At 65.9% G+C, this 57,057-nt stretch carries 48 protein-coding genes (1 of these 48 running past the window's edge); 24 read left to right on the forward strand and 24 right to left on the reverse strand.

Annotated features, from left to right (window positions below; all coding sequences use genetic code 11):
• Positions 1-519, reverse strand: the 5' end (the start) of a protein-coding gene (locus FFS30_RS16645) for an FMN-binding glutamate synthase family protein (protein WP_137914303.1). 1,119 nt of this gene lie to the left of the window's left edge; the window shows 519 of its 1,638 coding nt (coding positions 1-519); the start codon lies at positions 517-519; its stop codon lies off the left edge, out of view.
• Positions 520-628: 109 nt separating this feature from the next.
• Here FFS30_RS16645 and ubiA point away from each other — a divergent pair, with 109 nt between their 5' ends.
• Together ubiA and FFS30_RS16655 are read left to right on the forward strand one after the other, a co-directional pair.
• Positions 629-1,744 carry a 4-hydroxybenzoate octaprenyltransferase gene (gene ubiA, locus FFS30_RS16650; protein ID WP_212742497.1) on the forward strand — a complete coding sequence of 372 codons (1,116 nt, stop codon included), beginning with the start codon at positions 629-631 and terminating at the stop codon, positions 1,742-1,744.
• A gap of 151 nt (positions 1,745-1,895) precedes the next feature.
• A complete protein-coding gene (locus tag FFS30_RS16655) occupies positions 1,896-2,795 on the forward strand; it encodes a PhzF family phenazine biosynthesis protein (RefSeq protein ID WP_137914502.1) in 900 nt (299 codons plus the stop codon).
• Between the two features lie 74 nt (positions 2,796-2,869).
• On the opposite strand, the gene maiA is transcribed toward FFS30_RS16655, so the two are convergent.
• From maiA to aceE, 3 genes are all read right to left on the reverse strand, one after another.
• The gene (gene maiA / locus FFS30_RS16660; RefSeq protein ID WP_137914304.1) at positions 2,870-3,529 is read right to left on the reverse strand and encodes a maleylacetoacetate isomerase; all 660 of its coding nucleotides are present in this window, start codon (positions 3,527-3,529) and stop codon (positions 2,870-2,872) included.
• Positions 3,530-3,594: 65 nt separating this feature from the next.
• Complete coding sequence (aceF, locus tag FFS30_RS16665; RefSeq protein WP_137914305.1) at positions 3,595-4,923, reverse strand: dihydrolipoyllysine-residue acetyltransferase; 1,329 nt, start codon at positions 4,921-4,923, stop codon at positions 3,595-3,597.
• A gap of 63 nt (positions 4,924-4,986) precedes the next feature.
• A complete protein-coding gene (gene aceE, locus FFS30_RS16670) occupies positions 4,987-7,659 on the reverse strand; it encodes a pyruvate dehydrogenase (acetyl-transferring), homodimeric type (protein ID WP_137914306.1) in 2,673 nt (890 codons plus the stop codon).
• Between the two features lie 172 nt (positions 7,660-7,831).
• Here aceE and FFS30_RS16675 point away from each other — a divergent pair, with 172 nt between their 5' ends.
• The 5 genes from FFS30_RS16675 (at position 7,832) to FFS30_RS16695 (ending at position 12,696) form a co-directional block, all read left to right on the forward strand.
• A complete protein-coding gene (locus FFS30_RS16675; RefSeq protein ID WP_137914307.1) occupies positions 7,832-8,287 on the forward strand; it encodes a MarR family transcriptional regulator in 456 nt (151 codons plus the stop codon).
• A gap of 194 nt (positions 8,288-8,481) precedes the next feature.
• A complete protein-coding gene (locus FFS30_RS16680) occupies positions 8,482-9,270 on the forward strand; it encodes a TetR/AcrR family transcriptional regulator (RefSeq protein ID WP_137914308.1) in 789 nt (262 codons plus the stop codon).
• Positions 9,271-9,355: 85 nt separating this feature from the next.
• Positions 9,356-10,339, forward strand: coding sequence for an HlyD family efflux transporter periplasmic adaptor subunit (locus tag FFS30_RS16685; RefSeq protein WP_137914309.1), 984 nt, complete (start codon positions 9,356-9,358; stop codon positions 10,337-10,339).
• 145 nt (positions 10,340-10,484) lie between these two features.
• Positions 10,485-11,411, forward strand: a complete 927-nt coding sequence (locus tag FFS30_RS16690) for an ABC transporter ATP-binding protein (protein ID WP_137914503.1) — start codon at positions 10,485-10,487, stop codon at positions 11,409-11,411.
• A 166-nt stretch (positions 11,412-11,577) separates the two neighbouring features.
• Positions 11,578-12,696 (forward strand): ABC transporter permease, encoded by a 1,119-nt coding sequence (locus FFS30_RS16695; RefSeq protein WP_137914310.1) that lies wholly within the window; start codon positions 11,578-11,580, stop codon positions 12,694-12,696.
• A 9-nt stretch (positions 12,697-12,705) separates the two neighbouring features.
• Here FFS30_RS16695 and FFS30_RS16700 read toward each other — a convergent pair whose 3' ends face one another.
• Positions 12,706-14,190, reverse strand: a complete 1,485-nt coding sequence (locus FFS30_RS16700; RefSeq protein ID WP_137914311.1) for a serine hydrolase domain-containing protein — start codon at positions 14,188-14,190, stop codon at positions 12,706-12,708.
• Between the two features lie 197 nt (positions 14,191-14,387).
• Here FFS30_RS16700 and FFS30_RS16705 point away from each other — a divergent pair, with 197 nt between their 5' ends.
• Genes FFS30_RS16705 through FFS30_RS16715 form a run of 3 tightly spaced genes read left to right on the forward strand, consistent with a single transcriptional unit; the run spans position 14,388 to position 16,469 of the window.
• Entirely contained in the window at positions 14,388-15,242 is an 855-nt protein-coding gene (locus FFS30_RS16705; protein WP_137914312.1) for an RsiV family protein, read from the forward strand.
• A 13-nt stretch (positions 15,243-15,255) separates the two neighbouring features.
• Positions 15,256-15,957 carry an alpha/beta hydrolase gene (locus FFS30_RS16710; protein ID WP_137914313.1) on the forward strand — a complete coding sequence of 234 codons (702 nt, stop codon included), beginning with the start codon at positions 15,256-15,258 and terminating at the stop codon, positions 15,955-15,957.
• A gap of 23 nt (positions 15,958-15,980) precedes the next feature.
• A complete protein-coding gene (locus tag FFS30_RS16715) occupies positions 15,981-16,469 on the forward strand; it encodes a DUF456 family protein (RefSeq protein WP_137914314.1) in 489 nt (162 codons plus the stop codon).
• 20 nt (positions 16,470-16,489) lie between these two features.
• On the opposite strand, the gene FFS30_RS16720 is transcribed toward FFS30_RS16715, so the two are convergent.
• The 3 genes from FFS30_RS16720 to FFS30_RS16730 all read right to left on the reverse strand — a co-directional run bounded on the left by FFS30_RS16720 (position 16,490) and on the right by FFS30_RS16730 (position 19,048).
• Positions 16,490-17,452, reverse strand: a complete 963-nt coding sequence (locus FFS30_RS16720) for a DMT family transporter (RefSeq protein ID WP_137914315.1) — start codon at positions 17,450-17,452, stop codon at positions 16,490-16,492.
• 71 nt (positions 17,453-17,523) lie between these two features.
• Positions 17,524-18,369 carry an AraC family transcriptional regulator gene (locus FFS30_RS16725; protein ID WP_249352528.1) on the reverse strand — a complete coding sequence of 282 codons (846 nt, stop codon included), beginning with the start codon at positions 18,367-18,369 and terminating at the stop codon, positions 17,524-17,526.
• A 1-nt stretch (position 18,370) separates the two neighbouring features.
• Positions 18,371-19,048: a hemolysin III family protein gene (locus FFS30_RS16730; RefSeq protein ID WP_137914316.1), complete on the reverse strand. Its 678-nt coding sequence runs from the start codon at positions 19,046-19,048 to the stop codon at positions 18,371-18,373.
• Positions 19,049-19,157: 109 nt separating this feature from the next.
• Between FFS30_RS16730 and FFS30_RS16735 the strand changes: the two genes are divergently transcribed.
• The gene (locus tag FFS30_RS16735; protein ID WP_249352529.1) at positions 19,158-21,362 is read left to right on the forward strand and encodes a TonB-dependent receptor plug domain-containing protein; all 2,205 of its coding nucleotides are present in this window, start codon (positions 19,158-19,160) and stop codon (positions 21,360-21,362) included.
• Positions 21,363-21,384: 22 nt separating this feature from the next.
• Here FFS30_RS16735 and FFS30_RS16740 read toward each other — a convergent pair whose 3' ends face one another.
• Both FFS30_RS16740 and soxR read right to left on the reverse strand, forming a co-directional pair.
• Positions 21,385-22,401 carry an LLM class flavin-dependent oxidoreductase gene (locus FFS30_RS16740; RefSeq protein ID WP_137914318.1) on the reverse strand — a complete coding sequence of 339 codons (1,017 nt, stop codon included), beginning with the start codon at positions 22,399-22,401 and terminating at the stop codon, positions 21,385-21,387.
• Positions 22,402-22,477: 76 nt separating this feature from the next.
• The gene (gene soxR, locus FFS30_RS16745; RefSeq protein WP_137914505.1) at positions 22,478-22,918 is read right to left on the reverse strand and encodes a redox-sensitive transcriptional activator SoxR; all 441 of its coding nucleotides are present in this window, start codon (positions 22,916-22,918) and stop codon (positions 22,478-22,480) included.
• Positions 22,919-23,019: 101 nt separating this feature from the next.
• On the opposite strand from soxR, the gene FFS30_RS16750 reads away from it, so the two are divergent.
• Genes FFS30_RS16750 through FFS30_RS16770 form a run of 5 tightly spaced genes read left to right on the forward strand, consistent with a single transcriptional unit; the run spans position 23,020 to position 31,017 of the window.
• Positions 23,020-24,186 carry an efflux RND transporter periplasmic adaptor subunit gene (locus tag FFS30_RS16750; RefSeq protein ID WP_137914319.1) on the forward strand — a complete coding sequence of 389 codons (1,167 nt, stop codon included), beginning with the start codon at positions 23,020-23,022 and terminating at the stop codon, positions 24,184-24,186.
• 12 nt (positions 24,187-24,198) lie between these two features.
• A complete protein-coding gene (locus FFS30_RS16755) occupies positions 24,199-27,399 on the forward strand; it encodes a multidrug efflux RND transporter permease subunit (protein WP_137914320.1) in 3,201 nt (1,066 codons plus the stop codon).
• Positions 27,392-28,858 carry an efflux transporter outer membrane subunit gene (locus FFS30_RS16760; protein WP_137914321.1) on the forward strand — a complete coding sequence of 489 codons (1,467 nt, stop codon included), beginning with the start codon at positions 27,392-27,394 and terminating at the stop codon, positions 28,856-28,858. The genes FFS30_RS16755 and FFS30_RS16760 overlap by 8 nt, the downstream gene beginning before the upstream one ends.
• Entirely contained in the window at positions 28,851-30,065 is a 1,215-nt protein-coding gene (locus FFS30_RS16765; protein WP_137914322.1) for an MFS transporter, read from the forward strand. The genes FFS30_RS16760 and FFS30_RS16765 overlap by 8 nt, the downstream gene beginning before the upstream one ends.
• A complete protein-coding gene (locus FFS30_RS16770; protein WP_137914323.1) occupies positions 30,058-31,017 on the forward strand; it encodes an amidohydrolase family protein in 960 nt (319 codons plus the stop codon). Before FFS30_RS16765 ends, FFS30_RS16770 begins: the two co-directional genes overlap by 8 nt.
• Before the next feature lie 55 nt (positions 31,018-31,072).
• On the opposite strand, the gene FFS30_RS16775 is transcribed toward FFS30_RS16770, so the two are convergent.
• The 6 genes from FFS30_RS16775 to FFS30_RS16800 form a co-directional block, all read right to left on the reverse strand.
• Positions 31,073-32,653: an efflux transporter outer membrane subunit gene (locus FFS30_RS16775; RefSeq protein WP_343182332.1), complete on the reverse strand. Its 1,581-nt coding sequence runs from the start codon at positions 32,651-32,653 to the stop codon at positions 31,073-31,075.
• Positions 32,640-33,845: an efflux RND transporter periplasmic adaptor subunit gene (locus FFS30_RS16780; RefSeq protein WP_137914325.1), complete on the reverse strand. Its 1,206-nt coding sequence runs from the start codon at positions 33,843-33,845 to the stop codon at positions 32,640-32,642. Before FFS30_RS16780 ends, FFS30_RS16775 begins: the two co-directional genes overlap by 14 nt.
• On the reverse strand, positions 33,832-37,038 hold the full coding sequence (locus FFS30_RS16785) for an efflux RND transporter permease subunit (protein ID WP_137914326.1): 3,207 nt from the start codon (positions 37,036-37,038) through the stop codon (positions 33,832-33,834). Before FFS30_RS16785 ends, FFS30_RS16780 begins: the two co-directional genes overlap by 14 nt.
• A 203-nt stretch (positions 37,039-37,241) precedes the next feature.
• Positions 37,242-38,663, reverse strand: coding sequence for a HAMP domain-containing sensor histidine kinase (locus tag FFS30_RS16790; protein WP_137914327.1), 1,422 nt, complete (start codon positions 38,661-38,663; stop codon positions 37,242-37,244).
• 12 nt (positions 38,664-38,675) lie between these two features.
• Positions 38,676-39,356: a response regulator transcription factor gene (locus tag FFS30_RS16795; RefSeq protein WP_137914328.1), complete on the reverse strand. Its 681-nt coding sequence runs from the start codon at positions 39,354-39,356 to the stop codon at positions 38,676-38,678.
• A 210-nt stretch (positions 39,357-39,566) separates the two neighbouring features.
• Entirely contained in the window at positions 39,567-40,016 is a 450-nt protein-coding gene (locus tag FFS30_RS16800; RefSeq protein WP_137914329.1) for a hypothetical protein, read from the reverse strand.
• Positions 40,017-40,180: 164 nt separating this feature from the next.
• Here FFS30_RS16800 and FFS30_RS16805 point away from each other — a divergent pair, with 164 nt between their 5' ends.
• Positions 40,181-41,005, forward strand: coding sequence for a universal stress protein (locus FFS30_RS16805; protein ID WP_137914330.1), 825 nt, complete (start codon positions 40,181-40,183; stop codon positions 41,003-41,005).
• 34 nt (positions 41,006-41,039) lie between these two features.
• Here the strand turns inward: FFS30_RS16805 and FFS30_RS16810 are convergent, their stop codons facing one another.
• Positions 41,040-41,525 (reverse strand): TlpA disulfide reductase family protein, encoded by a 486-nt coding sequence (locus tag FFS30_RS16810; protein ID WP_137914331.1) that lies wholly within the window; start codon positions 41,523-41,525, stop codon positions 41,040-41,042.
• Between the two features lie 142 nt (positions 41,526-41,667).
• On the opposite strand from FFS30_RS16810, the gene FFS30_RS16815 reads away from it, so the two are divergent.
• Both FFS30_RS16815 and FFS30_RS16820 read left to right on the forward strand, forming a co-directional pair.
• Positions 41,668-42,378 carry a queuosine precursor transporter gene (locus FFS30_RS16815; RefSeq protein ID WP_137914332.1) on the forward strand — a complete coding sequence of 237 codons (711 nt, stop codon included), beginning with the start codon at positions 41,668-41,670 and terminating at the stop codon, positions 42,376-42,378.
• A 216-nt stretch (positions 42,379-42,594) separates the two neighbouring features.
• A complete protein-coding gene (locus FFS30_RS16820) occupies positions 42,595-43,128 on the forward strand; it encodes a porin family protein (protein ID WP_137914333.1) in 534 nt (177 codons plus the stop codon).
• A 69-nt stretch (positions 43,129-43,197) separates the two neighbouring features.
• On the opposite strand, the gene rpoD is transcribed toward FFS30_RS16820, so the two are convergent.
• Both rpoD and dtd read right to left on the reverse strand, forming a co-directional pair.
• On the reverse strand, positions 43,198-45,057 hold the full coding sequence (rpoD, locus tag FFS30_RS16825; protein WP_137914334.1) for an RNA polymerase sigma factor RpoD: 1,860 nt from the start codon (positions 45,055-45,057) through the stop codon (positions 43,198-43,200).
• Between the two features lie 155 nt (positions 45,058-45,212).
• On the reverse strand, positions 45,213-45,653 hold the full coding sequence (dtd, locus tag FFS30_RS16830; protein ID WP_137914335.1) for a D-aminoacyl-tRNA deacylase: 441 nt from the start codon (positions 45,651-45,653) through the stop codon (positions 45,213-45,215).
• 125 nt (positions 45,654-45,778) lie between these two features.
• Here dtd and FFS30_RS16835 point away from each other — a divergent pair, with 125 nt between their 5' ends.
• Positions 45,779-46,663, forward strand: coding sequence for a lipid A biosynthesis acyltransferase (locus tag FFS30_RS16835; RefSeq protein ID WP_137914506.1), 885 nt, complete (start codon positions 45,779-45,781; stop codon positions 46,661-46,663).
• Positions 46,664-46,682: 19 nt separating this feature from the next.
• Here FFS30_RS16835 and FFS30_RS16840 read toward each other — a convergent pair whose 3' ends face one another.
• Both FFS30_RS16840 and FFS30_RS16845 read right to left on the reverse strand, forming a co-directional pair.
• Entirely contained in the window at positions 46,683-47,615 is a 933-nt protein-coding gene (locus tag FFS30_RS16840; RefSeq protein WP_137914336.1) for a polysaccharide deacetylase family protein, read from the reverse strand.
• A complete protein-coding gene (locus FFS30_RS16845) occupies positions 47,612-49,813 on the reverse strand; it encodes an NHL repeat-containing protein (RefSeq protein ID WP_137914337.1) in 2,202 nt (733 codons plus the stop codon). Before FFS30_RS16845 ends, FFS30_RS16840 begins: the two co-directional genes overlap by 4 nt.
• 144 nt (positions 49,814-49,957) lie before the next feature.
• Here FFS30_RS16845 and FFS30_RS16850 point away from each other — a divergent pair, with 144 nt between their 5' ends.
• Genes FFS30_RS16850 through FFS30_RS16870 form a run of 4 tightly spaced genes read left to right on the forward strand, consistent with a single transcriptional unit; the run spans position 49,958 to position 53,477 of the window.
• Positions 49,958-51,598, forward strand: a complete 1,641-nt coding sequence (locus FFS30_RS16850) for an ExeA family protein (protein ID WP_137914338.1) — start codon at positions 49,958-49,960, stop codon at positions 51,596-51,598.
• 52 nt (positions 51,599-51,650) lie between these two features.
• Positions 51,651-52,397 carry a general secretion pathway protein GspB gene (locus tag FFS30_RS23910; RefSeq protein WP_171014685.1) on the forward strand — a complete coding sequence of 249 codons (747 nt, stop codon included), beginning with the start codon at positions 51,651-51,653 and terminating at the stop codon, positions 52,395-52,397.
• Positions 52,398-52,413: 16 nt separating this feature from the next.
• Entirely contained in the window at positions 52,414-53,100 is a 687-nt protein-coding gene (locus FFS30_RS16865; RefSeq protein ID WP_137914340.1) for a rhomboid family intramembrane serine protease, read from the forward strand.
• Between the two features lie 44 nt (positions 53,101-53,144).
• Entirely contained in the window at positions 53,145-53,477 is a 333-nt protein-coding gene (locus FFS30_RS16870; protein ID WP_137914341.1) for a DUF1820 family protein, read from the forward strand.
• A gap of 62 nt (positions 53,478-53,539) precedes the next feature.
• On the opposite strand, the gene FFS30_RS16875 is transcribed toward FFS30_RS16870, so the two are convergent.
• The 3 genes from FFS30_RS16875 to FFS30_RS23915 all read right to left on the reverse strand — a co-directional run bounded on the left by FFS30_RS16875 (position 53,540) and on the right by FFS30_RS23915 (position 56,575).
• Positions 53,540-54,001, reverse strand: coding sequence for a hypothetical protein (locus tag FFS30_RS16875; protein WP_137914342.1), 462 nt, complete (start codon positions 53,999-54,001; stop codon positions 53,540-53,542).
• A gap of 11 nt (positions 54,002-54,012) precedes the next feature.
• Positions 54,013-55,350 (reverse strand): S41 family peptidase, encoded by a 1,338-nt coding sequence (locus FFS30_RS16880; RefSeq protein WP_137914343.1) that lies wholly within the window; start codon positions 55,348-55,350, stop codon positions 54,013-54,015.
• Between the two features lie 82 nt (positions 55,351-55,432).
• The gene (locus FFS30_RS23915; RefSeq protein ID WP_171014686.1) at positions 55,433-56,575 is read right to left on the reverse strand and encodes a peptidoglycan DD-metalloendopeptidase family protein; all 1,143 of its coding nucleotides are present in this window, start codon (positions 56,573-56,575) and stop codon (positions 55,433-55,435) included.
• Between the last annotated feature and the right edge of the window lie 482 nt (positions 56,576-57,057).

Below are 57,057 nucleotides of genomic sequence, written 5' to 3' on the forward strand. Positions count from 1 at the left end.
CGCGCGGATCGCGTTCGCCGAGAGCGCGCCGAAACTCATCGCCGAGATATTGAACACGCTCGCCGAATACGGCTGGGTGCACTGCGGGCCGCCAATGGTGATGCGGAAATCGTGGCTGTCGATTTTTTTCGGCGCGAGCGAATGGTTGATCCATTCGTACTGCGTGCGGTAGAGGTCCTGCTCGGTGCCGAACGGACGCTTGTCTTCGACGTCCTTGGCGCGCTGATAGACCAGCGAGCGCTGCGAATGCGAAAACGGCGCCTCCTCGGTGTCTGACTCGACCACGTACTGACGCAGCATCGGGCGGAAGAATTCGAAGAAGGTGCGGAAGTGACTGGTGATCGGAAAATTGCGTCGCAGCGTGTGCCGGGTCTGCGAGAGATCCCAGATGCCGACGAGGGTCAAGGCGCCGAAGATCGCCGTCGACCAGCGCCAGATCGGCCCGTCCCAGAGCATCGCGACCGAGAGCGCGAACAAAACGATAGAGGCGGCGAAGGGCAGGTAGCGCGATGGCAGCATGATTGGCGTCTCCGGGGCGAAGGCTTGCGCGAGGATACTCCGTTGCGTTTACCGCGTGCGCTCACCGCGATTGGCCGAGCTGAAACGGAAAACGCGTAAACTTGCGTCAATGGATCGACCCGCTCCTCCGCAGAAACCCCGCCGTCCGCGCGCCAAGCCGAATCCGCCGGATTCCGCGCCGCCGCCCGCGCCTGCGCCGAAAGCCGCGGCAAAACCCGCCAAGACCGCGGCCGCTGCGGCGAAGCCGAAGCGCGCCGATCTCAACACACGCCCGCAGATTTCGGTGCCGCCGGTCGGCGCGGTCAAGCGTCCGCCGGGGCGCGTGCAGATCGAGAAGCAGCCGCTCGCGCGCGTGGACTGGGCGCGCGTGCGCGAACGCCTCGGCGAGTACGCCAAACTCGCGCGCATGCACAAACCGATCGGCACGGTGCTGCTGCTGTGGCCGACCTGGTGGGCGCTGTGGCTCGCCGCGGGCGATTTTCCGCCGTGGCCGGCGTTGATCATCTTCACCCTCGGCGTATTCCTCATGCGCTCGGCCGGTTGCGTGATCAACGACTATGCCGACCGCAAACTCGACCCCGAAGTGAAGCGCACGCGCGAGCGCCCGATCGCCGCGGGCACGGTCAGTCCGCGCGAAGCACTCGCGGTCTTCGCCGTCCTGCTCGTGTGCGCGTTCGTGCTCGTGCTGTTCACCAACACCTTGACGATCGAACTGTCTTTCGTCGGCGCATTCCTCGCCGCGACTTACCCGTTCACCAAGCGCTATACGCACCTGCCGCAGGTCTATCTCGGCGCCGCGTTCGGCTGGTCGATCCCGATGGCGTTCGCCGCGGTGACGAACTCGACGCCGCCGCTGTGCTGGCTGCTGTTCCTCGCCAACGTGCTGTACTCGACCATCTACGACACCGAGTACGCGATGGTCGACCGCGACGACGATCTGCGTGTCGGCGCGAAATCGACCGCGATCCTGTTCGGCGACGCCGACCTGCCGATTCTCGGCGTGCTGATGGCGATGTTTCTCATCGCGATGGCGCTCGTCGCCCAGCGCGGACACCTGCATTGGCCGTACTTCGTCGGCGTCGGCGTCGCCGCCACGCTGTTCGCCTACCAGCTCTGGATCATGCGCGGCCGCGACCGCGACGCTTGTTTCGCCGCATTTCGCAACAACAACTGGGTCGGTATGGCGCTGTGGGTCGGCATCGCCATCTCGCTGGCGATGAAGTAACGACAAAATTCGCGGCCGTTCGTGGCGAGGCATCGAACCACGCGCAGCCATCCGATGACGACGTTCGCCGTTCGATACCTCGCGGCGGACGGATTGGGAATTTGCAGCTTTGAAAGATACGCAGCAGCACCAAGAAAACGCCATCCGTTATATGCAGGTCGACGTCTTCGCCGAGCGCGCGGGCGGCGGCAATCCGCTCGGCGTCGTGTTCGGCGCGGACTCGTGGAGCGACGCCGACATGCAGCGCTTCGCCGCTTGGACGAATTTGGTCGAGACCACGTTCGTGCTCACGCCGAGCAGGGAGCAGGCAAGCTATCGCCTGCGCATCTTCACGCCGAGCAAGGAAATTCCGTTCGCCGGCCATCCGACGATCGGCAGCGCGCACGCCGCGCTTGAAGCCGGCCGCGTGCACGCGCGCGACGGCGGCCTGATCCAGGAATGCGGCGCCGGGCTGCTACCGATCCGCGTCGAAGGCGAAAGCGCCGCGCGCCGGCTCTACGTGCAGGCACCCGCGGCGCGCGTGCTGCGCAGCGGCGCGGACGATATGCTGCTGCAAGCCGTGCTCGGCGAAGTCCGCCTCGGTGCGCTACCGCCGGCCTTCGTCGAAGGCGGCCGCCGCTGGTGGGTCGCCGAGTTCGCCGACGAGGCGAGCCTGCGCACATGGAAACCCGATCACGCGGCGATTCTCACACTCGCGCGCGCGGGCGACAGTCTCGGCCTGTGTGTTTTTGCTCGTGCTTCTGCCAATCCCGAATCGCGAATCGCGAATTCCGGCTACGACGTCGTCGTGCGCGCGTTTCCGGCCGGCGTCGGCATCGTCGAAGACCCGGCCTCGGGCGCAGCGAACGGGCTTATCGCCGCCTACATCGCCGAACGCGAACCGCAAGGCACGCTCGCACGCGGCTATCGCGTCAGCCAGGGCCGCGAAATGGGCCACGACGCGACGATCGACGTGCGCATCGACGCGCGCGACGGCGCTGACGCGGCGATCTGGGTCGGCGGCCGTTCGCATACGATCATCGACGGCACGGTCGCGCGCAAGATCGACTGAATTTTCCGCCGCCCCTAGATCCGCGGCGCAGCGTCGGACCTTGTCGATGCGCCGCGGTTGCAAACATTCCGGCGCTAGGCGGATTTTTCCTGCGCTTTGTAGCCGGGCTGGCGGAACGGATGCGCGTCGGCAAACTCTGAAAGCTCGAAGCAGCGCTTCGACAACGCGGCCACGTTCGGAAACGGCGCGATGTCGAGTTTGTAGAGATCGGCCATGATGACTTGGCCGGCGATACAGATATCGGCGACGCCCGGCGCTTCGCCCAGCGCGAACGGCGCAGCCGGGCGCCGGCTGAGCAGCCGCTCGTAAGTCGCCAATCCTTCCGCGACCCAATGCCGGCACCACGCTTCGATCGCCGCCGCGTCGGCGCCGAATACCGCCGCGAGATGCTTGCGCACGCGCGGCACGACGAGAGGATGCGCGTCGGCAACCGCAACAAGGGCGAGCGAGCGCGCATAGGCGCGTTCTTTCGCGTCGGCCGGCAGCAGCCGCGGCTGCGGCCGAATGTCGTCGAGATACTCCATGATCGCGAGCGACTGGAAAAGTCGATGACCTTCGTGCACGAAGGTCGGCACCACATGCTCGGCGTTCAACTCGGCGTATTCGGCGTCGAACTGGCGGCCCGACAAGATATCGACTTCGATTTCTTCGAACGGGAGTTGCTTCAGCGCGAGCGCGGCGCGGACGCGGAAGGCCGCATTCGAACGCCAGAAGCCATAGAGCTGGATAGTCATGGGATCGGTCCTTTGTGCAAATTTCAGGAATATCTTCGTGGGATCGTAGCGCCGCTGCGCGTCATTCAGAGCAGCACGCGGCGAAAGTCGCCGAGCAAGCGTGCGAGTTCAGCGGTAAAGCGCGCCGCCGCCGCGCCGTCGATGACGCGATGGTCGTAAGACAGCGAAAGCGGCAGCAGCAGGCGCGGCTGGAACGCACTGCCGTCCCAGACCGGTTCGATCGACGACTTGGAAACGCCGAGAATGGCGACCTCGGGAACATTGACGATCGGCGTGAACGCGGTGCCACCGATGCCACCCAGCGAGCTGATCGAGAAGCTACCGCCCTGCATGTCTACGGGCACCAGCTTGCCGTCGCGCGCCTTTGCGGCGAGCGCCGCGGTTTCGCGCGCGATCTCGCCGAGGCCTTTTTGATCGGCGTCGCGCAGCACCGGTACGACGAGGCCTTGCGGCGTGTCGGCGGCAAAGCCGATATGAAAATACTTCTTCACGGTCAGCGTTTCGCCGTCCGCATCGAGCGATGCGTTGAAACGTGGGAATTGCTTGAGTAGCGCAGCAGCAGCCTTGATCAAGAACGCCAGCATGGTGAATTTGATACCGGACTTTTCGAATTCTTGATTGAGCCTTAGGCGCAAGGCTTCCAGCTCGGTGATATCGGCGCGGTCGTGCTGAGTGACGTGCGGCACGACAGCCCAGTTCCGCGAAAGATTCGCCGCGGAGAGTTTCTGGATACGACTCAGCGATTGCACTTCGACCGCGCCGAATTTGGCGAAGTCGACATTCGGCCACGGCAGAAGCGTCGGCCCTGCGCCGGATGTGGGCGAAACCGCAGTTTCGGCGCGCTCGGTCGCAACCGATGAAACGCTGCGCGCATGGGCTTCGACGTCGCCGCGCACGATGCGGCCGTTGCGGCCGCTGCCGAAAACTCGGCTCAACTCCACGTCGAGTTCGCGCGCCAGGCGGCGCACGGCGGGGCTCGCATACGGCACCTTGTCCGGCATGACGAACGCGGCATTTCCTCCTGCGAACGCCTGGGTATCTTCGGCGAGCGCTTTTTCGACCGGTGTCGCGGTGGCCGTCATCGGCGAAGGGGCGGCATCGGCTTCGTCACCCAGTGTCGCAGCGTCCGGCACAGTGACATCGACGGCGGCTTCTGCCGTTTCGATCAACGCAATCACGTCGCCTTCGGACAGTGTGTCGCCGATGCGCACCTTCCATTCTTTGACGACGCCGGCCACGGACGACGGCGCTTCCATCGTGGCCTTGTCCGACTCCAGCATGATGATGCCCTGGTCGACCGCGACGCGATCGCCGACTTTGACCAGCAACTCGATGACCGGTACGTCGCGCGAACCGCCGAGGTCCGGCACGCGTACTTCTTTCAGGTTTTGCATATTTGTCTCTATGGTTGCGCCGCGTGTATCGGCGCCTCTGCCGAATCGCCGCGGCGGCTCGCGTCACACCGCGGCCGGATCGACCTTTTCCGCGTCGATGCCGAAAGCCCGGATCGCATCGGCAACGAGCGAGCGCGGCACCTGCCCGTCGTCGGCGAGCGCCTTGAGCGCCGCCAAGGCGATGAAATGCCGATCGACTTCGAAGAAGGTCCGCAGCGCCGCGCGCGTATCCGAGCGGCCGAAACCGTCGGTGCCCAGGGCGACAAAGCGGCGGTCGTGGATAAACGGGCGGATCTGGTCGCCCACGATCTTCATATAGTCGGTGGCGACGACCACAGGCCCGGCGCGATTCGCCAGGCACGTTTGCACGTACGCAACGCGCGGTTCGGCTTGCGGGTGTAGCAGATTCCAACGCTCCGCGGCGAGGCCGTCGCGACGCACTTCGGTCAGGCTGGTCGCACTCCAGATGTCGCAAAGAACGCCGTAGTGCTTCTCAAGCAGTTCGGCCGCCGCAAGCACTTCGTTGAGGATCGCGCCGCTGCCCATCAACTGCACTCGCGGCGCGTCCTGCGGCGCGTTGCCGGCATCGCGCAGCAGGTAAAGACCTTTGAGGATGCCGGCTTCCACGCCCTCCGGCATCGCGGGCTGCGGATAGTTCTCGTTGAGCAGGGTGATGTAGTAGTAGATGTCTTCGTGCTCCGCGAACATGCGGCGCAAGCCGTCCTGCACGATCACCGCGAGTTCGTACGCGAACGCAGGATCGTACGAGAGGCAGCTCGGAATGACCGACGACAGTACATGGCTGTGGCCGTCGTCGTGCTGCAGACCTTCGCCCATCAGCGTGGTGCGCCCCGACGTGGCGCCGAGCAAGAAGCCGCGCGTTCTCGCATCGGCCGCGGCCCAGGCCAGATCGCCGACGCGCTGCAGGCCGAACATCGAATAGAAGATGTAGAACGGGATCGTGGTCAGCGCATGATTGCTGTACGACGTGCCCGCGGCGATCCACGACGAAATCGCGCCCGATTCGTTGATGCCTTCCTGCAGGATCTGCCCGTCCTTGGCTTCCTTGTAGTAGCTCAGCTGCCCGGCGTCCTGCGGCGTATAGAGCTGGCCGAGATAGGAGTGGATGCCGATCTGGCGGAACAGGCCTTCCATGCCGAACGTGCGCGATTCGTCCGGCACGATCGGGATGACGAGCTTGCCGAGATCGGGATCTTTCAGCAGGGTGCTCAGGATGCGCACGAACGCCATCGTGGTGGACTGACCGCGCTCGCCGCTGCCCTGCAAGAGGCTCGCGAAGGTCGAGAGCGGCGGAATCGGCAACGGCGGCGTCTCATGGATGCGCGCGGGCAGTTGGCCGCCGAGCGCGCTGCGCCGCGCGGCGAAATAGCGGGCTTCGTCGCTGTCCGACTCAGGCCGCAGATAGGGCATCTCGTCCAATTGCGCATCGCTGACCGGCAGCGCGAAGCGGTCGCGGAATGCGCGCACTGCGTCCGCACTCATCTTCTTCAGCTGGTGATTGATGTTCTGGCCTTCGCCGGCCTCGCCCATGCCGAAGCCCTTGACCGTCTTCGCCAGGATCACCGTCGGCCGACCGCTCGTCGCGACCGCCTGCGCATAGGCCGCATAGACCTTCTCGGCATCGTGGCCGCCGCGCGTGAGCTGCCAGATGTCGTCGTCGGACATATCGGCGACCAATGCCAGCAACTCCGGATATTTGCCGAAGAAGTGCTCGCGGACATAGGCGCCGCTCTGCGACTTGAACGTCTGATAGTCGCCGTCGACGCATTCCATCATGCGCTGGCGCAGCAGGCCGCTCGTGTCTTTCTCCAGCAGCGCGTCCCAGCCGCCGCCCCAGATGACCTTGATGACGTTCCAGCCGGCGGCGTGGAAAGTTCCCTCCAGTTCCTGGATCACCTTGCCGTTGCCACGCACCGGACCGTCGAGACGCTGCAGATTGCAGTTGACGACGAAGATCAGATTGTCGAGCCGTTCGCGGCCGGCGACGGAGATCGCCGCGAGCGATTCGGGCTGATCCATCTCGCCGTCGCCGAGAAACGCCCAGACCTTGCGCCCCTGATGCTGCTTGAGGCCGCGGTATTCGAGGTAGCGCATATAGCGAGCCTGGTAGGCCGCAGTCAGCGGCCCGAGCCCCATCGACACCGTCGGGAACTGCCAGAAATCGGGCATCAGGCGTGGATGCGGATACGAGGACAATCCCGCCCGCGCGGATTCGCGGCGGAAGTTGTCCATGACTTCTTCGCTGAGACGCCCTTCGACAAAGGCGCGGCCGTAAATACCCGGCGCGGAGTGGCCCTGGATGTAGACCATGTCGCCGTCGAACGTATCGGTACGGCCGCGGAAGAAATGATCGAAGCCCACGTCGTAGAGCACGGCGGCGGATTGGTACGTCGCGATGTGCCCGCCGACGTTCGAATGCTTGCCGGCGCGCAGCACCATGACCATCGCGTTCCAGCGGATGTAGGCGTTCAATCGGTGCTCGATGGCGAGATCGCCCGGATAATCGGGCTGGCGTTCGCGTGCGATTGTGTTCACGTATGCCGTCGTCACCTTGCCGTGCAAATCGCCGTGACGGCTCGCGTCGAAGTCGCTGAGCTGATCGATCAGGTAATGCGCACGCGCACGCCCGTCGGCTTTCGTCACCGCGTCGAAGGCTTCGACCCATTCGCGGGTTTCCGCCGGATCGATGTCGGATGGGCTGACGGGGAAATTCATAAACGGCTCCGAATGGGCTGATTGGTCCGATCGCGCGAAGCGAAGGCGGAAAGAGGAATCGGGACGGCGGCGCTAGGCGCGTCGCCAGACGATTGCAATTGCAATCGATACACCACGATCATGCCGCGATACAATTGCGATTGCAACTCAAGGCACGCGGGAGGCATCGCCCATGGCAAACAAAGAACCGGATTTGTGGTTCTCTTTCGTGCGCTCGCATCGCGTGCTGATCCGCGAAATCGAACGCCGGCTCGCCGCCGCCGGCCTGCCGGCTTATGCCTGGTACGACGCGCTGTGGGGCGTGGAAAGCGGTGAGGACGGCACGCGCCGCATGCACGAACTCGCCGATGCGATCGTGATCGAGCGCTACAACCTGACCCGCTTGGTCGACCGCCTCGAACAGGAAGGACTCGTCACGCGTGCGCGGTCGCCCGAAGACGGCCGCGCCGCTTACGTCACCATCACCGACGCGGGACGCGCGCTGCGCAAGCGTATGTGGAAGATCTACGAGACAACCGTGGCCGAGCTTTTTCTGCCGCAGTTCGACGCCAAGGCGCAACGCAGCGTTTCGCAGGCCCTGGATCGTGCCGCGCTGGCCGCGCGGCGGTCATCGCAGGACGCCCAGTAGCGCGCGACGCGTTCGCATATCGGCGGTCGACGGTTCGAACGGACTTCCCCTGCCTCTGCGGTCGCCTCTGCGGTCGCCTCTGCGGTCGCCTCTGCGGTCGCCTCTGCGGCTGCGAGCCGCCGTCTGCCTGCATCGGTCGCCCGGTCGCGATGCTGCGAATTGAAATTAATTAAGCGTTCAATTATAAAGACGCCATGAAAACCAAACCCGGCAAAGCGGCGGCCGCGAAATCGCCGAAGCCCGGCAGCGGCGGCAAACCGCGCCGCCCCGGTCGCCCGAGCGCCAAGGCCAACCCCGATCAGCGCGCGCGCCTGCTCGATGCCGCGGTCGCGTTGTTCGGCGAACGCGGCATCGCCGCGACCACGCTGCGCGCGATCGCGCAGCGTGCGAAGGTCACACCGGCGCTGCTGCACTACTACTTTGCGAGCAAGAACAGCCTCGTCGAGACCATCCTCGCCGAACGCGTCGCGCCGTTCGTCGCCGTCTCGGTCGCGCCGCTGCTCACGCCGCAGGCGAGCCCGCGCGCAACCTTGCGCAGCTTCCTCGAAGGGCATATGCGCAATATCGCGGCGAATCCGTGGATGCCACGCCTGATGGTGCGCGAGGTGCTCAGCGAAGGCGGCGCGCTGCGCGACCAGATCCACGCCCAGTTCGCGATGACGGTCGCGCCGAAGATGCTCTGGTTGATCGTGTCCGCGCAGCGCAAAGGCGAGATCCGCACCGATCTCAATCCGGTGCTGATCGGCGTGTCGCTGATCAGTCTCGCGGTGTTTCCGTTCGCCGCCGCGCCGCTGTGGCGCAGTGTGGCTGCCTCGCTGTTCGAAGGCTTGCCCGAGCAGACAATGCAGAACGTGCGCACGCAATTGGCCGCCGCCAAGGGCTCGTTCGGCCTCGTGCCCACGACGCAGGACGATCTGATCGAACACACCCTGACCCTGTTCGACAGCATGCTGGAGAAGCCGCGTGCAAAATCGAAGCCTTGAAGTTCAAAAGCTGTCATTCCAGCGCAAGCTGGAATCCAGCTCTTACATAGCGAAAAGAAAAAGCTGGATTCCAGCTTGCGCTGGAATGACGAGACAAAATCTCCGGCTTTTTGCGGTCTTTTTTCTTGTCGCGGTCTCGCTCGCCGGCTGCGCGCGCAACAACGGCGAGGCGCCGCTGCTCGGCACGCTCGAATGGGACCGCATCGCGATGCCCGCGGAAGTGTCCGAGCCGATCACGCAGATCCTGGTCAAGGAAGGCGACATGGTCGCCGCGGATCAGTTGCTGCTCGCGCTCGATCCAAGCCGCACCCAGGCGCAGGTCGACGCGGCGCAGGCGGACGTGACGCGTCTGACCGCGGCACTCGACGAACTGCGCCACGGCGCGCGCGTCGAGACGATCGACGCCTCGCGCGCCGCACTCGCGCGCGCGCAGGCCGGCGCGGTCAACGCCAAGCTCGCGCGCGACCGCGCGGCGGAAATCCGCAAGCGCGGACTCAACAGCCAATCCGATCTCGACAACGCCGACGCCGCGCTGCGTCAGGCGAACGCCGATGCGAACTCCGCGCGCGCGAATCTCGACGAGCTGCTGCACGGCACGCGCATCGAAGACGTCAATCAGGGCGAAGCCGCGCTCGCGCAGTCGAAGGCGACGCTCGCGCAACTCGAAGTGACCTTGTCGCGCCTGAGCGTGCGCGCGACGCGCGCGGGCCGCGTCGACACGCTGCCGTACAAGCTCGGCGACCGCCCCGCGCAGGGTGCAAGCCTGGTCAGCCTGCTCGTCGGCGATGCGCCGTACGCACGCGTCTACGTGCCCGAACCGCTGCGCGCGAGTCTGCGGCAAGGCGCGCGCTTCCAGGTCAAGATCGACGGCGCCGCGCAGCCGTTCAACGCGACCGCGCTGCGCATCGCAAGCGAAGCGACGTTCACTCCGTACTACGCGCTGTCCGGCGACGACGCGAGTCGGCTCGCCTGGCGCGCGGAACTGGCGCTCGACGCATCGGATCAGACCAAGAATCTGCCCGCCGGCATTCCGTGCCAGGCGACGCTTGTCGGTGAGACGAAACATTGAAGAGCATTGGCCACGGATTATGCGGATGACACGGATAAAGCAGAAATATTTATTGCTTTGTTCTTTATCCGTGTCATCCGTGTAATCCGTGGCAAAAAATGCTCCTAGCAGAACACCACAAATGGACAAAGCCAACGACAATGCCATCGTCGCGCGCGGACTGACCCGGCGCTTCGGCGATCTCGTTGCGGTCGACCATGTCGACCTGACCGTTGCGCGCGCGCAGGTTTACGGCTTTCTCGGACCGAACGGCAGCGGCAAGTCGACGACGATCCGCATGCTCTGCGGCTTGCTCCTGCCGACCGAAGGCGACATCGACGTGCTCGACTGCAAGATTCCGCAGCAAGCCGAAGCGCTCAAGCGCCGCATCGGCTACATGACGCAGAAGTTCTCGCTCTACGACGACCTGACCGTCTACGAGAATCTCGACTTCGTCGCTGCCGTGCACGAACTGTCGCGCACCGACGCGCGCAAGCGCATCGACGAATTGTTGACGACTTATTGGCTGACGCAGCAGCGCGACCAGCTCGCCGGCACCATGTCGGGCGGACAAAAACAGCGCCTCGCCCTCGCCGCGTCGGTGCTTCACAAGCCGGAACTGCTGCTGCTCGACGAGCCGACCTCGGCGGTCGATCCGCAGTCGCGGCGCGAATTCTGGGACTCGCTGTTCGCGCTCGCCGACCAGGGCACGACGATCCTGGTCTCGACGCACTACATGGACGAGGCCGAACGCTGCCATCGTCTCGCCATCCTCGACCACGGCCGCCTCGTCGCCGACGGTAGCCCTCGCGATCTCTGCGCCGCGCTGCCGGGCCAGGCGTTGCTGATCGAATGCGCCAATCCGCGCCGCGCTCAGACCGCACTCGACGGCGAGCCCGCGATCGTGTCGATGGCGCAGATCGGCGCGCATCTGCGCGTGCTCGTGCACGACGGCGCCGATGCGCGCGCGACGATCGCGGCGAAGCTCAAGGCGCAGGGTATCGATGCACGCATCGACGCGGTCGAGGCGAATCTCGAAGACGTGTTCGTCGTCGCGACGCAAAGGCCGAAGAACAAGGCGGTCGCCGCATGAACTCGCGCACCTCTTCCCGGTGTCATTCCTGGGCGAACGGGATTTTCAACAGCCGGCGAGCTGGTCTTCTCGTGCTATTTGCTGTCCGATCCACACAAAGCAAAGTCGCTGGATTCCCGCTAAGAGCCTGCGGGAATGACGAGCGATATTTTCCGGGCAGTGTGCCATGAACCTGCGCCGCCTGTTCTCAATCGTGCTCAAGGAGCTGCGCCAGCTGCGCCGCGACCGGCTCACTTTCGCGATGATCGTCGGCATCCCGACGATGCAGTTGCTGCTGTTCGGCTACGCGATCAATCTCGACATTCGCCAGTTGCCCGCGGCCGCGCTCGATCAGGCGCAGACCGCGCACGCGCGCGAAGTCGTCGCTGCGCTCGCGGAAACCTCGGTGATGGATTTCCGCTATCACCTGAAAACCCCGCAGGAACTCGATGAACTGCTGCGCGGCGGCAAGATCAGCGCGGCGCTCGTGATCCCGGCCGACTTCGAGCGCCGGCTCGCCGAACAGAACCTCGACACGCAGCCGTGGCCGCGGCCGCCGCTGCAGATCGTCGTCGACGGCTCCGACCAGGTCGTGCAGCAGGCGGCAGCGCAGCTCGCCCTGCTGCCGCTGCAGAACCTGCTCAACCCGGCCGCGCCGACGCCGGTGAAGAACGTCGAGATCGTGAACTTCTACAATCCGGCGCGGCTCGCGCCGGTGAATACTGTGCCCGGCCTGATCGGCGTGATCCTGACCATGACCATGGTGCTGTTCACCGCGATGGCGATCGTGCGCGAACGCGAGCGCGGCAATCTCGAATTTCTCATCGCCACGCCGGTGTCGCCGTTCGAGCTGACCCTCGGCAAGGTGCTGCCGTTCGTCGGCATCGGCCTCGTCCAGGTCACGGTCGTGCTGCTGCTCGGCATGCTGATCTTCCATGTGCCGATCCGCGGTTCCCTGCTCGACGTGTACGGCGCCGCGCTCGCCTTCATCGTCGCGTCGCTGTCGCTTGGCGTGTTCTTGTCGACCCTGGCCAAGACGCAATTCCAGTCGATGCAGCTCGCCTTCTTCACCTTTCTGCCGCAGATCCTGCTATCGGGCTTTATGTTCCCGTTCGCCGGCATGCCGAAACCGGCGCAGTGGCTCGCGGAAATTTTCCCGATGACGCATTTCATCCGCCTGATCCGCGGCATCATGCTGCGCGGCGCACGCCTGTCCGAACTGTGGCCGGAACTGGCGGCACTCGCCGCGTTCTGCGTCGTGACCCTGACGATCGCCGTGCTGCGCACGCGCAAGCGCCTCGACTAGGCCCGTGCGCTACGGCTTTTTCGCCGCTTCGCGTTTCGCTTTCTCGACGACAAGCGCAAGAACCGGAATGTCGACGTAGGCATACGACGGCGGATCGAAATTGCCCAACACGACGACGGTGTACGGCGAATCGAGCACGAGATTGAGATCCGTGCTCACGCCCGGATAGCCGCCGCTGTGGCCGACGACGGTGCGGCCGTACACATCTTCGATTTGCATCGCGTAGCCGTAGTGTTCGCCGGAACGCCACGGTTTGGTCATCTGTGCGAACACGCCCTTGCTCACGAGTTTGCCGCTGCGCAAAGCCTCGGCAAAACGAACCAGATCGTCCGCCGTGGAAAGCGCACCACCGGCCGGGCTGCCGATATCGCCTTCGGCTTCGTGCCAGTCGGCCGAGAGATCTTTATCGGTCATCTTCGTGTACGGGGTAACCATATGCGCACTGCGATGCGGAATATTGTTGGCATCGCTGTGAGTCATTCCGGCCACGGCGAAGATATGTTTGCGCAGATAGTCGGGATAGTCCTCGCCCGATGCTTTCTCGACGATCGCGCCGGCGAGCACGAGGCCGGCATTGCTGTAGTCCCAACTCGTTCCGGGCGCGAACTTTGGCTCGTCTTTGTCGAATAGCGGCAGAAATTCCGCCGCGCGTTTCGTGCCGTCCTTCATCATCGCCGGCGTGCGCTGGCCAAGAAAATCGCCGAGGCCCGACGTATGCGACAGCAGCATGCCGACCGTCACCTTGTTGCGCACGGTCTGGTTCGCATAATCGGGGAAGAACTTCCCGACCTTGTCTTCGAACGACAGTTTGCCCTGGTCGACGAGCTGGCCGATCGCGGCCGCGGTGAACATCTTGCCCATTGACCCCAAGGTGAACTCGGTCGAGCCGTCGATCGGCGTTTTCTTTGCACGGTCGGCGTAACTGAAGCTCGAACTGACGATGACTTGGCCGCCGCGCGCGACGCTGACGATGCCGGAGAACACGCCGTCACGCGCGCGCTGCCGGGCGATGTCGATCACCGCCGCGACCAAACGCGCATCGCTCAGATCTTTCGGTAGTGAAGATTCGGGAGGCGGCGTCACGATGATGCCGGCATTGACGATCTTGCCCGCGGCGTCGGTGTTGAATTCCATCTGGTACCAGATGCCGGACTGCAGACCGATCATGAGCCATGAACCGGACTGCTCTTCGGACTTCTCGGTCTCGGCGACGCGGAAGCCACCGTTCAGCATGCAGGTTTCTGCATCGCGCTGCACGATCCTGTCGACCGGGGCGTGCTTCGCGGTCTCGGCGGACAGATGCGCGAGCGTCCATGTCCGGATCTGCGCGATGTCCTTCGTAGCACAGGCTTTGAGCCAGCCTTCGCCCAAACGCCCTGCCTTCGTGTCGGGCAAATACACACTGGCGGCGGATCCATCGGCCGCCGGCACAACCGGGGCAACGCCGAAGAGAAGCAGCAGAATCGACAACGACAGAGAGAGGCGGGTTCTCATGACGTGTTTCCCTGGGTGGCGGGAGGGGGGCGAACGCGGCAAGGATGCCGCAATTCGTTGTCTCTGCGTTAAAAAAGCCTAAGCATCCCGTCAATTCAGCGCACATGCGTGGAATGCGTGCGTAGCAACGACTACACTGCGTCGCCGTTGTATCGAAATCCGCCGTATTCATGATGCTTTCCCCGACTCTTCGCGCCGTGCCGCGAAGCCTCCAATTCGCGCTGTCGTTTGCCCTCGCCGTCATCTGCGCGGCTTGCAGTCAGGCGCCCGCGCCGGCGCCTGCCGCACCGGCGCAGCCGTCGCCGACAATCCCGCGCATCACCGACAAGGTCGAGGCCGCCGGCAGCGACGGCGTCGAAGTCGCCGCGCGCTATCCGTCGATGCGCAACGAACTCGCGCCGCTCGAAACCGCGATGCGTGCCTACACCCAAGCACAGCAGGCTGACCTGGCCGCGCGCGTCAAACAGCTCAAGCCCGAAGCCGAGCGCGCCGAGCGCCCGGCCAAGCTCGATCTGGACTTCACTGTCGCCACGCAGACCGTCGCTTTCGTCAGCGCGATCGCCCAGGGCCAGGCCGACATCGGCGACGCCAAGCCGGCCGCGCTGCGTGCGACCTTCAACCAACATCTGCCGAGCGGCAAGATCGTCGGCTTCGCCGATCTGTTCACCGATCCCGCGGCCGCGCTGAAGATTTTCAGCGACGAAGTGCGCCGCCGTCTCTACGCCGAGTACGAAGCGCGCCTGTACAACCAGAATCTTCCGCAGGCCGAACTGACCGCGCGCCTGAAGACCATGCACGCACTGGTCGACAAGGGCACCGAGCCCGCGGCGGAGAATTTCGCCGGCTTCCTCGTCGATGGCGTCGAAGGCAAAGCGATCGGCATCACCGTGATCTTCCCGCCCGGGCAGGTCGCCGCCGATACCGACGGCCCGCAGCAGGTCGAGGTGCCGGTGAAGCTCTTCGTCGACGCGGTCAAGCCCGAGTACCGCGACGCGTTCGACAAGGACAGCTCGGCGCCGGCCGCGCCGCCGTCGAATCCCGCTTCGCGCTGAGCCGCAGCGCCGCATGAGCGTCGCCGTCCTGCTTCCCGGACTGGACGGCACCGGCGCCCTGCTCGAGCATTTCGCCGAGTCGCTCGGCTACACGCTGCCGGTCGGGATCGTGCGCTACCCGGCCGATCTCGCCGCGAGCTACGCCGAACTGGAGGAAATCGCCAGGGCAGCACTGCCCACCGATAAACCGTACCTGCTCGTCGGCGAATCGTTTTCCGGTCCGATCGCCATTTCGCTCGCGGCCAAGGCGCCGCCGGGCTTGCGCGGGCTCGTGCTCTGCACGACCTTCGCGCGTTCGCCCGTGCCGTACCTGCGGCCGTTCTCGCCGTTCCTGCAGATTGCGCCGACGCATCTGCCGGCCGCCGTGCTGCGTTACCTGCTGCTCGGCCGCTGGGCGACGCCGGCGATCGACCGAATGCTCGAGGCGGCGCTCGCGGAAATCTCGCCCGAGGTGTTGCGCAAACGCGTCGACGAAGTGCTGCGCGTCGATGTTTCCGCCCAACTGCGCGCCGTGCGCGTGCCGGTGATGTATCTTCAGGCGAGGCAGGATCGGATGATTCCCGCCTCCGCCGCGGAGCACCTGCGCCGGATCGTGCCGTCGATCGACATCGTCAAGATCGACGGCCCGCATTTCTTGTTGCAGGCGGCCGGGGAACATTGCGTGGAGAAAATTCTCGACTTCGCCCGGCGCGTCGGTTTGTCCGCCGGGGCCTGACGTTCCGCCAGCCGGGGAGATGTATGCAAACGGCGCAAGTCTTGTACTTCGTATTGAGCGCAGTCCTGATCCTCGCCGGCCTGGCCGGCACCATCGTGCCGGCGCTGCCCGGCGTGCCGCTCGTGTTCGCCGGCATGCTGCTCGCGGCGTGGGCCGATCATTTCGAGCACGTCGGCACGGTCACCCTGATCGTGCTCGGTGTGCTTTGCCTGCTCGCGATCGCAATCGATTTCGTCGCCGGCCTGCTCGGCGCGAAACGTGTCGGCGCGAGTGCCTGGGCGATCTGGGGCGCGATGATCGGCACCGTCGTCGGCCTGTTCTTCAACCTGCCGGGTCTCGTGTTCGGCCCGTTCCTCGGCGCGGTCGTCGGAGAACTGCTGGTCGGCAGTCATCTCGGTCGTGCGACCCACGTCGGCATCGGCACCTGGCTCGGCCTGTTGTTCGGCACCTTGGCGAAGATCGCGCTGTGCTTCGCCATGCTCGGTATATTCGCGCTGAGTTTTCTGTTCTGACTTCACCGCGACGCGCGCGCTCAAGTCGCGTGCGCTTCGGCTGCGGCGGCCTCCGGCTGCACGCGCACGGCGCAGATGACGCCGATGATCAGCAAGGCGATGCCCGCGAGCGTCGGCCACGGCGGCACGGCGCCGCGCAGGATGAATGTGTAGGCGAGCGCGGCGAGCGTCTCGAACACGATCAACTGCCCGACCAGGGCGGTCGGCAGGCGCTGGCTCGCCGCGTTCCAGCACAGCGTGCCGACCCACGAGGCGAGCAGGCCGATCGCCGCCATCAGGGCGAGGAACACCTGCGGCCACGGCCCGAACGGCAGCGGGAACGACTGGCCGGTCACGGTGAATCCAATCCACAACACGGCGTAGCCGGCGAGCGCGAGCGGCAAGGTCGCGAGACCCTGCGCGGTGGCCCAGGTGCGCGGGCTGTGCGTCGGATGACTGCGCAGCCAGTCGGCGTTGCGCAGCGGATACCAGGTCCAACAGGCAACGCCGACGAGGGCGAGCGCAGCGCCTGTGGCGTAGCGCAGATAGTCCGGATTCGCCGTCGCGCGCAGCGCGGCGAGTTCGTCGAGGTTGACGCAGGCCAGCCCGGCCGCGATCAGCAGCAGCGACGGCGCGAGCTTGCGCCAGGTCAGGCGCCGCGCGCGTTCGCGTCGGTTGGCGCAGATCGCGATCACCACCGGCAAGGTGCCGATAATCACCGTCGGCACCGGGCCGCCGGCGCGCTGGATCGCGCTCGCGAGACAGAGGTAGTAGAGCAGGTTGCCGATCGCGACGAGTTTGAGCGCTTCGATCCAATCCGCGCGTGCGAGCTGGCGCAAGCGCGCGCGGTCGAACCAGGCGAGCGGCAGCGCGATCAGACCGAAAGCGACGTAGCGGCCGACCGACTGCAGCGCGGCCGGATAATCCGGCAGCCACAGCGGGCCGACGAAAACCAGGCCCCACATCAGGCCGGCGGCGAGTGCGTAGAAGATTCCGATCCACATGGCGCGCAGCGTAAGTGCCGGCGCGCGCGGCGTCTTGTACCGGATTGCGCTCGCGCCGTGACGGCGGAAATTCAGCCGCGGACTTGCTGCCGGTAGCGCGCCGGCGTGACGCCGTAACGGCGCAGGAAAGCGCGGGTCAGATGCGCTTGGTCGACAAGCCCGGTCGCTGCGGCGACCTGCGCCGGTGGCGTGCCGCCCGCGAGCAGGCGCTTGGCCTCGTACAGACGCAGCGCCATAAGCATCTTCTGCGGCGTCGCGTGATGCTGCGCCTTGAAGCTGCGCAGGAAATGGAACGGACTGAGGCCGGCGACCGCGGCGAGTTCGTCGAGCGTGATGCGCCGCGCAAGATGCGCGCGCAGATAGTCGATCACCGGCGCGAAGCGCGGCGCGGCCTCGGCCTTCGCCGCGCGTCCGATCCGCGCATGCGCGCGGAACTCGTCGAGCAGGAGCTGCAGCAGGCTGTCGAACGCGAGCGGCTCGGTCGTCCGCCACAACTCGTCGAGCAGCATGCCGACACGGCGCGCGGTGACCGCGCGATCGCGCACCGCGTCGGCGAACCACCAGCCGCTGTCGCCGGCAACGCGTTCGAGCGCGGCGCGCTCGACGTAGATCATGCGGTAGCGCCAGCCGCCTTCGGTCTCGGCGCGGCCGGTATGCAGCTCGTCGGGATTCATCATCACGAGCGAATCGCGCGGCGCGAGATGATCGGCGCCGCGATAGCGGAAGCGCTCGGTACCGGTTTCGATCGCGCCGAGGCCGAAGGCTTCATGCGTATGCGGCTCGAACGCGTGGCGCACGATGTGCGCGCGGTACAACTCGACGCCCGCGCAATGCGCCGCGCGGCGGAACTCGGCGCGGTCGAGCGCGTTGTCGAATCGCTCCGCGGCGACCTGCATCGGGTTCACATTCGCGGCCATGTCAGGCGCGCGCGGGCGGCAGCACGTAAAGCAGGATCGAAAAGTACTGCAGGGTGCTGCCGGCAAGCACGAATAGATGCCAGATCGCGTGGTGATACGGCAGCGAGCGCATCTTGTAGAAAATCACGCCGAGTGTGTATGCCGCGCCGCCGCCGAACAGCAGCCACAGGCCCGCGGGCGCGAGCGCGGCGACGAGCGGCTTGATCGCGACGAGCCCGACCCAGCCCATACCGATGTAGAGCGCGACCATCGCGCCGCGGAAGCGGCGCAGCGAGGTCAGCTCGAAGATCGCGCCGAGCGCGGCGAGCGACCAGACGATCGCGAACAGGCTCCAGCCCCAGACGCCGCGCAAAGTGACCAGGACGTAAGGCGTGTAGGTACCGGCGATCAGCAGGAAGATCGCGATGTGGTCGAAGGCGCGCAGGCGCGGGCGTTCGGGCGCGGCGCCGTCGAGGTGCTGGATGCCGGCGCCGTGGTACAGCGTGGAGGCGAGATAGAGCACGATCATCGTCGCGCCGTAGACCGCGCAGGCAACGAACGCATAAGGCTCGCCGCTCGCACGCGCGGCGTAGAGCAGCACGACCGTGCCGACCGCGGCGAGGACGATGCCGAGGCCGTGGGTCAGCGTGTTGGCGATTTCCTCGCGGTCGGCGTAGGACTGGACGATCGATGCGGACATGCTCAGACCTTAGCTGCAGTCGCGTTTGAAAGAAAGCAACGCGTTCTCTGTCTCGATTGTCAGAAACGTAATGTTATATCATTACATTTCTGACAATCGAGAAACTCCCGTGTCCCAACGATTCCTGTTCCGCGCCCTCTTCGTCTGCAACGCGTTCACCCTGCTCGTACCGCGCCCCGGTTCGGCGCAGGCCGATCCGCAACCGCCGCAGAGCACGACCGAGCTGGAAAGCATCATCGTCACCGGCAGCAAGCGCGACACGCCGTATCTGCAGAGCGATCTTTCGGTGACCGTGCTCGACCGCAAGGCGCTCGTCGACGCCGGCGTGCGCGATCTGCGCGACGTGGACAAGCTCGTGCCCAACGTGAAGTTCAACGCGATGGGCCAGCTCAGCAACATGTTCATTTCGATTCGCGGCATCGAATCCAATCCGTTCCTGGTCAACCGCGCCTCGGTCTACGTCGACGGCATTCCCTTTCGCGAGCTGAGCAACGCCGTGCTCAATCAAGTGGAACAGATCGAGGTCCTGCGCGGGCCGCAGGGCACGCTGTACGGCGCCAACAGCGAATCGGGCCTGATCCTGATCCGCACGCGCGGGCCGGGCGACAAAGTGGAGGGCGAAGCCAACGGCATCGCGACCGGCCATCCCGGCGGACAGGGTTTGTCGGCCGACGGCTTTCTCGCCGGCCCGCTCGGCGACGGCACGCTGTCGGCGTCGCTCGCGCTTAAGCGCGAAGGCGACGACAGCTATCTGCGCAATCTGACCCCGTATGCCGGCATCGCCGGCCATCTCACCGAGACTTATCTGCAGGGCCGCCTGCGCTGGCATCCGAACGCGGCGATCACGCTCAATGCGCTGGCCTATCAACTGCGCACGACCGCGCCCGGCATGTTCGAATACGAATACGTGCCGCTCGATATCGGCTTGTACAACCGCACCTACGCCGATCTGTACAACGGCGGCCGGCGCGGCGGCGATTTCACTTATCTCAACGACGCGCCGAAGAAGACCTCGGAGCTGGAGACGGTCGCCGGCGCGAGTCTCGCCTGGCAACTGGAGTCAGGCCGCATCGACGCCGCGCTTTCCTATCGGCAGAAACGCGACACCTCCGCTGGCTACGATTTCGACATGACCGCCGCGCCCGTTCTCGCCGGCCGCATCCACAACGACAATCGCTATCTCTACAGCGAGCTGCGCTACAGCTCCGCGGAAGAGCAGCCGCTCATCTACGTCGCCGGCGTTTCCGCCTATGACGAACGCAAGAACTCGATTCTCGGCACGATGGTCGGGCCGGGCACATTGCGCGACTACCGCCTCGCGCCCGCGCAGGGCTCGGACGGGCGCGACTACAGCGTGTTCGCCACGGCCAGCTACACGCCGCCGGCCTGGTCGAAGTGGACGGCCAGCCTCGGCATGCGTTTCGACCGCGCGCAGCGCTCGACGCGGCAGCAGGCCGGTATGCTCGATCTCGGCCCCGGCGGCAAGGTGTTCTACCGTTCGGCCGAACTCGCGCACACGTTCGACGCCGTGCTGCCGCGCTTCTCGCTGCGCTACGACGCGTCGGCCGATCTGACGTTCTATTCGAGCATCGCCAAGGGATACATCCCAGGCGGCTTCAACCTCGCTGCCGCACAGAAAGACGTGATCAACGACAAAGTGCTGCGCTACGAGTCGGAAACGATGTGGAACAAGGAAGCCGGCTTCAAGGCGAATCTATGGAACGGCGCTGGGCGTATCGGCGGCGCGGTCTTCCACATCGCCTCGAACAACTGGCAGGAGATCCAGGTCGCGACCGACGCGAACGGCCGGCCGATTTCTTCGGACTACGTCGGCTCGGATGCGTCGATCGTCTCCAAGGGCGTCGAGGTCGAAGGCGAGGTCAATCTCGGCAAAGGCTTCAGCCTGACCGCGAACGCGGCCTACGTCGATGCGACCTACCGCGACCTGCTCGCCGCGCCCGGAGTGAACCTGCGCGGCAACCGGGTCAAGCTGACTCCGCGCGGCGACGCGTATCTCGCCGCGCGCTATACCGATCCGTCCGGCTTCTTTGCGCGCATCGACGCGTCATTCACCGGCCGCACCGCGCTCGACGAACGCAATCGCGCGTTCCAACCCGGCGTCGTCGTGTACGGCGCACAACTCGGCTACGAAACCGCGCACTGGCGCTTGCGCGTGTTCGGCGAAAACCTGTTGAACGCGCGCCGCTTCAACGGTCTGATCTTCGACAACCTCGCTTTCGGCCGTGACGGCAACTACTACGGCCCGCTCGACCGGCCGCGCATCGTCGGCGTCGAAGTCGGCTATCGGCTCTGAGTTTGCGCGCTGCGGCGCGGGATCATGCCCGTTTCGCTTTCGTGACGTCGGCGAGGATCTCGAACGAGCGCAGGCGCGCGGCATGGTCGTGCACCATCGCGGTGACGATCAATTCGTCGGCCCCGGTGCGCGCGAGGAACTCGTCGACGCCCTTGCGTACCGTGTCGGGCGCACCGACGACCGAGCACGACAGCGACTGTTCGAGTAGGACCTTCTCCGGCGTGGTCGCGACCATGCCGATGTCCTCGATCGGCGTGGGCAGCCGTCCCGGCGTGCCGCGGCGCAGATTGAGGAACGCCTGCTGCAGGCTCGTGAACAGTCGCCGCGCCTCGCCGTCGGTGTCGGCGGCAAACACGTTCAGCGCGACCATCGCGTACGGCTTCGCCAGCGTCGCCGACGGCTTGAACAGGCGCCGGTACAGTTCAAGCGCGTTCATCAGCTCGGCCGGGGCGAAATGCGAGGCGAAAGCGAACGGCAGGCCGAGCGCCGCGGCGAGCTGCGCGCCGTAGAGACTCGAACCGAGCATCCACAGCGGCACTTCGGTGCCTTCGCCCGGAATCGCGCGCACCGGCAGCGGTGCGGCGCCGGCCTGCGGCGTGGCGAAATAGGCCTGGAGCTCGAGTACGTCCTGCGGGAAGCGGTCGACGTCGCCGGCGAGATGCCGGCGCAGGGCGAACATGGTGCGCTGGTCGGTACCCGGCGCGCGGCCGAGGCCGAGATCGATGCGGCCCGGATACAGCGTCGCCAGCGTACCGAACTGTTCGGCGATCACGAGCGGCGCGTGGTTCGGCAGCATGATGCCGCCGGCGCCGACGCGGATCGTATTCGTGCCCGCGGCGACGTGGCCGATCACGACCGACGTGGCCGCGCTGGCGATGCCGGGCATATTGTGATGCTCGGCCAGCCAGTAGCGGTGATAGCCCCAGCGTTCGGCGTGCCGGGCGAGATCGAGCGTGTTGGCGAGCGACTGCGCGGCGGTCGAACCGGCGCAGATCGGCGAAAGGTCGAGGAGCGAAAGCGGCACGCGTAGAGGTTCCATCGCGACGACATGGCGCCGCCGCGGCGCCGATCAAGGGAGCCGGCGATGCAGTTTTCGTTTCGTGACTTGCGCCGCGCTAGACCACCGGCGGATCGCCGAGCCAGCGCCGCGCGCCGGGCCCGTTGCGCCCGGCCAGATCGTTCGGGTTGCTCAGCTTGCAGCGTTTCAGCGACAGGCAGCCGCAGCCGATGCACTGATCGAGACCGATGTTGAGCAACTGCAGCTCGGCGATGCGCGCTTCGACGCGGCGCTTCCAGCCGCTCGACAGGCGCTGCCAGTCGCGGTCGGTCAGCGCACGGTCGTGCGGCAGGGCCGCGAGCTGATCGATGATCTCGCCGAGGGTGTAGCCGATGCGCTGCGCGAACACGATGTAGGCGATGCGGCGCAGCACCGCGCGCGGATAGCGGCGCTGCCCCGATGGCGCGCGTATCGAACCGATCAAACCGCGCGCTTCGTAGAAGCGCAGCGCCGTCGCGGCGACGCCGCTGCGTCGCGCGACCTCACCGATCGCGAGCATCGATCCACCGGTGGAACGCTGCGTCTTCACGCCATCTCCTTGACTTAGAGTTAACTCTAACTTGCAGACTGCCGCCCCGCAAGCCGAACCGAGGAAGCATCATGTTGCACATTCAACGCATCATTGCGCGCGCATCGCTCGCCGCGATCGTCGCCGGCGCGGCGCTCGCCGCTGCGGGCTGCGGGCCCAGCACGGCGACCACGGCGCCGCCTGCGCCCGAGGTCGTGGTCGCGCCGGCGCAGGCGAAGCCGGTGCGCCAATGGGACGAATTCAACGGCCGCGTCGCCGCGACCGATTCGGTCGAAGTGCGCGCGCGCGTCAGCGGCTACATCGAACGCGTTGCGTTCAAGGAAGGCGACGAGGTCAAAGCTGGCGATCTGCTGTTCGTGATCGATCCGCGCCCGTACCGCGCCGCCTACGACAGCGCCGTGGCTCAGCTCGAACGCGCACGCGCCGCGGCACAGCTCGCCCAGGCGCAGGACCAGCGCGCGCAGGCGCTGATCGCGGCCAAGGCGATTTCGCGCGAAGAGTTCGAGACGCGCCGCGCCGGCCTGACCCAGGGCAACGCCGACGTGCGTGCGGCCGAGGCCGCGGTCGCGACGGCCAAGCTCAATCTCGGCTTCACCGAGTTGCGCGCGCCGATCGCCGGACGCGCGAGCCGCGCACTGCTGACCGTCGGCAATCTCGCCCAGGCCGACCAGACCGCGCTGACCAGTGTCGTCTCGCAAGATCCGATGTACGTCTATTTCGATGCCGACGAGCACAGCTATCTGCGCTACAAACAACTCGAACGCCGCGGCGAACGCAAGGACGGCGCGAGCCCGGTGCGCGTCGGCCTCGCCGACGAAGACGGGTTCCCGCGCGAAGGCAAACTCGATTTCCTCGACAACCAAGTCGATGCACGCACCGGCACGATCCGCGTGCGCGCCCTGCTCGCCAATGCCGACCGCACGCTCACCCCGGGGCTCTACGCCCGCGTGCGGCTCGGCGGCGGCGAAGCCGCGGCAGTATTGATCGACGACAAGGCCGTGCTGACCGACCAGGACCGCAAGTACGTCTACGTGCTTGGCGCCGAGAGCAAGGCACTGCGTCGCGACATCGTGCTCGGCCGCACGAACGACGGCCTGCGCGTGGTGCAGTCGGGTCTCGATGCGGGCGACAAAGTCGTCGTCGCCGGCATGCAGAAGATTTTCTACCCGGGCATGGTCGTACGCGCGAGCGAAGCCGGCGCGGTGGCGCCGCCCGTTGCCGCGAACGCGGCACGCTGAGGAGACAGACACATGGATTTCTCCAAATTCTTTATCGACCGGCCGATCTTCGCGATCGTGCTGTCGATCATCCTGTTCGCTATCGGCCTCATCGCGATTCCGCTGATGCCTTCGGGCGAGTATCCCGAAGTGGTGCCGCCGAGCACAGTCGTGCGTGCGACCTATCCGGGCGCGAATCCGAAGGAGATCGCCGAGACCGTGGCGCAGCCGCTCGAAGAAGCGATCACCGGCGTCGAAGGCATCATGTACATGAAATCGGTCGCCGGCTCCGACGGCAGCCTGCAAATCGTCGTCACCTTCAAACCCGAGGTCGACGCGGACACGGCCGCCGTGCGCGTGCAGAACCGCGTCAGCCAGGCGCTGTCGCGTCTGCCGCAGGCTGTGCGCGACTACGGCGTGACTACGCAGAAGCAGTCGCCGACGCCGCTGATGTACGGCGGCCTGTATTCGCCCGACGACAGCCGCGACGCACTCTATCTGCGCAACTACCTGCTGCTGCACGTCAAGGACGAACTCTCGCGCCTGCCCGGCATCGGCGACGTGCAGCTCTACGGCGCGGGCGACTACGCCATGCGCATCTGGCTCGATCCGGACAAGCTCGCGGCGCGCGGCCTCAGCGCGGGCGAGGCGATCGCTGCGGTGCGCGAGCAGAACGTGCAGGTCTCCGCCGGCCAGCTCGGCGCGGAGCCGTCGCCGAAGGACACCGACTTTCTCGTCTCGATCAATGTGCGCGGCCGCCTTGCGAGCACGGCGGAATTCTCCGACATCGTGCTCAAGAACGGTGCCGACGGCCAGGTCGTGCGCCTCGCCGACGTAGCGCGTGTCGAACTCGGCTCGGGCGACTACACGCTGCGCTCGTACGACGGCAAGCACAATATGGCCGGACTCGGCATCTTCCTCTCGCCAGGCGCCAATGCGCTTGCCGTCGCCGACGCGGTCTACGCGAAGATGGACGAACTCGGCAAACACTTTCCGCCCGGCGTCGCCTATCACGCGGTCTGGGACCCGACCGTGTTCGTGCGCGATTCGATCCGCGCGGTGCAACACACGCTGATCGAAGCCGTCATCCTCGTCGTGCTCGTGGTGATCCTGTTTCTGCAGACCTGGCGTGCTTCGATCATTCCGCTCGTCGCCGTGCCAGTCTCGGTCGTCGGCACATTCGCCTGGCTCTACCTGCTCGGCTATTCGATCAATACGCTGACCCTGTTCGGCCTGGTCCTCGCGATCGGCATCGTCGTTGACGACGCGATCGTCGTCGTCGAAAACGTCGAGCGCAATATCGCCGAAGGGCGCACGCCGCTCGCCGCCGCGCACCAGGCGATGCGCGAGGTGTCGGGCCCGATCGTCGCGATCGCGCTCGTGCTCTGCGCGGTGTTCGTGCCGATGGCGTTTCTGTCGGGCGTCACCGGCCAGTTCTACAAGCAGTTCGCGGTGACCATCGCGATCTCGACGGTGATCTCGGCGATCAATTCGCTGACCTTGTCGCCGGCGCTCGCAGCCAAACTGCTGACTGCGCACGGTGCGCCGAAGGATGCGTTGGCGCGCGCGATCGAGCGCATGTTCGGCTGGCTGTTCGGCCCGTTCAACCGCTTCTTCGAGCGCAGCTCCGGCAATTATCACGGCGCGGTCGCGCGCGTGCTGCGCCGGCGCGGCACGGTGTTCGCGGTCTACGCGGGCCTGCTCGCCGCGACCGCGCTGCTGTTCCACGCCGTGCCGGGCGGCTTTATTCCGACTCAGGACAAGCTCTACCTGTTCGCCGGCGCGAAACTGCCCGAGGGTGCCTCGCTCGCGCGCACGGATGCGGTCACGCGGCAGATGATCGACATCGCACTCGCCGATCCCGACGTGGCGATGATTCCCGCGTTCGCCGGCTTCAATGCGCTGCAACTGGTCAATACGCCGAACATCGAGAACTCCTACGTCATCCTCAAACCGTTCCACGAACGCAAGCGCAGCGCGAACCAGATCGTCGCCGACCTCAACGCCAAATTCTCCGCGGGTATCCAGGGCGCGTTTCCGTACGCGCTGCTGCCGCCGCCGATCCAAGGACTCGGCAACGGCTCAGGTTATTCGCTCTATCTGGAAGACCGTGCCGGTCTCGGCTACGGCGCGCTGCAGAATGCGATCACCGCATTCCAGGGCGCCGTTGCGCAGACGCCGGGCATGACTTTCCCGGTCAGTTCTTACCAAGCCAATATCCCGCAGCTCGAGGTCAAGGTCGATCGCATCAAGGCCAAGGCGCAGGGTGTCGCCCTGACCGATCTGTTCGACACGCTGCAGACCTATCTCGGCTCGGTCTACGTCAACGATTTCAACTTGTTCGGCCGCGTCTACCGCGTCATGGCGCAAGCCGACAGCGCGCACCGCCAGAGCCCCGAGGACATCGGCAAACTGCGCGTGCGCAACGAGCGCGGCGAGATGGTGCCGGTGGCGGCAATGACGACGATCGCGCAGGCTTACGGCCCCGATCCGGTCGTACGCTACAACGGTTTTCCGGCCGCCGACCTGATCGGCGATTCCGATCCGCGCATGCTGTCTTCCGCGCAGGTCATCGCCAAGCTGCAGGAGATCGCGGCCAAGGTGTTGCCCACCGGCATCACTCTGGAATGGACCGACCTGAGCTATCAGCAGGTCACGCAGAGCCATGCCGCCGCGGTGGTGTTCCCGCTCGCGGTGATGCTGGTCTTCCTCGTTCTCGCCGCGCTGTATGAAAGCTGGATCCTGCCGCTCGCGGTGATCCTCATCGTGCCGGTGTGCATGTGCGCGGCGCTGTTCGGCGTGTGGCTCTCGGGCGGCGACAACAACGTGTTCGTCCAGGTCGGCCTCGTCGTGCTGATGGGCCTGGCGTGCAAGAACGCGATCCTCATCGTCGAGTTCGCACGCGAGCTGGAGATGCGCGGCGTCGGCATCGTCGAAGCCGCGCTCGAAGCCTGCCGCCTGCGCCTGCGCCCGATCGTGATGACCTCGGTCGCCTTCATCGCCGGCGCGGTGCCTTTGCTGCTCGGTCACGGCGCCGGCAGCGAGGTGCGCTTCGCCACCGGCATCACCGTGTTCGCCGGCATGCTCGGCGTGACCCTGTTCGGCCTGTTCCTGACCCCGGTGTTCTACGTCGCCCTACGCAAGCTCGGCGGCAGCGATGCCGCGTGGAAGCACGCACATGACGCGGAGCACGGCCCATTGTTGATCGCTCACGAGGGCCAGCTCCATGCTTAAGTCGACGCTGTCCGTCTTCATCGTTTCGAGTCTGGTCCTCGCCGGCTGCGCCGTCGGCCCCGACTATCGTCGCCCCGATGCGCCGGCGCCCGTGCAGTACGCACGCAAGGATGCCGTGCCTGCGGGCGACGTCGCCGCGCCAGCCGCAGGCGATGCGCAGTTCTGGCAAGCGTTCGGCGACGCGCAGCTCAGCGCGCTGATCGATGCGGCGCTTACCGCGAACAACGATCTGCGCGGCGCACTCGCCCGCTACGACGGCGCCAACGCGCTGCTGCGCGAAGCCAAGTTCGACGCGCTGCCGACGATCACCGCGAGCGCGCAGGGCGGCCATCAGCAACTGAGCCGGGATCAGGCTCTCGGTGGGCCGCGCAGCGCGCGCAGCTACAGCGCCGGCATCAATGCGAGCTGGGAACTCGACCTGTTCGGCCGCGTGCGCCGCGAGATCGAAGCGCAGCGCGCCGAGACCCAGGCGAGCGCGGCCGATCTCGCCGCGATGCAGGTCGCGATCGCCGGCCAGGTCGCGAGCACCTACGCGCAGTTGCGCGGGCTGCAGGAGCGCCTGCGCGTCGCACGCGACAATGCCGCCAATCAGCGCGAAACCTTGAGTCTCGTCGAAGCACGCTATGGTGCCGGCCGCGATACCGAGTTCGATCTCGCTCGCGCACGCGCGCAGTTCGAAACCACGTCTTCGCGCGTGCCCGCACTCGAAGCGCAAATCGCCATCGCCGAGCATCGGCTCGCCGTATTGAGCGGCCGCGCACCGGAAGCCTTGATCGCCGAACTCGATCCGCCGCAGCGCCTGCCCGCGTTGCCGCAGCCGATCGACCCGGGCACGCCGGGCGAGCTGCTGCGCCGCCGCCCCGACATCGCCGCGGCCGAAGCACGTCTGCATGCGGCGGCCGCGCGCGTCGGCGTCGCCACGGCCGATCTGTTCCCGCGCCTGTCGTTCAGCGGCTTGCTCGGCACGCAGGCGTTTCATCACGACGCCTTGTTCAAGAGCGGCAGCGAGACGGCCTCGGGTTTTCTCGGCATCGACTGGTCGTTTCTCGACGTCGGCCGCGTGCGCGCGCGCATTGCCGCGAGCCGCGCCGACGCGGCGGCCCTGCTCACGCAGTACCAGCAGACCGTGCTGCTCGCGCTCGAAGACACCGAGAACGCGCTGATCCTCGATGCACGCACGCGCCGCGAGGACGCACAGCTCGAACGCGCCGCGCACGACAGCGCCGACGCGGCAAGGCTCGCGCGCGTGCGCTACCAGGCCGGCGTGATCGATCTCTACGAAGTGCTCGACGCCGAACGCAGCCTGCTCGCCGCGCAGGATGCATTCGCCGACAGCCACACGCGCAGCGCGACCGCGACGGTCGCGCTGTACCGAGCGCTCGCCGGAGGCTGGCCGCAGCGCATGCCGGTTGCACTGTCCGCGGCGACGTCCGCGGCGGAGGCGAGCCGGCATGACTGAGCCCGCTGCCATACGCTCGTCGCCCAAAACTGTCGCGGCGACACCGTGGAGCGCGATCGTCGGCGTCATCTTCGCCGGCATCGTCGCGGCGCTGCATGTCGGCAAGGCGCCGATCGCACTCGCACAGATGCAGGTCGAATTCGCGCGCTCGTTGGCAGGGCTCAGTTGGGTGATGGCCGTGTTTCCACTGGTCGGCGTCGTGGGCGGCATCGCCTCCGGCGTACTCGTGCAACGCTGGGGCGACCGGCGCATGCTCGCGGCGGGCTTGCTCGTGCTCGCCGGCGCAAGCGCCGCGGGTGCGCTCGCATCGAGCTATGCCGGTTTGATCGCGAGCCGCGTCGTCGAGGGCCTCGGCTTTCTGATCGTGGTGGTCGCCGCGCCCGCGCTGCTGCATCGATTGACGCCCGCGCGGCAGCACGGTCTCGTGTTCGGCCTGTGGAGCGTGTTCATGGCCAGCGGCATGGCGCTGTCGATGCTGTGCGGACCGTGGCTCGGCGGATGGCGCCGGCTATGGGCCGTCGATGCGGGCCTCGCGCTGCTGATGGCCGCGCTCGTTTGCGCGCTGCCTGCCGCGCCGCGGTCCGATGCGACGCAGGCCGACGGCCTGCGCCAAGGCATCACGCAGACCTTGCGCGCGCGCGGTCCGCTGATCCTCGCGCTCGCTTTCGCGGCCTATGCGCTGCAGTTTTTTGCCGTGCTGAGTTTCCTGCCGGTATTCCTGATGCAGCGCATGGGCATGAACCAGGATGCGGCCGGCACGCTGAGCGCGGCCGTGGTCGCGGCGAATATTCTCGGCAACGTCGGTGCGGGCGCCCTGCTCGCACGCGGCATGCCGCCGGCACGGCTGATGATCCTGAGCAGCGTCGCGACGGGACTCGCCGGCGTCGGCCTGTTTCTGCCGGCGCTACCAGCGCCATTCACCGTGCTGCTCGGCTTTGTTTTTTCCGCTACCGGCGGCCTGCTGCCGCCGACCCTGCTCGCCTGCGCACCGCGTGCGGTGCCGCGTCCGGCATTGGCGCCGCTGAGTCTCGGCTTGGTGATGCAGGGCAATTATCTCGGCCAAGTGCTCGGGCCGCTCGTGGTCGGCGCCATCGTCGGCAGCGCCGGCTGGGCAGCCGCGGCCGTTCCGGTCGCATTGGCCGCCGCGTTCGGTATCGCGCTCGGCCTGCTCTACGGATTCGCTGCTCAAAGAGAACGACATGCCTGATTCGATCCGACGCGTCGACGTACACGCGCACGCCTGGAGCGTGGACTATCTCGATCGCCTCGCCGCCGCCGGCTTCGCCACCACGAGCGCGCACCGCGGCCTCGGCGCGGAGCCGACGCATGCACAACTGCAGGTGCGCTTCGCCCAGATGGACGCGGCGGGCATCCGCACGCAGGTGCTTTCGGCCACGCCCGCGTCGCCGCATTTCGAGCGCCGCGAGAACGCAGTGAAGCTGGCCCGCCGCATCAACGACGAATACACCGCGCTCGTGCAGCGCCATCCCGAACGTTTCCGCGCGTTCGCTTCGCTGCCGCTGCCGCATGTGGACGCGGCGCTCGACGAGCTGGATTGGGCGCTCGCCCAGGACGGCATGCTCGGCGTGGCGATCACCACGTCGGTTCTCGGCCGTTCCATCGCCGATCCGATGTTCGAGCCGATCTACGCCGAACTGGACCGGCGCGGCAGCGTGCTCTACGTACATCCGGCCGGCTGCGGCGCGGAGTCGCCGCTGATCCAAAATCATCGCCTGACCTGGGCGCTCGGCGCGCCGGTCGAGGACACGGTAGCGGTCATGCACCTTTTGATCGCGCAGATTCCACAGCGCTATCCGCGCATGAAGATCATCGCGAGCCATCTCGGCGGCGCTCTGCCGATGCTGCTGCCGCGGCTCGATCACGCCGGCAGCTACGAAACGCCGGAAGTGCCCGAGCCGCCGAGCCGGGCGGCCAAGCGGTTGTGGTACGACACGGTCGGCCACGATCATGTGCCGGCGCTGCGCGCAGCGGTCGAAAGCCTCGGTGCGGATCGCTTACTGCTCGGCACGGATTTTCCGCATCAGAGCGGCGAACTGTTTCAGGCCGCGGTCGGCTATGTCGAGCGCGCCGGCTTGTCTGCCGACGACACCGCGGCGATCCTCGACCGCAATGCGGCCCGGCTGCTCGGGCTCGACTGATGCCTATTCGTCGTTCGACGTCGCGGCTCGATGCCCGCGACGTCGCGGCGATGACTCAGTTGCGCGCGAGCGGCGCCTGCGCGTCCCAGCCGCCACCGAGCGCGCGGATCAGCGCAACGCTCGCGCGCAGTTGGCGCGTGTCGAGGCTCAACGCGTCGCGCTGAGTCTGCAGCGCGGCAGTCTGCGAGGTGACCACGTCGAGATAGTTCACCGCGCCCTCGCGGTAACGATCGAGCGAGAAGTTCAGCGAGCGCTGCGCAGCCTCGACCGCCGACTTCTCCGCGACCGACGCGTCGCGATAGTGGTTGAGCAGGGCGAGATTGTCCTCGACCTGGGTGAACGCGCCGAGCACGGTGCTGCGGTATTTTGCGCTGGTCTGATCGAAGATCGCGCGCGCCTGCTTGACGCTCGCACTGCGCTTGCCGCCGTCGAAGATCGTCAGCAGCGCCGCGGGACCGATCGCCCAGAACGAACTCGGCTGGGTCAGCCAGTTGCCGGCTTGCGAACTCAGATAGCCGCCGCTCGCGCCGAGACTGATCGACGGGAAGAACGCGGCGCGGGCGACGCCGATGTTGGCGTTGGCCGCTTCCATGCGCCGCTGCGCGGCGGCAATGTCGGGGCGGCGCTGCAGCAGCAGCGAAGGCACGTCGACCGGCACCGCCGGCAGCTTGATGTCGACGATCGCAGGCTCGATCGAGAACTGCGAAGGCGACACGCCGATCAGCGCGGCGATCGCGTGTTCGGCAAGCGCGCGCTGGGCCAGCGTCTGCTCGGCCTGCGAGCGCGCCATGTCGAGCTGGGTCTGCGCACGCGCGACGTCGAGGCCCGGCGCGATGCCGCCGCGGTGACGCTCGTTGGTCAGATCAAGTGCGCGCTGGTAGGCCTTCACCGTGTCGTTGAGAATCGCGCTGTCGCGATCGAGACCGCGCAACACAATGTAGTCGTCGACGAGTTGGGCGATCAGCGACAGGCGCGCGTTCTCCAGATCGTCTGCCGCGGCTTCGGCCTGCGCATTGCCGGCGGCGACTTCGTTGCGCACGCGGCCCCAAAGGTCGAGCTCATAGCTCGCCGAGAAACCGACCGAGCGCGTGTCGTATAGCTTGACCGGCGACGGGTTGGCGGCGTTGTTTGAACTCTGCGAACGCTGCAGGCTCGCGCTGCCGCCGATCTGCGGAAACAGATCGCCGCGCTGGAAATCGCTGTAGGCCTGCGCCTGTTCGTAGTTCGCGAGCGCCGCGGCGAGATCCGGGCTGCCGGCGATCAAGCGCGTCTGCAGCTCGCCGAGTTTCGGATCGCCGTACAGCGACCACCACTCGTCGCGCGGCAGGCGGTCGGCCGGCTTGGCCTCGGTCCACGGCGTGCCGATTTCCTTGTAGGCCGCGGCGGTCGCGACTTCCGGCGTCTTCATCGTCGGCGCGAACGAGCAGCCGGAGAGAGCCACCATCCCGGCGAGCAGCGTTGCGAAAGCGGCAGCTCTTCCCTTGCCCCCTTGGGAGATGCCCCGAAGGGACGGATAAGGGAAAAGACTCTGACGATGGAATTCGGTCAGAGCTTGCGGCGCTCTTCCCTCATCCGGCGCTTGAGTGTCGCGGCTTCTCCCGGCGGGAGAAGGGAAGCAAAGATTATCCTTTTCCATTTTTACCGTTTCCCGCCGAAGCCACTTGGGTTTTCGATTGCGCGCCGGCGATGCGCACTTCGGTGCCGGTGACGACGCCGTCGGGCGGATTCTCGATGACGCGGTCGGCCGCGGTCAGGCCCGAGCCGATCTCGACGACCTTGCCGAGATCGCGCGCGATCGTGACCGGCTTGACCACGACCTTGTTGTTCGCATCGACCGTGGCGACACTGATGCCCTTCGCATCGAAGATCAGCGCGCTGCCGGGCACGCTGAGCGCATCGGCCTTGCCGGCCATCGCCAGACGCACGTTGGCGAAGCCGCCCGGAAGCAGTTCGCCGGCGGCATTGTCGACGCTGAGCTGCATCAGGGTCGTGCCGCTCGCCGCATTGACCGCCTGCGCGGACGACTCGACGGTCGCCGCGTAGCTCTTGTCCGGCTGGTCGGGCACGCTGAGCGTGGCCTTGGTGCCGGGGCGCACGCTCGGCACATAGTTCTGCGGCACGTTGACGTAGACGCGCAGCTTCGAGGTGTCGGAGACGACGAACAGTTCCTGGCCCGCGCCGCCGCCGACATTGATCAGCGCGCCGACGTCGGTGTTGCGCGTGGTCACGGTGCCGTCGAACGGCGCGACGATGCGGGTGAAGTTCTTCAGCGCGACGAGGCGGTCGACGTTCGCGCGCTGTGCGGCGACGAGCGCGTTCTTCGCGGCGAGGTCGCCGGTCTTCTCATCGACTTCCTGCTTCGACACCGAATCGGAGCCGAGCATCGCCTGCCAGCGTTTCGCCGTCGTCGCCGACAGCGCGGCATTGGCCTGCGCGGTGGCGAGATCGGCCTTGGCCTGCAGCAATTGCTGGTCGAGGTCGGGCGTCTCGATGTTGGCGAGCACTTCGCCGGCCTTCACCTGGGTGCCGATGTCGTGCTTCCAGTCCTTGAGGTAGCCGGAGACGCGCGCGTAGATCGGCGCACGCTGCCAGGCTTCGATGCGACCCGGCAGTTCGAGGCCGGAGGTGTTCGCCACCGCCGTCGGCGGATTGACCGCAACGGTCGCCAGTGCCTGTGCCTCGGTCCAGTCGTGCAGGCGCGAGGACTCGCTCGCGCGCACGATCAGCCCGTGCGCGACGATCACGGCCGCGACGACGGCCGCGGCGATGCCGGTCAGGCGCAGGCCGCGCCGCGAGACGGGTTTGTTGGGGGTATCAAGCTGCGACATGGGACTCTCCGAACGAAACTTGCGGCGCCGGCTTCTCGCCGTGGCGCCGATGAATAATGCTGAAGACGACGGGCACGAAGAACAGCGTGGCGATCGTGGCGAAGATCAGGCCGCCGATCACCGCGCGACCGAGCGGCGCGTTCTGCTCGCCGCCTTCGCCGAGGCCGAGGGCCATCGGCGCCATGCCGATAACCATCGCCAGCGCGGTCATCATGACCGGGCGCAGACGCACGAAGCCCGCTTCGAGTGCGGCCGCGGTCGCGTCGCCGAGTTCGTCGAGCTTTTCGCGCGCGAATGAGATGACCAGCACGCTGTTCGCAGTCGCCACGCCCATACACATGATCGCGCCGGTCAGCGCGGGCACGCTCAGCGTGGTGTGAGTGGCGAACAGCATCCAGACGATGCCGGCAAGCGCCGCCGGCAGCGCGGTGATGATGACGAACGGATCGCTCCACGACTGGAAGTTGATCACGATGAGGAAGTAGATCAGCACGATCGCGCCGATCAGGCCGAACAGCAGGCCCGAGAACGCGCTGTTCATGGTCTTGACCTGGCCGAGAAGGACGACGTTCGCGCCCTTCGGCACGTCCTTCGCATTGGCGTCGATGATCTTCTGCATGTCGGCGGCGACGGCGCCGAGGTCGCGGTCCTGCGTGGTCGCGTAGATCTGCACCATCGGCCGGATGTCGTACTCGCTGAACACGCCGTTGACCTGGGTGCGCGTGATGTCGGCGATGCCGCCGAGCACGGTGGTGCCGCCGCCCGGCGCGTTGATCGAGACGTTGCGCAGCGCTTCGAGCGAATCGAGTCTGTACTGCGGCGTCTGCATGACGATCGGATAGGTCACGCCGTTGGCCGGATTGAGCCAGAACGTCGGTGCGACCTGGCTCGATCCGGCGAGATTGACGACCAGGCTCGAGGTTACGTCGCGCGTGGTCACGCCGGCGTACTGCGCACGCGTGCGATCGACGTCGACCTTGAGCGCGGGCGCGCTGCCGGTCTGCTGGATACGTGCATCGGCGACGCCGGAAACGTGCTTGATCTGGGTCAGCAGTTTATTCGCGTAGTCGAAGTTCGCTGCGAGGTTGTTGCCGCGGATCTGCAGGTCGATCGGCGCGGGCGCGCCGAAGTTGAGGATCTGGCTGACGATGTCGGCCGGCAGGAACGCGAAGATCATGCCGGGGAAGCGCCGCGGCAGCTCCTCGCGCAGACGGCGCATGTAGTCGGCGGTCGGCGCGTGGCCTTCGGCCAGCGCGACCTGGATGTCGCCGTCCTGTTCGCCGATCGTGCCGGTGTTGTTGTAGACCGTATTGATCGAGGACAGGAACGGTGCGCCGACGTTGTCGGTGATCGTGACGATCTCGTTGCCCGGAATGATTTCGCGGATCGCGCGTTCGACTTCGGCGAATCGCGCCGAGGTCTCCTCGACGCGAGTGCCGACCGGCGCGCGCACGTGGATCAGCATCTGGCCGGCATCGACGAACGGAAAGAAGTTGCGGCCGAGGAACGGCACGAGCAGGAATGAAGCGAGGACGACGACGAGGAAGCTGCCAACGAAGACTTTGCGGTGGCCGAGGGCGAGGGCGAGCAGGTCGTGGTAGCTCGCACGCATGCGCTCGAAGCGCGCTTCGAAACCGCGCTGGAAGCGCACGAGCGGATTGCCCGACCGCGGCAGCACCCTGTCGTTGCCATGTTCGTCGGTGTGCGGCGCGTGCGGACGCAGCAGATAGTTCGCCATCGTCGGCACCAGCGTGCGCGAGAGCAGGAACGAACAGACCATCGCCGCCATCACCGCCTCGGCCATCGGCACGAACAGGAAGCGGGCGACGCCTTCGAGGAAGAACATCGGCACGAACACGATACAGATACACAGCATCGAGACGAAGGCCGGCGTGACGATCTGCTGGGCGCCGTCGAGAATCGACGTGCGTACGTCCTTGCCGTGCTCAAGGTGCCAGTTGATGTTTTCGATCGTCACCGTTGCGTCGTCGACGAGGATGCCGACCGCGAGCGCGAGGCCGCCGAGGGTCATGATGTTGAGCGTCTCGCCGAGCGCGGACAGGATGATGACCGCACCGAGGATCGCCAGCGGAATCGAAATCGCGATGATCACGGTCGAGCGCCAGCTGCCGAGGAAGAGCAGGATCATCAGGCTGGTCAGCGCGGCCGCGATCACGCCTTCCTTGGCCACGCCGCCGATCGCGTTGCGCACGAAGATCGACTGGTCGCCGATCGCTTTGATTTCGAGCGCGTCGGGCATCGACGGCTTGACCGCTTCGATCATCTCTTTAACGCCGTCGACGATCGCCAGGGTTGAGGTCGCGCCCGACTTGAGCACGTTCATCAGCACCGAACGGCCGCCATCGACGTGGACGATATTGGTCTGCACCGCGCTGCCGTCGCGCACGTTGGCCACGTCGCGGACATAGACCATCGCGCCGTTGACCGCCTTGATCGGCAGAGCGCCGAGGTCTTTCAGATCGGATGGTGCGTTGTTGAGATTGACCGCGTATTCGAGGCCGCCGATCTTTTGCGAACCGACCGGCGTGAGGATGTTCTGCGCCGCGAGCGTATTGGCCACGTCCTGGCCGGTCAGGCCGCGCGCGGAGAGCGCCGCGGGATCAAGGTCGATCTGCACCTGGCGCGCCTTACCGCCGAACGGGTACGGAATCGCCGAGCCCTGCACGGTGACGAGGCGCGTGCGCAGCTGGTTCATCGCGAGGTCGGCGAGGTTGGCCTCGGTCAGGCCCTTGCCGGACAACGCGAGCTGCAGAATCGGCACAGTCGAGGCGCTGTAGTTGAGGATCAGCGGCGGCGTCGCGCCGGGCGGCATGTTCTTCAGCATCAACTGCGCGGCCGCGGTGACCTGCGCGTTCGCCGTTGCGATGTTGACGTTGGGATGGAAATAGATTTTGACGATGCCGAAGCCGGTGAATGAGTTGGCCTCGATGTGCTCGATGTCGTTGACCGCGGTCGTCAGCACACGCTCGAACGGCGTGGTCATGCGGCCGGCCATCTGGTCCGGCGGCAGGCCCGTGTACTGCCAGGCGACGCCGATCACCGGGATATTGATGTTCGGGAAGATGTCCGTCGGCGTACGCAACGCCGCGAGCGGCCCGATGATGAAGAGCAGCAGGGCCATCACGACGAAGGTGTAGGGACGCGAAAGCGCGATACGAACCAGGGCTTGCATGGAGGGATTCTCGAGCGGGAAACTTGCCGAGGCAATTATGCTGCCACGCCGCAAATTTTCATCGGCGGGCGTATGAAGATTTGTTTAGGCAGTCGCGGCGAACTGCCGCAAAAGCCGCGAAAACCCAATCCCGATGCGGCCTGCAGCGCGAATGCTTGCGTATGAAATTTTGTTCATACGACGCCGTCTTTCTGACGAAAACGTCAGCTTGAATCGCCCGCGCAGAAAATCGTCATGCGTGTGCCCGGCACGCCGTCGTTGTCGGCAATCTCGATACGGTACTCGTGCAGTTTGACGATCGCCGAGACGATCGACAGACCGAGGCCGAATCCGGCCGGTTCGCATTCGTGCTCGTTGCGGCAGGCCTTGGTGCGATAGAAACGGTGCAGCACGGCTTCGCGTTCCGCGAGCGGAATGCCGGGACCGCTGTCGATCACGTCGATGCGCGGCCCGGTTTTCCCATCCACCGCACGCAATACGATGCGGCCGCCGGCCGGGGTGAACTTGATCGCGTTGTCGACGAGGTTGGAGATCGCTTCGAACATCAGATCGCCGTCGGCGCTGACCGCGGCGAGCGCGGCCGGCGTGTCGAGCGCGAAGGCAATGTGCTTGTCCTCGGCCAGCGGCGCATACAGTTCGTGCACGCGCCCCAGCTTCTCGCGCAGGTCGATCTCGCCGAAGCCGGCGCGGCGGCGGATGTCCTCGAGCTCGGAGATGCGCAGCAGGGCGCGAAAGCGGTTGAGCAGGCTGTCGGTGTCGGCGATGCAGCGCTCGATCGTCGCGGTGCGCGTGTCGTCGCCGGGAGTCTCGCGCTGCAAGCGATAAAGCTGTGCGCGCAGACGCGTCAACGGCGTGCGCAGATCGTGGGCGATGTTGTCGGAGACGCCTTTGACTTCGCCGAGCAGATTCTCAATGCGGTCGAGCATGCGGTTGACGATGCTCGCAAGCATGTCGACTTCGTCGCGGCGGTCGGAGATCGGCAGGCGCACACCGAGATCGCCGCGCATGATCGGTGCGACCGCGGTCTCAATGCGGCGCACGCGGCGCAGCGGCCCGCGGCTCAGCAGGTAGCCGCCGAGCAGGCCGGGAATCAGCGCCAGGGTCAGCGCCCAGGCGAGGCTGTTGCGGATGATCTTGCCGACCCGGTCGACGGTCCAGTAGTCGCGCACGAGCAGCAGGATGCTGCCGTCGTCGAGACGCCAGGCTACCGCGCGCGGATGCGAACTCGGCATGCCGTTGATGTGCTCGACCCCGCTCGGCAGCTCGTGCACCAAGCCGTCCTGCGGCAGGTCGGCAGGCAGCTTGTCGATCTCGCCCGAGAGATAGCCGCCGCCCGAATCGAACAAGCCTGAGGACATCGTGCCGGGCAGATCGAGCGAACTGGTCGCAGCGAGAATGGTCGGCAGGCGATCGCGCTCGATCGAAGCGAGATAGTGCATGCGCTGCACGAGGATGTTGTCGACGATGTGTTCGAGATAGGTCGCCGTCTGCCAGTTGATCATGCCGATCAGCAGCACGGTCCAGGCGAGAAAGAAGCCGCCGTAGATCATGATCAGGCGCGCCGTACTCGAACGCCAGCGTTCGCTCAGCGGCGGCGCGACGGGAGGAGTCTCGAGTTTGGTCATCGCCGCGTTCGCTCAGCGGCTGTCGCCGATGCGGTAGCCGATGCCGCGCACGGTGTGGATCAGCGGCGGTAGGCCTTCCGGATCGACCTTGCGGCGCAGGCGCGCGATGTGCACGTCGATCACGTTGGTGCCCGGGTCGAAGTGGTAGCCCCAGACGGCCTCGAAGATCATCGAGCGCGTCAGCACCTGGCCAGAGTTGCGCATCAGGAATTCGAGCAGGCGGAATTCGATCGGCAGCAGTTCGAGCGACACCTTGCCGCGCTTCGCCGTGCGCGTCATCAGGTCGAGATCGAGATCGCCGATGGAAAGATGGGTTTCCGGCGCGGCGACGCGGCGACGGCGCAGCAGCACTTCGACGCGCGCGGCCATCTCGTCGGGCGCGAACGGCTTGGTCAGATAGTCGTCGCCGCCCGCGCGCAGACCGCGCACGCGCGCATCGACGTCGGACAGCGCGCTGATCATCAGCACCGGCGTGTCCACGCCGGCGCGGCGCAGTTCGGTGACGAGGGTCAGGCCGTCAAGCTCGGGCAGCATGCGGTCGAGGGTGATCGCGTCGTAGGCGCCGGTCAGGGCGCGCTTGAGGCCTTCGCGGCCATTGCCGACGCTGTCGACCTCATTGCCGTTGTTCGCCAACTCGGTGACGATTTCGCGCGCGGTCAGCGGGTCGTCTTCGATCGTGAGGATTTTCGCCATGCTGCAAAGTGTGCAGCAATTCGGCGCGGAAGAAAATCAAGGGCCGGCGGATGCGGATAAAGCAGCGGACCCGTCACCGCGCCCATGCCCGAGATGGCCGGGCCGGACGCAGACAGACGCGGAACAACACGGATAGAGCTACGCAAACAGAAATGTTTATCGGCCCTATCCGTGTCGGTCCGTGTTACTTCGTGTCAAAAGCGCTTTTCGTCACTGCGCCCGCGAGATCGTGAACTTGCCGAACGAAATGCCGAGATCGATGCCTTCACCCGCGCCCGACAGGGCCAGAGTCGAGGTGCCCTTGGTCAGCACCTGGGCCGTGCCGGATTTGATCACACCGGCCTGTGCTTCGGCCTGCGCATAGCTGCCGAACAATTGGTCGGTATTGGTGACTTCGGCGAACTTGCCCTTGCCGTTTTCCACACGGTACTTGCCGACGGTCAGGCCGCCGCCGACCGCGACGATGTTGACGTTGAAGGTCTTGCCGTTGTCGCAGGTGATCGTGCCGTGGCCTTCGGCGTGCTTATAGATCGCCGACCAGCCGGAGAGGTTGAAGCGCATTTCGCAGTCCGTCTTGCCGGCTGCTTCGACGCGCGTGGCGTACAGACCGGCGGACGCAACGGCGGCAACGGCGAATGCAGCGAGAATTCGTGAACCCATGACCTACTCCTCGAACGGGGTGGAGATTCGATAATACCGAAACAACCTGAACAGACCAGGTAGCGCAGATCGGCGCGGCGAAGATCGGAACTTGAGCTGCTTCAACGTCGTCCTAGCTAATAAGCGTAAACTATCAGTCATTGCGAAAGCGGAGGGGATGAATCATGGCTCGCTTCGATATTTTGGTTCACGTGCGCCGCTACGAAGGCGATTCGCTCGCCGCAAATGTCGCACTCGCTTTGGCGCCGAGACTCGACGCCCACGTCTCCGGTCTTTACGTCGCCTCACTCGGCACGGTCGCGTATTCGACGCTCGAAACCGTCGTGTTCCAGGTGCAGGAGGCCGACGAGTTGTACGGCACCGCACTCGCCCAGCGCGAAGGCTGGGCGCAGCGGCTCGTGGCGGCCGGGGTCGCCGGCGATTGGCTCGTCGCCCAGGGCGAACCGGTCGAGGCGATCTGTCACGCCGCACGCTGGTGCGATCTGGTCGTCGCCGAGCGCCCGCAATTGAATGCCGACGCACCGATCGGCTGGGGCATCGTCTCGCGCACCGTATTCGGCGCCGGCGTTCCCGTCGTCGTCGTCCCCGAAACATTGAAGCCGGCCAGCGTCGGCGAACGCGTTCTGGTCGCCTGGAACCACAGCCGCGAAGCCGCGCGCGCGGTCCACGGCGCGCTGCCGCTGCTGCGTCAGGCCAAGCAAGTCCTCGTGCTCGACGGCGCCGAACAGATGAGTCTCGTCGGCGCCCGCCATCTGCCTTCGCTCGATCTTGCCGCGTATTTCGCGCGGCACGGCGTCAACGCCGAGTTCCGCAAGTTCGATGCCACGAGCGGCTACGGCGCCGGCATCCTCGACACCGCACACAAGGCCGGCTCCGACCTCATCGTCATGGGCGCCTGGGGCCATTCGCGCATCGCCGAACTCGTGCTCGGCGGCGCCACGCGCCATCTGTTCCAATACAGCGACGTGCCGCTGTTCGTCGCACACTAAATCGCGCGACGCCGCTTATCGGCGCGTTGCGACGTCATCGTGCGAGATGAAGTTTCTCGCGCAGGGCCGTTTCGACTTTCTCGGGCGCATCGCCGCCGCTGCGGCGGTAGATGATTTTCCCGTGCGTATCGACCAGGAACAGTCCCGGCGTGCCTTTGACTGAGTACTGATCGGCAATCGCGTCGCCGTCGACAATCAAAGTGAAGCTCAGTTTGCGCTCGCGCAGCGTCTTGACCGGGTCGCCGTCTTCCTTGATGTCGATCGCGTAGACGTCGAGCTTGCCCGCGCCCGCGGCGGCGTAGACCTTCTGCACGTACGGCATCAATGCTTCGCAATACGGGCACCAGGTCGCCCAGAACAGCAGAACTGCCGGCCGCGGCAAATGCTGCGGATCGAAGCGGACCGTTTTCCCGTCCGCGGTCTTGCCCTGCCAGGCCAGGGCGGTTTCTTGTGCGAACGCAGCCTGCACGAACAAGCTTGCAGCGGCGGCGAGCAGGCAAATCAGCAGCAGTCGTTTCATGCGAAAGTCTCCGGGGCGGACGAAAGGCGCGGTGCAACGGCGGCCCTCCTGCAGTAGACGGAGCGCCGGCGCGAAACCTTACGGCTGGCGAAAAATGTCATCAGCCGGCATGCTACTGCCACACTCGCCCCGACACGCCGCCATGTCCGAATCCCGCCCTGCGCCGCGCAGCTACCGCTACTACGATCTGATCCTCGGCGCCTTCGTCTGCACGATTCTCTGCTCGAACCTGATCGGGCCGGCCAAAGTCGCGAACGTGCATCTGCCGGTGATCGGTGACCTCAGCTTCGGCGCCGGCGTGTTGTTCTTCCCGATCTCCTACGTGTTCGGCGACATCCTCACCGAGGTCTACGGCTACGCGCGTGCGCGCCGCGTGATCTGGTCCGGCATCGCCGCGCTGGTCTTCGCCTCGATCATGGCGAGCGTCGTCGTCGCCCTGCCGCCGGCCGCGGGCTGGCACGGCCAGGAAGCCTACGAATCGATCTTCGGCCAGACCCCGCGCATCGTGTTCGCCTCGATCACCGCGTTCTTCTTCGGCGAGTTCGTCAATTCGTATACTTTGGCAAAAATGAAATTGTGGACCAACGGCAATGCGCTGTGGTCGCGCATCATCGGCTCGACCATTGCGGGCGAAGGTGTCGACTGCCTCGTGTTCTACCCGACCGCATTTCTCGGCGTCTGGGACACCAAGCTCGTGTTTGCGGTCATGGTGTCGAACTACGTGATGAAGGTGGTCTGGGAAATCCTCGCGACGCCGCTGACCTACCGCATCGTCGCCGCGCTCAAACGCGCGGAAAACGAGGACTACTTCGACCGCGACACGCAGTTCACACCGTTCACTCTGCGCACCTGACCCGCCGCGCGTTTTTCGCGCTTTCGCCCGCGGCCGCCTACGGCGCCCGCGCAAACTTCGATTGACCACCGTCCCCAAGGCCACCTACCATCCGCGCGCTTTTGCGTGCGGCCCGGAGCGGCCGCGCGCACGAGACTCGATCGGGCCGCCCCGCCCGGTCGTGTCGTCGGGACAGTTCCCGGCGATTCTCATAAACACACAAGAGGTATTGGAGTAATGAAGAAAGTTCTATTGGCCAGCGTCTTGGCCGCGTCGATTCTCGTCGCCAATCCGGCCGCCGCGCAGACTGCCGACGGCAGCTTTTTCGTCGGCGGCGATATCGGGCATGCCAAGCTGGACGAGAGCGGCCTGGATTCCGGCAATCTGTTCGCGGTCAACGGCGGTTATCGCTGGCAGATCGCCCCGGCACTGAAGATCGGCGCGGAAGGCGGCTATGTGCAGCTCGGCGATTTCGACGCGGGCTGGGCCGACGCCAAGGCCAAGATGAAGGGCTGGACGCTCGGCGGAAACCTGCACTACAACTTCACGCCGAATTGGTACGCGTCGGCGCGCCTCGGCGCGTTCTTTGCCGACCTCTCGTTCTCCTCGCGCTACGGTTCGTACAGCGATGACCGCACGGGCAGCTACGGCGGCGTCGGTTTCGGTTACGACTTCAGCAACAACGCGAGCGTGGGCCTGAACTACACGCACTTCCGCGTCGCGGGCAGCGACGTGAATGCGCTGTCGGTCAACGGCGAGTGGCGCTTCTGAGCGAAGCAAAACTCGGGGTAACAAAAAAGGCCGCATTGCGGCCTTTTTTGTCGGCTTTCGTCGAATTGCTTACTCGAGATCGAGGAACGAGCGCAGCTGTTCCGAACGGCTCGGGTGACGCAGCTTGCGCAGCGCCTTGGCTTCGATCTGGCGGATGCGCTCGCGGGTGACGTCGAACTGCTTGCCGACCTCTTCGAGCGTGTGGTCGGTGTTCATGTCGATGCCGAAGCGCATACGCAACACCTTGGCCTCGCGCGGGGTGAGGCCGCCGAGCACGTCGCGCACGGTCTCGTGCAGGCCGGTGCCCGTCGCCGCATCGACCGGCGATTCGATGCTGGTGTCCTCGATGAAGTCGCCGAGATGCGAATCCTCGTCGTCGCCGATCGGCGTTTCCATCGAGATCGGTTCCTTGGCGATCTTGAGCACCTTGCGGATCTTGTCCTCGGGCATCTCCATCTTCACCGCCAGCTCTTCCGGCGTCGGCTCGCGACCCATTTCCTGCAGCATCTGGCGGCTGATGCGGTTGAGCTTGTTGATCGTCTCGATCATGTGCACCGGGATGCGGATCGTGCGCGCCTGATCGGCGATCGAACGCGTGATCGCCTGGCGAATCCACCAGGTCGCATAGGTCGAGAACTTGTAGCCGCGGCGGTATTCGAACTTGTCCACCGCCTTCATCAGGCCGATGTTGCCTTCCTGGATCAGATCGAGGAACTGCAGGCCGCGGTTGGTGTACTTCTTCGCGATCGAGATCACGAGACGCAGGTTGGCCTCGACCATTTCTTTCTTCGCGCGGCGTGCCTTGGCCTCGCCGATCGACATGGCACGGTTGATTTCCTTGACGTCGGCGAGCGACAGATAAAGCGTCTTTTCGAGCGCGACGAGCTTTTCCTGCTCGGCGAGGATTTCTTCCTTGTGCGCCTTGATCGACGACGCCCACTTCTGCTTCTTGCGGATGATGTCGTCGGCGAACTTCGGATTGGTCTCGTTCGACGGGAACGCCTTGATGAAATCCTTGCGCGGCATGTGCGACTGCTTGATGCAGATGTCCATGATCACGCGCTCGTGCTGACGCACGGTGGCGACGACTTCGCGCAGCTTGCGCACGAAGGCGTCGATCATGATCGACGGCAACTTGAGTTTGAGGAAAGCCTCGGCCATCTGGTCGCGGATCTTCTGCGTCTTCTTGTCTTCGGTGCCGATCTTGCCCGCGCTCTTCTGGAACTTCACGTACAGACTGCGCAGTTCCTCCATGCGCCGCGTCACCTCGGCCGGATCGGGGCCGCTTTCGCCGGGGCCGGCCTCTTCGCCGCCTTCGCCTTCTTCTTCGTCATCGTCCTTCGCTGCGGCGCCGCCGCCTTCTTCGGCCTCGAGCAATTCTTCATTGACTTCGAGCCCCGGCACTTCGATGTCGGCGAAGCCGGTCAGCACTTCGGACAGGCGCTTGCGGCCCTCGACGTGCTGGTCGTATTCCTCGACGAGCAGTTGGATCGACCACGGAAAGCTGGCGAGCGAGGACTGGACCTGGCCGAGGCCCTCCTCGATACGCTTGGCGATGGCGATTTCGCCTTCGCGGGTCAGCAGCTCGACCGTACCCATTTCGCGCATGTACATGCGCACCGGGTCGGTGGTGCGGCCGACTTCGGCGTCGACGGCCGAGAGAACGGCAACCGCTTCTTCGGTCGCGGTTTCGTCGTCGGTCGCGACGGGCGTCTCGGGCAGGATCGAATCGCCTTCCGGCGCGACCTCGTGCACCTCGATGCCCATGTCGTTGATCATGCCGATGATGTCTTCGATCTGCTCCGGATCGACGATGTCGTCGGGCAGGTGGTCGTTGACCTCGGCGTAGGTCAGGAACCCTTGTTCCTTACCCTTGATGATCAGGGTCTTGATTTCGGACTGTTGCTGGCTGCGGGCGTCTACGTTCATGGAATCTGCGGCTTAAAGCTAAAGACTGGAAAGTATAGGAGGGGTGTCAAGGCGAGGCCGGGATTGGGGATTCGGGATCGGCAAGCTGGCCCGGGCGCAGACGCGGGCTCGCGCTCTACCTAATCCCGAATCTCCAATCCCGAATCCCGGCGCGCTCAGCGCGCCTCCAACCAGAACGTCACCGGTCCGTCGTTGACGAGACTGACCTTCATATGGGCACCGAAACGGCCGATTTCCACTGTCGGATGACGGATTTTTGCCAATTCGACCAGACGGTTGAACCAACGTTCCCCTTCGGCGGGCGCCGCCGCAGTGGAAAAGCCCGGGCGCATGCCCGAACGCGTATCGGCGGCGAGGGTGAACTGGGAGACAAGCAGCAGCCCGCCGCCGGCCTGCGCCAGCGACAGGTTCATTTTCCCGTCCGCGTCGGCAAACACTCGATAGCCGAGGACGCGGTCGAGCAGGCGCTGGGTCTGCGCCTCGCCATCGCCGGGTTGCACACCGACCAGGGCGAGCAGGCCCGGCCCGATCCGGCCGACGATCTCGTTTTCGACTTGCACGCTCGCCTCGGCGACGCGCTGGATCAGGGCAATCATGGGTTTCCGATGCGGCGGCGGCCGCGGCCAGGGACGACCGCGCGATGGTCGCGGCTGGCCGCGGCGCGGTCAATCTGACCCGGCGCAAACGGCTACAATCCGGTGTTTTCATCGTCGCCCTCCGCATGCGCTGGTATATCTGGATCGTCTACGGCCTGCTGCGCCTGCTCGGCCTGCTGCCCCTGCGCACGTTGCAAGCGCTCGGCGCGGGCTTCGGCTGGCTGATCGGCCGCAGCGACAATCCGATGCGACGCAAGGCCGAGCACACTCTCTCTCGCATCAATACGGATTTCGGTGAGGAAAAGCGTCATTTTCTTCACGCGGCGCTCGGCGAAGCGGGCAAGTCCTTCCTCGAAATCGCGAAAATCTGGACCGGCGATCCCGCGCGCACGCTCGCCCTGGTGCACGAAGTACGCGGCGGCGAGCTGTTCGACGCCGCGCTGGCGTCGGGACGCGGCCTGATCGTCGCCGCGCCGCACCTCGGCTGCTGGGAACTGCTCAATTACTGGCTGTGCAGCCGCACGAAGATCGCCATCGCCTACCGCCCGCCGCGCCAGCCCGAACTCGAACCGCTGCTGGTGCGCGCGCGCGGCGGCCTTGCCGCCGAGCAGGTCCGCGCCGAAGGCAGCGCCGGCGTGCGCACCTTGTTCAAGCGCCTCGCCGCGGGCGGCGTGGTCGGCATCCTGCCCGACCAGGAGCCGAAGCAGGGCGAGGGCGAATTCGCGCCGTTCTTCGGCCGGCCCGCGCTGACCATGGTGCTGCTCTCGCGCCTCGCCCAGCGCACCGGCGCGACGGTGTTGTTCGCGTTTGCCGAGCGCCTGCCGCACGGCGCAGGCTACGTGCTGCATTTCCTGCCTGCGCCCGACGGCATCGCCGACGCCGATCTGCCGACCGCCGTCGCCGCGCTCAATCGCGGCGTCGAGAACTGTATCCGTCTGGCGCCGGCGCAGTACCAGTGGCACTACAAGCGCTACTCCGCACAGCCACCGGCAAAAGAGGTTGCCGATTAGCTTCGTGTAAACGCGCTTTCTACTTGCAGAGCGCGTCCAGTTTGTCTTCGGGCAGAGCGTTGTACAGCGCCGTCACCTGCGGCGGATTGTTCAGATGCTTCGCGCGGCGCACCTGATTGAGAAACGTATACGAGCGCGGCACCAGCGGATTCGGATCGAATCGATAAGCCGGATCGGCGAGCGCATCGGCAAGGCCGATGAACTTGACCCCGCGCTGCTCGTACGCGGTGAGCAACGAGTCCATCATGTCCGCGTTGAACCGCGAGAGATGCAGCAACAGAACATGCTTGATGGGCCGCCCGAAATCGAGCGTCGCCAGTTGTTCGGCGATATCGACCGCGCCGCGCGCATTGTCGATGAAGCTGGACTTGAGCCAGTCGATACTCGCGGTATCATGTTTCGCCAGACAGCGCTCGTACGGGGCGATCCATTCGTAGTCGAAAAAATCGACCGTGACTTCGGCGATGCGATAGTGCCGCTCCGCGAGGAATTGGCGGACTCCGGCACGCTTTTCGACCGTGTCGCCTTCGGCGAGGAACGGAAAGCGGAAGTAGCGAAAGTCTTTGTCGCCCATCAATTCGCGCAGCAGCGGATCGTTCTTGCCGATGTCGGCTAGGTAGTCGGACAACGGCGTCTTCACGAGATCTAGATGCGAATACGTGTGGTTGCCGAGCAATTGCCCGCCGGCCACCCACAGTTCGAGCACGCGGCGCGCCTGCGGCTCATCGGCAAGGCGCCCGCCATTGATCATGCCGTACACGCCGGTCAGGTGATGCTTGCGCAACGCGGCAAGCATCGTTTCGACCGTTTTCACGCGATCGCCTTTATCGAGGGCATGACCCGGCAGGTCATCCACCGTGACCGCGATTTCGGTGGCGGCTCTCGCCGGACTGAACGCGGCGGCGAATGCCACGACGAGCCCGAGAGCGAAAAACCGTTTCCACGCATTCATTGTCCTTTCCTCGCTGTCGACTTGGGACGCTTGCCGGTGCTCTTCGAAGGAACGGGTTCGATATCCGCGGGCTCCATCAACGCGATCGGAACATCGCGGTTTCTGACCGCCAGATTGCCCGCATAGTCGCTCGCGAAGATGCGCACGATGTAGTCGCCGGCCGGCAGCTCGTCCGTTTTCCACAACCCCGCAGCGAAACCGCCATCGCGCACCGTGTTCGTGGCGATATAGCGGAAGCGCGTCGCCGCACTGCCGTAGACGGTGATGCCGCTGTTCGCCGCGTAGGCGACCTTGGTCGCGTCGCTGTCGGCGGGAATGCGATCGAAGATCAGGTTCATGCGTGGCTGCTCGAAACCGGGCGCGGCTTTGCCGTCCTTGTCGAGGATTTGATAACCGAGCGAGTACAGGCCGAGGCGCCGGCGCGCTTCGTTGCCGTCGACCTGGTCCCAGGCTTCGACGACGATCGCAACGCCGCGCGCATCGCGCGGGACGATCACGCGTCCGCGCCGCTTCTGTGTGAATGCCTTACCGTCGGCGTTCTCGATCTGGACGCTCTCGATGCGCGGCGCCACGTGGTCGGCGAAATCGGTGAAGCCGAGCGCGATTGCGTTGTGCGTGTAACCCCAGTTGCCCCAGGTCAGGTGCACGTGCGCCATCGCATTGGTCGTGCCGAGCACGTCGCCTGGGGCGAAGCGCGTGCCACGGCGTACGCGCACGCGGTCGAGCGCGCCGGTCTCGTCGCGGATCAACTGGAAGCGCGCGGGATCGAGCGGCGCATCCTTGAGGTTGCGCCCGACGCGCATGTGGATGTAGCTCAGTGTGTCGAGGCTGAAGCCTTCGCGCAGCTCGCCGAGTCCCCAGGTGCTCAACGGGTCTTCGACCTTGGCGTCGGCGATCGCGAGCACGGCCGCGCCGACGTTGTTGCGGATGTCGAGGCCGTCATGCAGATGATCGCGCGCGTCGCCGCCGTAGGCGCCGCGCGCCTCGCCGACCGTGCCGACGATTTCGTGACGCAGGTTCTGCGGCCGCACCGGCCAGCGCCCGCGCGTATCGGGCGCGGGTGCATCGCGCGCCGGACCGACGGGCGCGGGCGGCGTGGACGCCGACGCATCCGGCACCGGCCGTATCTCGTGCAGGCGATGACTCGCCGCATCGCTCAGGCGCAGCGCGCCATTCGCGTCGAGCGCGATTCCGGCCGGCCGCACGAAGCGGTCGCCGTCGCCGCTCGCGCCGGTCAGCACGGCCATCTGCGCATCGGGGGCGAACTGCAGGACGAGACCATGCGCCATGTCGCCGGCATAGAGATAGCCGTCGCGGGTCAGTGCGAGGCTCAGCGGCCGGCGCAGCAACACTTTGTCGCCGAGCGTCGTCGAGCGCGCAAACGTGTCGACCTTGCCGTCGGGCGCAACGCGCCTGATCGCCCCGTTGCCGGTGTCGGCGACCCAGACCGTGCCGGCCGGGTCGACGACGAGCGCACACGGCGTATCGAAGCTCGCTCCCGCGCCGATGCCGTCGCCGTAAGCCGGCCCGTCGCCGCCGGCGAGCGTGCTGACCATGCCGTCGGTGCCGATTACGCGAATGCGATCGTTGTACGTGTCGGCGACGTAGACTTTGCCGGCGGCGTCGACGGCAACGCCGATCGGCGCATCGAACTGTGCCTGCGCCGCCGCGCCGTCGCGGTAGCCCGCGCTTCCGGTGCCGGCGAGCGTCGTCACCTGACCCTGCGGCGTGATCTTGCGGATCGCGTGATTGCCCGTATCGGCGACATAGAGATTGCCGACTGCGTCGCGCGCAAGGCCCGAAGGCGTGTTGAACGCGGCGGCCGCGCCGATCCCGTCGGCAAAGCCCTCGCTGCCGCCGGCCAGAGTAGAGACCGCACCGTCCGCGCCGATGCGACGGATGCGATTGCTGCCGCCGGCGTCAGCGACGTAAAGATTGCCCGCCGGATCGAGCGCAATGCCCCAGGGGTCGGAGTAGCGCGCTTGCGCGACGGGCCCGTCGCGCAAGCCATCGATGCCATCACCGGAGACGAGGGCGATGCGCGCGGGCCAGCCGAACGCGGTCGGCTTCGGGCCGGCCGGCACCGACGCGGGCACCGGCTTCGACGCTTGCTGAACAGGCGGATTCCCGCCGAAAAACACGAAGGCGAGCGAACTGGCGACGAGCACAAGAAACAAAATCAGGATTCGTCGCGTCATGCGGGCTACGGTCGTTCGAAAGCGCGCGAGTATCGGCTCGTTGCCACGCGTAATGCAAACCTCGCACGCCGTCTGCACATTCGCGCAGCGCGAATCCACTGCGAAATCACGAACTTTTGTGCCGCCGCAGGGTAAAGTATCGGCATGTATCTGGAGTTCTACGGCCTCAAAGAGGCACCCTTCTCGATCACGCCGGACCCGCGCTACGTATTTTTGTCGGAGCGCCACCGCGACGCGCTCGCGCACCTGCTGTACGGAATCGGCAAAGGCGGCAGCGGCGGCTTCGTGCAGCTCACGGGCGAGGTCGGCACGGGCAAGACCACGCTGTGCCGGCTGCTGCTCGAGCAATTGCCGGAGAACACGCGCGTCGCGCTCGTGCTCAATCCGCGCCTGTCACCGGTCGAACTGCTCGAATCGATCTGCGACGAGCTGAAACTCGAAATCGGCGACAAGAAAGGCAGCCTCAAGGGACTCGTCGACACGCTCAACGCCTATCTGCTCGACGCCTACGCGCAAGGCCTGCGCGTGGTGCTGATCATCGACGAGGCGCAGAACCTGTCGACCGATTCGCTCGAACAGGTGCGCCTGCTAACTAATCTCGAGACGCCGACGCAGAAATTGCTGCAAATTATACTTTTGGGCCAGCCGGAGCTACGCGACAAGCTCAACGACCCCGAGCTGCGCCAGCTTGCCCAGCGCATCACCGCGCGCTACCACCTCACCCCGCTCGACCGCGACGAGACCGAAGCCTACGTGCGCCACCGCCTCGCCATCGCCGGCGCGCTGCGCTCGCCGTTCTCGCGCCTTGGCCTGCGCGCACTGTACAAGCGCTCCGGCGGCGTGCCGCGCCTGATCAACATCATCGGCGACCGCGCGCTGATGGCCGGCTACGCACGCGAACAGTCGTCGATCGGCGAACGCCTGGTCGATCGCGCAGCCGACGAGACCTTGCCCGGCAGCGTGCGCTACCGCCTGCGCCACTACGGCCCCTGGGCCGCGGCGGCCTGCGCGGTGATCGCACTCGGCGCCGGCGCGTATTTTTCCCAGCAGCGCAAGGCCGAATCGGCCGCCGCCACCGCCGCAGCGCCGGCGCCCGCACCGGCCGCGGGAGCGACGACGACCGCTACCGCGGCGACGCCACCGCCGCCGCAGGAAAATGCCGCCGAGAAGAGACTCGCCGCGCTCGCCGAGAATTCCTCCGATTCCGAATTGACCGCGTGGACGCAGTTGCTCGCACGCTGGCAGGTGACCTCGGCCGAAACCACGGTGCGCGACGCCGCGCGCTGCCGCAGCATCGTCTTCGCCGGCATGAACTGCCTGCGCGGTCACGGCACGATCGCCCAGCTCGCGCGCTTCGATCGCCCGCTGATCCTGCCACTCAAGTGGGAGAACGCGAACGCGTGGGCGCTGCTGCAAGGCGTCAGCGGCGACCAGATACAACTCAATCTCGCCGGCGAAAGTTTCCGCATCGGCAAAGACGACCTCGCCAGCGTCTGGGACGGTGAATTCGTCGCCCTATGGCGCCTGCCCGACGATATTCCGGCCAAGCTGCACAACGGCGATGCCGGGCCGGGAGTGGCCTGGGTCAAGGCGCAGCTCGCGCGCATGGACGGCGGCGCCGGCGATGCGGGTCCGGCGTTTTTCGACGATGCGCTGGCCGACCGCATACGCAAGCTGCAGACGGCCTACGGCATCAAGCCCGACGGTATCGTCGGTCCGGAAACGCTGTTCGCGCTGTCGGCGCTCGATCCGTCCGGCCCGCATCTGATGCGCAACGTGCAATGACCGCGCGCGGCAATTCTGCGCCAACGACGAAAAGCCTACGAATGACGAGCCCATGTCGCTGATTCTCGAAGCCCTGAAAAAATCCGAAGCGCAGCGCCGCCTCGGCGAGATGCCGAATCTCGGCACGCCGATCACGGCGACCAAGCGTCGCCGTAGTGCGCTGCCGTGGCTTGCGCTCGGCACCGTCGTCGTGCTCGCCGCAGCCGGCGGCTGGCGTTTCCTCGGACAGCATGCTGCGCCGGTGCCGTCGACCACCAATCCGGCTCCGGGCAAGCCTTCGGCGAAAGCCGATGCCGGCACGCCGCCCACGTCTCCGACCGCGCCACGCCAAGTAATCAAAGCGCCCGTGTCGGCGGCGCCTCCGGCCGCGGCAAATCCGCCGCCGCCCGCCCAGCCGAAAAAAGACATGGCACCGCCGACGCCGGCCACGTTGCCCGTAGCTGCACCGCCTCCCGCCGCGGTGCCGGCCCCCGCTCCGGCCCAGGCGCCTGCGCCTGTATCCGCTCCGCCGCCGGCCGCCGTGCATCCGCCCGCGCCTGCGCCCGCCCCGCCGCCGCCCACGAGCGACGTACCCACCGTCGACGAATTGCCGCCGGAACTGCGCAGCGCCCTGCCCGTCCTGCCGATCACGATGCAGGTTTATTCACCCGATCCGAAACGCCGCTTCGCCATCATCGACGGCACGCGCGTGGTCGAGGGCGAGAGTATTCGCGGCGTCACCGTACAGGAAATCCGTCCGGCCGGGCTCGTGCTCGAATTCCAGGGCCGGCGCGTGCTGCTGCCGCGGCCTGGTTCCTAATCCGCGAGCGCGGCGCGTGTTCGTCTACGTCGACCGCCAACGCAAGGCGTCCCTGCCCTGGGCCACGCTTGCGATCGTCATCGCCTGCATCGTCATGTTCCTCTGGCTCGCGTTCACACCCGACAGCGAGCGCTGGCTGCAGTTCGTGCGCGAATGGGGCACGGTGCCGGCGCGCCTCTTCGATGCCAACGCGCCGCTGTTGCAACAGCTGATCGAATTGCGCTGGCTGCGCCTCGGCACCGCGTTGTTCATCCATGCGGGATGGCTGCATCTGGCCGGCAACGTGCTGTTCTTGATGATCTTCGGCGTGCCGGCCGAGCGCGCGCTCGGGCCGTGGCGTTTTCTTCTGCTGTTCCTGCTCGGCGGCGCGCTGGCCAATCTCGCCGAGGCGGTGATCCTGCCGAACACGACCCGGCCGATCGTCGGTTCGAGCGGCGCGGTGTCGGCGATCATCGGCGCCTATCTGGGCTTGTTCCCGCGCGCGCGCCTCGGGCTCGTGCTGCCGCTCGGCATGTTTCTCGAATTCGTGCGTATTCCCGCGCCACTGCTGATCGGCTTCTGGGCCCTGCTGCAGATCGCGTTCACCTTCGTCGGCCCGGCCTTCGGCGCGGTTGCGTGGGGCGCGCACATTGCCGGTTTCGCCGCCGGGCTGCTGTTCGCGCTCGTGTCGAAACCGGCCATCGCGCGCCGACTGCGCTCGTAGGCGAAGCGGATCACACGCCGCGCCGGTCGTGCGAGAATGCGCGCATGAAGAGCAAGAAACTGTACAAGGTCACCTTCCTGAGCCAGGGCAAGACGCTCGAACTCTACGCACGCCATGTCGCATCGAGCGCGCTCTGGGGCTTCACCGAGGTCGGCGATCTGGTGTTCGACCAGCAAGGCGAAGGCGTGGTCATCGATCCGACCGAAGAGCGCCTGCGCGAAGAATTCAGCAATACGCGCGTGCTGCACCTGCCGATCCAGTGCATCCAGCGCGTGGAAGAAGTGGAGAAGCGCGCGCCGCTCGTGATCCGCGACGCAACCAGCGGCGAGAGAGTCGTCACGCCGTTCCCGATCGCGCCGCCGCTGCGCAAGCCGTAACGCGAAGCGAACGCACGAACACGAGATTTGATCAGCCGAATCCGCGCGTTCGCGAATCCGCCTCAAACATCCTCGGCCACGCCAAGCGTTTCTTCGGCCAGGTGCCGCAATCGCTGAATCTCCTGCGCCATGCGCGCCGACTCTTCGCGATCGAGTTCGCGTTCGCAGTAGACGCGGCTCAGGAACAGGATCGCATCGTTGCCGTCCGGATCGTCCGCATAGCCGGGGTGAGCGCGGATTTCGTCGAGCAGCTCGGCGGTCACCGGCGCGACGTGGAAATGAATCGCGAATCCCGGCGAAAACCCGAGCTTGTAGAAAACGACTTTTTGCGGCGCATAAGCCGAGCGCAGCAAGCGCTCGGCATCGGCGAGCACGGCTCCGAGTTCCTGCAGCGATGCCGGACTCAGCTCATGCAGCTCAGATTTGCCCTCGCGCGCGGAAACCATCAGATAACCCGAATATCGGGAATCGCGCCGATGGGTGACTTGCCAATGCCGGGCGGCAAATATCCGATAGGGATCCATTGCCGATGCCGTCAGCCGTTCTTCTCCTGCGCCGCCGCGGCCGGCTTGCGCTGCAGCGCCAGGCCCTTGAGCACGTTCATCGCCTCGCTCAGCGCGTAGTCGTCGGTATTGCCGCGCGCGCTCGGCTTGTCGTCGTCGACGCCGTCCTTCTCATTGGTGCCCTTGAGGTGGTTCGGCAGGTCGCGCTCGCCGGTGATGAAGCTCGGCGGCGTGTCGCGCGCGACGAGCTTGAGATCGCCGAGTTCAATATCGGGGCGGATGCCTTCGGCCTGAATCGAGACGCCGCTCGGCGTGTAGTAGCGCGCCGTGGTCAGCTTGATCGCATGAGTGTCGTCGAGCGGCAGCACGGTCTGCACCGAGCCCTTGCCGAACGTGCGGCGGCCCATGATCAGCGCGCGGTGATTGTCCTTGAGCGCGCCGGCGACGATCTCGGCGGCCGACGCGGTGCCGTTGTCGGCGAGGACGACGATCGGCGCGCCGTCGATCAAGTCGCCCGGCGTCGCATTGAAACTCAGGTCGGACTGCTTGAGCCGGCCCTTGGTCGTGACGATCACGCCCTTGTCGAGAAAATCGTCGCTGACTTCCACCGCCGCGGTCAGCAGGCCGCCCGGATTGCTGCGTAGATCGAGCACGAGACCTTTGATCGCCTGGTTCTTGTCGCGCAGCTTGGCAAGCTTGCGCTTGACCTCGCCGCCGGTGTCTTCCTGGAACTGCGAGATACGCAGATAGGCGTAGCCCGGTTCGATCCAGCGCGTCTTGACGCTGGCGACGCGGATCGCTTCGCGCATGAGCTTGATGTCGACCGGCGCATTCGCGCCCTCGTGGACGACGCCGAGAGTGACCTGAGTGCCGGCCTTGCCGCGCAGCATATTCGAGGCTTCGCTCGCGTTTTCCGCGGTGATCGGCTTGCCGTCGATGCGCACGATCGTGTCGCCCGGCTTGATTCCGCCGCGTTCGGCCGGCGAATCGTCGATCGGCGCGACCACGCGCAGGGTGCCTTCGACCGTGAGCACTTCGATGCCGAGGCCGTTGTAGCTGCCGGTCGTGTCTTCCGACAGTTCGGTCATTGCCTTTTCGTCGAGGTATTCGCTGTGCGGATCGAGATTAGCGAGCAGGCCTTTGACCGCGGATTGCATCAAGGTCTTGTCGTCGACCGGCTCGACGTAGGCCTGTTTGACCAGGCTGAACACCGCGGCGAAGGCGCGCACGTCGTTGATATCGACGCTCGGCTTCTTCGCTGCATCGGCCGCGGGTGCCGCGGGCGGGGCGCCGGGCTTGGCTTCGTCGGCGTAGGCGAACGGCGAGCACACGGCGAAAGCAAGTGCGACTACTAAGGGTTTGATCGACATGGCGCGAACCTTCAAAGGCGACGAAGCGGCACGATTATGCACGGTGGACACGTAAACCTAGGTAAAGCCTCGCGCCGCACAATCAAGGCTTGAGCCAGCCGCGCGGATCGATCGGCTTGCCCTGCGCGCGCAACTCGAAATACGCCCCCGGCGTTTTCTGCCCGCCGGTGGCACCGCTCGTGGCAATGGCTTCGTTCGCGCTGACCCAATCACCGACGTCCTTGAGCAGAGTCTCGTTGTAGCCGTAAAGGCTCAGATAACCGTCGCCGTGATCGACGATCAGCAACAGGCCGAAGCCGCGCATCCAGTCGGCAAAGACGACGCGGCCGTGCGATACCGCGTGCACTTCCGCGCCCTCGTTCGAGGCGATCACGATGCCGCTCGACAGCCGATCGCCCGACTTCGCACCGAAGGCCGTGACCAGTTTGCCGCGCACCGGCCAGTTCAAACGACCGCGCTGCGAAGCGAACGGTTCCGCGCCGGCGAGCTGCTTGGGGATGTCGGCGAACACGTCGCGCAGTTTCGCGAGCAGGTCGCTCAACTCCTTTTCGTCCTGGCCGAGAGCGGCGAGCCTGGCCTGATCGTCCTTGAGCTGCTTGTCGAGGTCCGCGAGCACCTGCACGCGCTGCGCGCGCTCGACATCGAGCTGCTTCGCCTCGTCGGCGCGCTGCGCGCGCGTTGCGGTGAGCTGTGCGGTTTCGTCGTCGATCTCCTTGTGCACCTGCGCCAGCGCGTCGAGATCCTTGAGCAGGGCCTTGATCTGTTCGACACGCGCACGCTCGAAGTAGTGGAAGTACTCGAGCATGCGGCCGATCTTGGCGACGTCCTCTTGCGCGAGCAGCAGCTTCAGTTCCTCACCGTGGCCGACGACATAAGCCGAACGTAGCAGCACCGCAAGCGTCTCGCGCTGCGCCGTGAGCTTGACGTTGAGTGCATCGCGCCGGGTTTCCAGTTGCTGCAGCTTGTCCTGCTGGCCGGCAAGCTTCTGGTCGATCGCGTGCAGTTCCTTCGCTGCGGCCGCGACTTTCAGATCCTGGTCGCGCAGGGCGACGACCGCAGCGTCTTTCTGTGCGCCGGTTTCTTTTTGTGCGTCGACGATTTTCTTGATCTCGGCACGCACTGAGTCGAGCTTTTGTTTGGTCTCGGCTTCTTGGGCGGCGCGCTGGGTTTCGTCGTTTTGGGAGTAGGCCGGGCTCGCGGCGAGCAGGCTGGCGACGGTCAGCACGATTGCGGCGGCTTTGCTTGTTATTTGTGCGAGGCGTGGCCTTGCTGAGGCACGATCCAACGTGCTCGGCTTTCGCTTCTCCCGCTCGTCATTCCCGCGAAAGCGGGAATCCAGCTCTTGCTTTGACTTTGACGGGTGAGAGCGAGAGCAAAAGCTTCCACTCGTCCTGCGGACGAGCGGGTTACTTTCTCTTGCTTGTGCAAGAGAAAGTAACCAAAGAGAACACACCCCGGGAGCCGCGCTCGCAGCTTCGCTGCGAGTTCGCGAGGTCATGCCGGGGTTCGCTCGATGGACATCCCTGTCCATTCGCGAACTCGCGCGCATCCTGCGCGCGACCCTACGGGCGAATCCGTCATACCCTCGCCGCGGCTGACGGGGACCCGAGATCACAAGCAAAAGCAAAGGCAGAGCCGAGAGTGGAGCGCCTGCTTCTTGCTCTAGCTTCGGCGCGCACGACGCGCGCTGCTCCGGCTTCTCCGGGT

Source organism: Rudaea sp. 3F27F6 (assembly GCF_005503555.1).
GTDB lineage: Bacteria > Pseudomonadota > Gammaproteobacteria > Xanthomonadales > Rhodanobacteraceae > Rudaea.

Excerpts from the sequence above, each read along its gene's own strand:
- ubiA (WP_212742497.1), top strand. The coding sequence starts at position 629 with ATGGATCGACCCGCTCCTCCGCAGAAACCCCGCCGTCCGCGCGCCAAG.
- FFS30_RS16655 (WP_137914502.1), top strand. The coding sequence starts at position 1,896 with ATGCAGGTCGACGTCTTCGCCGAGCGCGCGGGCGGCGGCAATCCGCTC.
- maiA (WP_137914304.1), bottom strand. The coding sequence starts at position 3,529 with ATGACTATCCAGCTCTATGGCTTCTGGCGTTCGAATGCGGCCTTCCGC.
- aceF (WP_137914305.1), bottom strand. The coding sequence starts at position 4,923 with ATGCAAAACCTGAAAGAAGTACGCGTGCCGGACCTCGGCGGTTCGCGC.
- aceE (WP_137914306.1), bottom strand. The coding sequence starts at position 7,659 with ATGAATTTCCCCGTCAGCCCATCCGACATCGATCCGGCGGAAACCCGC.
- FFS30_RS16675 (WP_137914307.1), top strand. The coding sequence starts at position 7,832 with ATGGCAAACAAAGAACCGGATTTGTGGTTCTCTTTCGTGCGCTCGCAT.
- FFS30_RS16680 (WP_137914308.1), top strand. The coding sequence starts at position 8,482 with ATGAAAACCAAACCCGGCAAAGCGGCGGCCGCGAAATCGCCGAAGCCC.
- FFS30_RS16685 (WP_137914309.1), top strand. The coding sequence starts at position 9,356 with ATGACGAGACAAAATCTCCGGCTTTTTGCGGTCTTTTTTCTTGTCGCG.
- FFS30_RS16695 (WP_137914310.1), top strand. The coding sequence starts at position 11,578 with ATGAACCTGCGCCGCCTGTTCTCAATCGTGCTCAAGGAGCTGCGCCAG.
- FFS30_RS16700 (WP_137914311.1), bottom strand. The coding sequence starts at position 14,190 with ATGAGAACCCGCCTCTCTCTGTCGTTGTCGATTCTGCTGCTTCTCTTC.
- FFS30_RS16710 (WP_137914313.1), top strand. The coding sequence starts at position 15,256 with ATGAGCGTCGCCGTCCTGCTTCCCGGACTGGACGGCACCGGCGCCCTG.
- FFS30_RS16715 (WP_137914314.1), top strand. The coding sequence starts at position 15,981 with ATGCAAACGGCGCAAGTCTTGTACTTCGTATTGAGCGCAGTCCTGATC.
- FFS30_RS16720 (WP_137914315.1), bottom strand. The coding sequence starts at position 17,452 with ATGTGGATCGGAATCTTCTACGCACTCGCCGCCGGCCTGATGTGGGGC.
- FFS30_RS16725 (WP_249352528.1), bottom strand. The coding sequence starts at position 18,369 with ATGGCCGCGAATGTGAACCCGATGCAGGTCGCCGCGGAGCGATTCGAC.
- FFS30_RS16730 (WP_137914316.1), bottom strand. The coding sequence starts at position 19,048 with ATGTCCGCATCGATCGTCCAGTCCTACGCCGACCGCGAGGAAATCGCC.
- FFS30_RS16740 (WP_137914318.1), bottom strand. The coding sequence starts at position 22,401 with ATGGAACCTCTACGCGTGCCGCTTTCGCTCCTCGACCTTTCGCCGATC.
- soxR (WP_137914505.1), bottom strand. The coding sequence starts at position 22,918 with ATGCTCGCGATCGGTGAGGTCGCGCGACGCAGCGGCGTCGCCGCGACG.
- FFS30_RS16750 (WP_137914319.1), top strand. The coding sequence starts at position 23,020 with ATGTTGCACATTCAACGCATCATTGCGCGCGCATCGCTCGCCGCGATC.
- FFS30_RS16755 (WP_137914320.1), top strand. The coding sequence starts at position 24,199 with ATGGATTTCTCCAAATTCTTTATCGACCGGCCGATCTTCGCGATCGTG.
- FFS30_RS16760 (WP_137914321.1), top strand. The coding sequence starts at position 27,392 with ATGCTTAAGTCGACGCTGTCCGTCTTCATCGTTTCGAGTCTGGTCCTC.
- FFS30_RS16765 (WP_137914322.1), top strand. The coding sequence starts at position 28,851 with ATGACTGAGCCCGCTGCCATACGCTCGTCGCCCAAAACTGTCGCGGCG.
- FFS30_RS16770 (WP_137914323.1), top strand. The coding sequence starts at position 30,058 with ATGCCTGATTCGATCCGACGCGTCGACGTACACGCGCACGCCTGGAGC.
- FFS30_RS16775 (WP_343182332.1), bottom strand. The coding sequence starts at position 32,653 with ATGGAAAAGGATAATCTTTGCTTCCCTTCTCCCGCCGGGAGAAGCCGC.
- FFS30_RS16780 (WP_137914325.1), bottom strand. The coding sequence starts at position 33,845 with ATGTCGCAGCTTGATACCCCCAACAAACCCGTCTCGCGGCGCGGCCTG.
- FFS30_RS16785 (WP_137914326.1), bottom strand. The coding sequence starts at position 37,038 with ATGCAAGCCCTGGTTCGTATCGCGCTTTCGCGTCCCTACACCTTCGTC.
- FFS30_RS16790 (WP_137914327.1), bottom strand. The coding sequence starts at position 38,663 with ATGACCAAACTCGAGACTCCTCCCGTCGCGCCGCCGCTGAGCGAACGC.
- FFS30_RS16795 (WP_137914328.1), bottom strand. The coding sequence starts at position 39,356 with ATGGCGAAAATCCTCACGATCGAAGACGACCCGCTGACCGCGCGCGAA.
- FFS30_RS16800 (WP_137914329.1), bottom strand. The coding sequence starts at position 40,016 with ATGGGTTCACGAATTCTCGCTGCATTCGCCGTTGCCGCCGTTGCGTCC.
- FFS30_RS16805 (WP_137914330.1), top strand. The coding sequence starts at position 40,181 with ATGGCTCGCTTCGATATTTTGGTTCACGTGCGCCGCTACGAAGGCGAT.
- FFS30_RS16810 (WP_137914331.1), bottom strand. The coding sequence starts at position 41,525 with ATGAAACGACTGCTGCTGATTTGCCTGCTCGCCGCCGCTGCAAGCTTG.
- FFS30_RS16815 (WP_137914332.1), top strand. The coding sequence starts at position 41,668 with ATGTCCGAATCCCGCCCTGCGCCGCGCAGCTACCGCTACTACGATCTG.
- FFS30_RS16820 (WP_137914333.1), top strand. The coding sequence starts at position 42,595 with ATGAAGAAAGTTCTATTGGCCAGCGTCTTGGCCGCGTCGATTCTCGTC.
- rpoD (WP_137914334.1), bottom strand. The coding sequence starts at position 45,057 with ATGAACGTAGACGCCCGCAGCCAGCAACAGTCCGAAATCAAGACCCTG.
- dtd (WP_137914335.1), bottom strand. The coding sequence starts at position 45,653 with ATGATTGCCCTGATCCAGCGCGTCGCCGAGGCGAGCGTGCAAGTCGAA.
- FFS30_RS16835 (WP_137914506.1), top strand. The coding sequence starts at position 45,779 with ATGCGCTGGTATATCTGGATCGTCTACGGCCTGCTGCGCCTGCTCGGC.
- FFS30_RS16840 (WP_137914336.1), bottom strand. The coding sequence starts at position 47,615 with ATGAATGCGTGGAAACGGTTTTTCGCTCTCGGGCTCGTCGTGGCATTC.
- FFS30_RS16845 (WP_137914337.1), bottom strand. The coding sequence starts at position 49,813 with ATGACGCGACGAATCCTGATTTTGTTTCTTGTGCTCGTCGCCAGTTCG.
- FFS30_RS16850 (WP_137914338.1), top strand. The coding sequence starts at position 49,958 with ATGTATCTGGAGTTCTACGGCCTCAAAGAGGCACCCTTCTCGATCACG.
- FFS30_RS23910 (WP_171014685.1), top strand. The coding sequence starts at position 51,651 with ATGTCGCTGATTCTCGAAGCCCTGAAAAAATCCGAAGCGCAGCGCCGC.
- FFS30_RS16870 (WP_137914341.1), top strand. The coding sequence starts at position 53,145 with ATGAAGAGCAAGAAACTGTACAAGGTCACCTTCCTGAGCCAGGGCAAG.
- FFS30_RS16875 (WP_137914342.1), bottom strand. The coding sequence starts at position 54,001 with ATGGATCCCTATCGGATATTTGCCGCCCGGCATTGGCAAGTCACCCAT.
- FFS30_RS16880 (WP_137914343.1), bottom strand. The coding sequence starts at position 55,350 with ATGTCGATCAAACCCTTAGTAGTCGCACTTGCTTTCGCCGTGTGCTCG.